The organism is Falsirhodobacter sp. alg1, assembly GCF_000739715.2.
In the GTDB taxonomy this organism is placed as follows: domain Bacteria; phylum Pseudomonadota; class Alphaproteobacteria; order Rhodobacterales; family Rhodobacteraceae; genus Falsirhodobacter.
This window is the reverse complement of the sequence record NZ_BBJC02000003.1, coordinates 343,574-385,563: the sequence shown is the minus strand read 5'-3', so window position 1 is coordinate 385,563 and position 41,990 is coordinate 343,574. Positions and strand designations below refer to the sequence as shown.

Below are 41,990 nucleotides of genomic sequence, written 5' to 3'. Positions count from 1 at the left end.
GTGCCTCGTCGCCGGACACCAGCCTGTCGGGGGCGNCGTGTCGCCCGGGNAACTCAGCTCCCTGATCCNGGATTTACGGCAAGCCGGGTTGCATCGTCAGTGACAATGGCACCGAGTTCACCAGTCGGGCCATCCTCAAATGGGCCGACGAGAACGAGGTGCCGTGGCACTACATCGACCCAGGCAAGCCCCAGCAGAATGCCTTCGTCGAAAGCTTCAACGGCAGCCTGCGGGACGAGCTACTCAACGAAGAAATCTTCGACAGCTTGGACGACGCACGGCGAAAGCTGGCGCTCTGGCGCTACGACTACAACACGATCAGGCCACACTCGTCCCTGGCCAACCAGACGCCGCAGCAAGCGCGCCGGACGCTTGAGCAATTTGAGGGCTTCGCGCCCGGCGCGCTTGCGAAAGATGACCAAGCCGAATACCGAAATCCAAACTGCAGACTCTCGTTATGAATGAGGGACCAGTGGGGGGCAGGTCACGGCGAAGTTGATTTTTGCGCTACCAATATTGCTGGTGTCTGACTTCCAAGTCATCGCTTTGCCTCGGGGTATGTTGCGAACCTAACCCTGCCACCCACGGACCTGATGGTGAATGGCTAGCCCTCAGCCATGCGTCAAAACTCTATTAAACTGGGCTAGTGCGAACGACGGCTTTGGGGCTTTCGCGTCGCTGGTGTGCATCGGTGTTTCGCCTTCCGCACCGCTCAGATCAAGCCGCCAACTATAGCGCCGAGCACCTAAACGTCCGCGAAGTAGTCCTCGTCGATCGAGGAAATAATGTATCGGCTTCTAGGACGAACCCCCACGCCATACTGGATCATCAGCCCGGCCAGCTTCTGCCCGTTAATCAAGCGGATTCTATGCTGAACCCGGTCGACGTAGTTTACGGCCTCCCGAGAGAAGTCTGATGTCGTGACGAAGACCCCTTTGCTCGCGCCTTCCCCTGTCAGCGAACCGACAAAACGCTGCAGATCTGGTCTGCCGACCTTATAGGTTGCATCGTATCTCTTCGCCTGGATGTAGACCGCGTCGAGGCCGATAGCGTCCTCGTCTATGATGCCATCGATACCGCCATCGCCTGTCACCTTGGTCGTGCACCCGTTCTCAAGGTTACCTCCACCGTATCCCATAGCCGTCAGAAGGTCGACGATGAGCTGCTCGAAACGCAGAGGATCCATGACCTGTAGAAGCCCCAGAAGCTCGTCACGCAGGGCGGCATTCAGGATTTGATGGGCATGCGCCATTGCATCTTCAGGGGTCTGCGTCGGCTCGACCTTCGCACGCGGTATGGGGTTTTCAGCGGGGGTGACGGTAGTGCCGAGCTCGCCTGTCACATCCGTTGCCGTGCGGGCGCGCCATTCCTTGAAGCCCTCAAATCCTTCCAGAAAGCCTAGGTCCAACTGGGTCGGTGGCGAGGCAAGAACCTCGCGCCCCCGAGGCGTTATGACGTGCAGGTTGCGCTTGGGACTTTCCAGCAGACCTGCTTTGCCAAGGTATGTCCGGGCCCAATGTGCCCGGCTTTGCAGGACGGTGAGGCGGCCGCTGGGGATAAGCTGGGCCGCTTCCTCATCGGTGATGCCGAACTCGGCTTTTAGGCGCGGCAAGCACTCCTTGAGGTTCTGGGCACCCTCGCCGAACAGTCGGAGGACGGGCAGCATGAAGATTTCATAGCTGGGGATCGGCATATGTTCAGATCTCCAGCGGCGGCAAAGCGCGAACGATCTTCATCGTCTCGAGGCTGACGGTGATGACGCGGCGGAGGAGGTCAAACGGGTAGCGCGGATCGCCGATCGTTTCGTTGGCATAGTCGTTGGCGTCATTGACGATGCCGCTGTCTTTGTCCGGGCGGATGGCTTGGCGTTCCATCACCCAGTCGATGGCAGGTTTGCCGTTGACCACATAGTCGTAGGCCGCAAGGGGCACGTCGATCAGGGTGATATTTGCGTTGTAGTGAATGACCGAGCGATCCTTGCCCTTGCCGAACGCCATCTTCTCGACCCGGAAGAATTTCTTCGGGTCGTCGATGCTGGCCAGCGACAGGTCGCCTTGTTTGATGGTCACCGGATAGGGCGCGACGGTTTCATAGCCGACATGCAGATCACCAAGGATGCGACCGGCCTGAACCAAGGCCCAAAAATCGGCGGGCTTCTTCACGCAGGGAATGCGGGGCAGTTCCTTGGTCAGGTTGTCTGCGAAGCGGCGGCGGTAATCCTCGGAATGCAGCAGGCCATAGGTGTAATAGAAGATATCGTCCTTGGTGATCGCCTCACCCGGATAGGCCGTCTGGAAATGCGTCAACCCCGCATCGGTGATGCCATGGCGGGTGCGCCCAAGCATCACGCTCAGGCGTTTGGATCGGGGGCGGATGACCGCACTCAATCCGGGTCTTTCGGGTATGACAGGGGCTGCACCGCGTAGCGCAATTTGCAGGGTCAAAGGCCAGATCGGGGCGGTTCCGCACGGGCTGGATATGGTCGATTTCCAACCTGCCGCGTGTCTGCCCGCAATCCACGCAGGCCCATCCGTCACGCTCCAGGATCAGGTGCCGCAGCACTTGCCAGCGCTTGGTCGCGGTTACGCGTTTGCTGTGGCGATGATGTTCGCGGTTCAGAGCCATGCCACTTTCGCCCTGCGCTTGGGAGCCGCCTTCATCCGCTGACCGTGTGCCACTGCTAGAATAGACGCCGATATTGCATCGATCCGGCCAAGCGAGCGTGCTTTGGTCAGTTTGGAGTTCATGGCATCATCGACCACGACAAGCGCGTCAGCAGCCGCCGAGCGCATGAGTAGCGACGGGACTGTGCGTACCTCGCCGTCAAAGACAGCCTTGCGGAACCCTTCCACGTCCTGCCCGCCATCCCGAAAGCCTGCCCACGTCTGAAATTCGTTGATTGAGGCTGTAGAGCCTAAATCCCGTCAGCGCCTGCCCGCCCCGCTGGATGGCAACGCGGGCTTGTTCCTGAAGCCATTGCAGCGACGGGCCAATGCCATACTCCGAACCGGGGTTTGCCGCCTTGATGCCGTCCAGATCGTCCGCCGGCATCCCCAGAGGGGCACGGCATTCGATTATGAAACTGTGCGGGGGCGGGGAATCCATTAGCTGCGACAGAGGATGGCTGTCATCACTGGCGCTTGTGCTAATAATGATGGTCTTAGCTTGTCGCTTGCCTGCCGAGGTTTCCAGGGCTGCGTGCAGTTGCATCCCCTTTTCAGGGTGCCAGTGACCAAATTCATCCTCGCAGATTAGCGTAGGGGAAAGCCCCAACAGGTTCTTTGCATCCGCCGCCACAGCGCGGATCATGCCACCGCCGTTGCCCTCATAGCTGATTTCCAACCGAGGGGCCTGCCGGAATGTGAACAACGCCTGTTCTTCCTCGGGCAATAGCTGCACGATTGCCTGGACGTACTCCCACCCGTCATTGCTGTGGATCCCGACGAACGCTGGGCCCGGACGGTGTCGCGCTGGTATCAACTCCGGCTTTATCATGCCCGGGAGGTAGATGCGCATCGCGCCCACCCCTACCTCGCCCCGTTACTGCCGCCCGACCGCGCGCAGATCGACCGTAGGTTGGAGGTCTATATCGAGTGGCTCAGGGAGATGGACGCGCGGGATCGTCAGGCTCGGAGCCCCCATGATAAGGACGGCCATCGATGACAGCCCTCCTTAGACCATGCACGTCGTAATCCTTGCCAACTCTGCGGTCTATGGCATAGCCGGTGAAGTCGATCATGGGACCAATGTATGTGCCGGCTGCTGTTCGCAATCGAGATTTTCAGCGTGGCTTGCGGAAGTCGCTCATATGTATGCGGCCTGTTTCTCGGCACGCGGGCCGTGGCCATTTTGGGGTTACGCACGCGCCTTGGTCTACATAGCGGACAGGTCGGTCATGACCCATTGTCCCATCAGGCTCTGGGGGCGTATTTTCTCCGTTCCATGCTGTTCTCTCCTTTGCGAACTCCGTGATGGCCGTGGCGCGCCTAGATCGCGTCCGCGGCCGTGTCTCTATCGTGCGGGGCGTCGAAGCGGGTGCCATGTCGCAGGATGCTCCATGCGGTTCGGGCCAGTTTGTTCGCCAGCGCAATGGCCGCCTTGTTGTGGGGCATTCGGGAAACTGCAGCGCTCAACCAGGCGCCAAAGCGGAATGCAGGCCATCGGTGCGGGCGCATCATGATGCCCTTCGCCGCCTGAACGAACAGCGTTCGCAGATATCTGCTACCCCGTTTGCTGATCCTTCCAAGGATGGTTCGACCGCCGGTGCTGAACTGGCGTGGCACCAGTCCAACCCATGCGGCGAAGTCCCGGCCATGGGCAAAGGCTTCGCCCTTGCCGATCGCGGCGACCAGCGCGGTCGAGATCATTGGGCCGATGCCGGGGATCGTCATGATGTTCGCGCAATTCTCCTCGGCTTTGCTGACTTCCACGATCTCTGCCGAGATCGCGTCGATCCGCTGGTCTAGCCATTGCCAGTCCGCCCGCAGGCCCGTCAGGATCATCCGCATTCTGGGTGACATCTCCGCCCGACGCTGTTCGAGGATCGCATCGAAGGAGTTGTTCAGCGCCCGTGGCCAGAGCGGACGGTGATGTTCTGCTCGACCAGAAAGGCGCGGATCTGGTTGATCGTGGCAGTGCGGCGCGAAACCAGCCGGGCCCGCACCCGATGCAGAGCCTGAAGATCGAGCTGGTCCTGGCTCTTCTCCGACACGGTCCGCAGGTTTGGTCGCAAGGCCGCCTCGGCGATGGCTTCGGCATCGTTGTAATCGTTCTTTTGGCCCTTGTTGAACGGCTTAACGTAGATCGCCGGAATGATCCGCGGCTCAAACCCCATCGCACGCAGGGTCCGGCTGACAAAGTGGGCGCTGAGGCAAGCCTCCATGCCAACGATGCAGCGCGGAAGACCGTCAAAGGCCGCTGTCAGCGCCTGTCGTCGGATTTGCTGACGCAACACAAGTTGGCCGTGTCGGTCGAAGCCGACCAGATGGAATGTGTCTTTGCCGATGTCGACGCCGACAACAGCGAGGCCTTCAAGCTGTCCTGCTTTCTTCACTCGCATGGCTGCTACTCCTTTCGATGCGGTGATCCTCGCAAGGATAACACGACGGTTGGGGGAGCAGCCGGCACATCCCATTAGCTGACATTCGCGGGGCCGTCGAAAGCGGCGCCGTCCACATTCATGGGTGCTTAATTGAGGTGAACTTGACCCTCGGGCTGGTCATAACGATACTGCGTCAGCGCCTTCTAGCGATGTCACTGGACGAACGAGCTTGGACCGCTCGATGTAGAAGAGAAATAAATGACAGTTACTTACATCCCGACCGCCAGTAAAATAGAAAACAACTTTCATATCGGGCAAATCACGAGAAGGCTGCGGTCAGGCGAGTTGCATGAGCCTGAAGAAAATGTGATTGTATATGCTGGATGGCCGCAGGTAAAAGATTACAACGGCAGAACTCACATCTCCGATCTGACGGTTATGGGAAGTGATCATGGCATTAAAATGATCAAATTCTCCAACTCTGAGAATCTCACAGATTTAAAAAAAGATGCCTTGAGCATTATGCAGGCTGCTGCAACAACAGAATCTCTCTTGGGCAAAAGCTTAGACCTCAAGCGTAAGCGCAGGCTGATATTTGATGTTGTCCCAGTTCTTTTTGCACCAAACGCATCTGGAGCAGATATTGGAACTGAAGAGGTTGAGGTAGCTGAAACTGAAGCTGAGTTGATTCGCATCCTGAGTGAGGCGGATAGTTCCCTAACTCCCGCGCAGCAGGCTGAGGTTCAAGCGATCGTTGAAGGTGCCAAGGCTCTTGGCCAGATCACTGAGACGGAGAATGATGGGGATATCGACCCGATTGCAAGGGCGTTCTTTGACCTTGAGTCCATCATCTATAACTTTGACGCTACTCAACGCGCCGTAGCGTTGACAAGTGTAAACGGGCCACAGAGGATTAGAGGGCTTGCTGGAACAGGCAAAACCGTTATCCTAGCCATGAAAGCCGCACTTACCCATATCGAAAATCCGAATGGGAAAATACTGATCACATATTATACGCGCAGTCTGAGAGATGTAATCGAGCGCCTGATTACACGCTTTCACCGACATTTTGCAGAGACTGATCCGAATTGGGATAACATTCATGTTCGGCATGGATGGGGTCGGAGTAATCTCCCAGGGGTTTATCGAGACACCTGCATAAGAGAAGGGAAATCCCCAAGAAGTTTCGCTGACGTCCGCGGTCAGAAAGATCCCTTCGGCGCAGTCTGCCAAGAAATTGTTGATAGCCAGATTATATCAGAGTTCTATGATGTTATTCTGATCGATGAAGGCCAAGACTTTCCTGATAGCTTTTATCAAATGTGTTTTTACCTTGCAAAAGGAACGCGCGATGAAAAGCAGATCATATGGGCGTATGATGAATTGCAGAATGTCTTTGATGTGCAAGTTCGAGAGCCAGAATTGCTTTTCGGCACTGACCGAGATGGGAACCCGCGGATTTCATTGGTCAGAAGTTTGCCGGCAGGCACGGACACGAACGATTTTGTGTTGCAGCGCTCCTATCGGAATCAACGTGACGTGCTTGTCCTGGCCCATTCAATCGGGTTTGGTGTTTACAGCAACACCGTTCAGATGCTGGAGAACGCTAAGCACTGGGAAGATGTAGGCTATGAAGTAGTTTCTGGAACTTTTGAGACGGCGAGCGTCAATGTCGTCGAGCGACCAGTCAGAAACAGCCCTAGCATCCTTCATTCTCCAGCTGAGGTCCCTATCGTGTCTACGCATCCGGCGACCGATTTCGACCAGGAAGTAGAATTCGCGGCTGCCGAGGTTAAGTTCTTTATTAACCATGGGATAGCACCACATCAGATTATGATCATCAGTTTGGATGATAGAGTTGCGAGATCATACTTCAGGCATATTTCCGACAGCCTTATTTCAGAGGGTATTGCCTGTAATAATATTATTAAAGATACATACAGTGAGCCTCCTTTCCGCATAGATGGTATGGTTACCATGAGCACGGTGTATCGCGCTAAGGGTAATGAGGCTGCAGTGGTAATCGTCGTTGGTGCTGATGCTGCTACCTTGAGCACGCGTAACGGCAGAAACAAACTGTTCGTCGCATTGACGAGGTCCAAGGCATGGCTTCGAGTGATGGGTGTAAAGAGCAAAGTATTTGCTCAGATTCAGCAGGAATTTAAATTAGCCCTTGATAATAGCCCGCGCATAACTTTCACCATGCCTGACATGACCACTCTCAACACGATTCAACGCGGGCTTGAAGAAAAGCACGCGAGGATCATCGAAGCTAAACGCAGGATGGATAAGATAAAGAGCGAGCTGAAACTTTCAGACGATGACCTCAATAGTCTTATTGAGGAGTAAAAAGTGCAATCTATTAAGTTCGACCAAAGCATCAGGGCGGTGGAAGGCCTTCTGAAGAAGGTGAGTTTACTAGAAGGGACAGTATATAATTTTTCTCTCCCACGTTCAGCGGCGTTCAATGAGATAAGCCTCGCCAGTCAAGACTATAACGAAGTATATGAAGCTGGTCTGCGATTGTCTCACTATAACTTTCTTTTGACTGATCTTGCCTACTTTCAATTTTCGAGGGCGACAGACACGGAATGGGCCTTGGCCTATTATCCGAATCCACGCATAACCGGTTCGCCGAGTGCGAAAGAGACGTTTCAGGAGTTGATAGAGGCTAGGGATAACGGTGAAATATCAGAGGAAGATTTTGCCGAACTTGCCTCCGATATACCATCGAAGGTTTATGTTCCCCGCTTCAGATTCGAGTATAGTCAAAAGCAATTTAAGCCAGTGCGTCACCCTGGAGCCCATTTTCATATTGGCATGTCTGGCGAAGATCGATGGAGCTCAGCTCGAAGATTGTCTCCGCTTTCGTTTGCGCATCTAATGCTGAAGTATTTCTATCCAGATGAATGGTGGCCAGAGTCCCGTTTTTCTGGTCCAGAAGAAAACTGGAAAGATCCCGTGCATATGGCTAATTGTCTCGATGACGGACTTTCTCGGTCTTTAAGAAGCGACGGATTGTCCCATCTTTTTTGCGACGAAGAGCGGAGCGGGCTCCATTTTTCTTCTACTTGAAAGATACCATGAAAACTGCTGAGCGTCTGGTAAGGGGCCGAGCGTTCCGTCACCACAAACCAGACGCACCTGCGAATGTCCGGTAAGGAACTTTTCGCATCAAATGTCGGCCTTTGCGCGAATCTCTTGACGCTGAGCATCATAGTAAAACTGATGCAACGTCCCTTCACCGATCAGCTGGGCAGCTTGCCCCACGTGGTCGGGCAGGACATAGAACCATTCCTTCGGATGAACCTTGCGGCCGAAACGATCCACTACGCGCAGTTCGGCCGGTCTTGCGGACGCGAAAAACCGATGCAGAAGCTGCTCAACACGGCGCCGAGGAAGGTTCTTCAATGAATAGGTTGCGACGATCTCGACTGGAGCAAGCAGGAAGGTCGGGTCGTTGCGGGCATCGGCCACGCGGCGCTGGACGTCTTGGCTGGTGACGCCGATCTTGTGCAAGATCATGCGTTGTTCTCGAATGGTAGGATCGTTCGAGCCGGAACGTGCAACATAGATTGTGCCGGTCATTTCCAGTTGGTCTGCTTCCCAGTCAGGATCCAACGGGCCAAGGCCCACCTTTTGCACCATACGGGCCGTCTTATCGTCATTCAGGGATTTGCGGAACGATGACATTAGGGGGTCGCTTTCGGTCCCGTTCGAAAAGATCACCCGCAGACGGTGGTCGCGTGATCCGCCCCGCGTCGTCATTTCCGACTTTTCCGCAATAAGCGCCAGCAAACCGTTGCGGATGAAAAAGTCACCCTCAAGTGGCTCGATAACCGCCCACTTCTTGACAGGCGTCGCCTCGCGATCGCCCTCTTCCAACAAGGCATGCATCTGTTCGAAACGGGAACGGTATCGCTCGAAGTCGCGGCAGGGCATAAAATCAGCACGATGATCAGGCTGATGCCGATCTGCAGCTGCCGTCGTGTGCGTCAGCGTGACCAGGGAAGGATCGACATCCAGATCATCGTCATCGAAGATATCGTCTAGACTATCTGGAACCGCCTCTGCCGATGGTTCGTCTCGCCACGATGGTGACGGCGGCGAAACTGGCGATAGCAGACCATGCACATCCGCCTCGATCACCTGCGCTGACAGATCTTTTGCTACTGCAGCCCAGATGATTGCCAGCCGCATTTCATCATGTTCAGCTGCCTCGACACTAGGCGTGCGGCCATGGGCGGCAAAAAACGCATTCACCTGGCCGATGACCTGCAGTCCCTTATCGGTCCCTGCCGCAGCACGACCCGAACGCAACTTGACGTCCAGCAAGCCGAACTCGTCAGGCTCGTCGAAAATTTCATCCAAGGTCGGACGCATCAAATAGCACTCTCACGCATCCGGCGCGCCTTTTCGGTCTTGAGCCAAGCCAAGGCCTCGGCCATGCGCCTTTCCAGCGGGTCCGCGGCATGGACATTCGGCTCGCGGCCCATCTGCGCGCGGAAGGCCTTGATGCGGGGCCAGAGCGTTCTGGCTTCATCCCCGCTCATGTTGACGCGCAGCGCGACCATGGCCGACTGCACCTGCGACAACAGCGCCGAATCCAGAGATTTCGACGCGACCTCGAGGCGTTCCTGGAACGTGTTGACGCTGTCGATCAGCTCCATGTCGATCTCGCGCACGTTGATGAACTTCTTGACCATCTCCATCAGGGTATTCGGCATGGCGTCAGGCGTATCATTATCGTCCGGCTTCGCCCCAGTGAACGTCTCCTGAGCCTCGGCAAAGCCCTTCTCGGCCTCTTTGCGGGCCAAAGTCAGGATGTTCATATGTGCGGCCAGATGCTGGCGCACGGACTCGCGTTCCTCCGGCTCAAGGCTCTCATACCGGCGTTCGACGATGTCGGTCAGCACCATCTGCGTCGCGACCTCGGGCGCTGTATCGGTCATCAGGACGCGACGGTCCATTTCCTGATAGGCGCTGGCCAGTAGGTCCTGCATATCCTGTTCGCAGATGTCGCGGGCACGGTTGGTGGGCGGCTCGATCAGGCCTTTGATGCCGATCATGACATTTCCTTGACCGTCGGTTTCGACGGGCGCACGCACGTCGCGATCCTCGCAGCGGTAGAACTTGAAGTTCGGCGCCAGCACCTGCTCCATCAGCAGCGAACCGGAAATCGCCTTTAACATGTCGTTGACGGCATCAGCCACCGCACCAGTCTCCACGCCCGGTTCCGCCACAAGGTTCGTGAACAGCGCACGCGGCTTGCCCGGCGCATCGCGGGTGGCGCGGCCAATGATCTGCACAATCTCGGTTAGTGAGGAACGATAGCCGATGGTCAATGCATGTTCGCACCAGACCCAGTCGAACCCTTCCTTCGCCATGCCAAGGGCGATGATGATGTCCACCCTGGCGCGATCGGCGGTATCGTCGCGCTTGCCGTCGGGGCCGCGGATTTCGCGCGAAAGCGCCGCCTTTACGATGTCGCGCCCCGGCCCGTCATCGACCAGATCGGCTACCTGCACGACGCGACCATTGGGACGTTCCACCAGATCGAAGCCCGTAGCAGGATCGCGGCCCTTGTGCGTGCCGATCATATCCATGATCCGGCCTACCTCATTGAACTTGTCGTCGAAGGCCTCGGCCGATCCGCGATGCGGGATGTGGATGATCGTCTTCTGATCGGGGTTCAGGACACCCGGCAGGCCGTTGGTATAGTTGCCCCTGTAGAAGGCATAGTTGATGCCAAGCGCCTTCAGGTGCTCATACCCTTCCAGTTGCTCGTAATAGCTGTAGGTGACCTTGGTGAAGCGGTCCTCGTCCTCGGTCCGCAGGACAGGATCACTGTCGCCGCGGAAATAGCTGCCGGTCATCGCCATTATGTGGCATTCGGCGCGGGTGATCAGACTGCGAAGGATCACGCCCAGACGGTTGTTGTCGGACGCCGAAACGTGGTGAAACTCGTCGATGGCGATGAAGCAGCTGTCGAACGCCTCGATCCCCTTTTCCAAGGCCACCTTGTCGAAGCCGAAGCGAAAGGTCGCGTGGGTGCAGACCAGCACTGGCGCATCGCTAGCCATGAACGCCTCGAAGGCCTTGACCTTCTGCGCCTCGGCCCCGTCGCTGGTCAGGCACAGGTTCCAGCGGTCATCGACCTGCCAATCGGCCCAGAACCCATAGCTTGTCAGGTCGGTCGAACGGAACGACCCGCCGATCGAGGTTTCGGGCACGCAGACGATGGTCTTGGCCAGCCCCTGATGCCGCATCTTGTCCAGCGCCACAAACATCAGCGCGCGGCTTTTTCCGGCGGCGGGCGGGGCCTTCAGCAGCAGGAACTGCGCCGCGCGGGCGTCATAGGCGCGGGCCTGCATCTCGCGCTGGCCAAGCGCGTTGGTCGAGGCCTTGGACCGTCCGAAGGTGATATCGACCATCAGCGGCCCCCTTTCGCGCCAAGGGCTTTGACCCGTGACGCATACAGCTTGAACAGTTTTTCCAGCCGCTCGGTATCGTTGCGGAAGGGGCGACCGATATACATTGTTTCGAGCAGCTCATCGTTTTCGCGGTGAACGGCCCGCAGATCGTCGGGCATCTTTTCGGGATCGTAAAGGTCGGCGATGGTTTTAGGATAATGCGACCAGCGGCATTTCAGGATGTTCATGGCCGAAGCCGACAGCGCCTCGAGCTGCGCATCGGTGAATTTAGGCACTGGGAAGGTGTTCCAACCCAGCGTGTTGGAATAGCGGAAATCGGATTTCAGTTTGCCGCAGACCGTGGCGATCCAGACCAGATGCAGGCGCGAAGCGATCAGTGCGATGCACCAATCCGGCGCATCGTAAAGCACTTGGTTCAGGTCCGAGGAAATAACATCGGCGCCGACCTTTTCGACCGGCAGGTAGGGACGGCGCTCCGAGGTGACGCGGGGGACAAGGATGGCGTGTTCTTTCGGGGATAGTATATCCCTGAACTGATGTGGGCGGGACGCAAGTTTCTGCCCACCCGCATCTTTCATGGCCAGCCGGATTTGCCGCGAACGTTCGATCCGGTCCTCAATATCGGAAATCTGGCTGGCCTCGGCCAAACCTTCATCCATGATCCAAAGGCAATAGCGATCAAGGCCGCGAACAACCTCCATCGACCCCATGAAGCGTCGAATGTATTTCTCTGCGCGAGGGACGCGGCCTACAAGGTCGTCGCGTTCCTCAGGCGAGAGGATAAGGGCGCCGCCTTCGGTTGGCTGGTTCCCACGCGGCATATGTGGAAGTTCAAATATGCTTCGATTGCTTCCAGCGACGAACGCGTCCGGCGCGCCCACCAGATACGCATTTATATTCTCAACGGCACTATCCAGTCCGTTTGAAACCAATCGCTTCGTCTCCTTCGACACATTCCGCAGCCCGACAATCGAACAAATCACCGCCGCATTGGCCGAGGCATTGTTGCGCCATTTGAAGTCCTTATGCGCGAAGCCGATTTCGAGATCATCGCCCAGAATATGCGGCCACAGTGCCGCCACGGAATAGCCTTGGCAGATTGAGTTCGTGGACACCAGCGCGGCCCGCGCCTGCCGCCCATGAATATACTGCGATGCCTTGAAGAACCACGCCGCGACGAAATCGAACGCGGCAAAGCTGGAGACGTGGCCCGCGAACACACGCGCAAGATCGGCCTTCTGTTCCTTGCTCTGATAGGTCGATCCCAGAAACGGCGGATTGCCCGCGATGAACACCTCCTGCCCATCCACGGGCGGAGGGCAAACCTGTTCCCAATCCTCGCGCAAGGCATTGCCGGTGCGGATGTTCGCGGCATCCTTCAAGGGAAGTGCCGCGGGGCGGCGGCCAAAGACCTCGGCAAAGGCGGCATTGGCTTGATATTCGGCGATGAACAGCGCCAGCTTGGCGGTCTCGGCGGCAAAATCCGCGATCTCGATGCCATAGAAATGCGTGATCGGAATGGCCGAGAACAGCGGCGCCTGCGTGTTTGCTGTCACGTCCTGCAACCGCTCCAGGACCCGCGTCTCTCGCGCCCGCAGCTCACGATAGGACACGACGAGAAAGTTGCCCGACCCGCAGGCCGGATCGAACACCCGGATACCCGACAGCCGGTCCAGCACCTGCTGCAATCCCTTGGGCTTGTCCCATGCGTTGTGGATCTGCGCGTCCAGATCATCCAGGAACAGGGGGCCGATCACCTTCATGATGTTCGGAACCGAGGTGTAGTGCATCCCCAGTTCCGCACGCTGCTTCGGATCGGCCACCGACTGGATCATCGACCCGAAGATGTCTGGGTTGATCTCGCGCCAGTTCAGGCCACTGGCCTCGCGCAAATAGCGGAAGGCGACGACATCGAAGCTCGGCGCGTCTATTTCGCCCGCGAACAGTCCGCCGTTGACGTATTCCAATTCCGCCGTCCAGAAGGGCAGCCCGTCACGCGCACCCTTGGGCAAGTTCATGGCGCGGAAGGCCGCGATGATGGTGGCCTGCGCCTCCTCCCCCCGGTTACCAGCATGGGTGAAGATCAGGCGCGAGAACTGCTTGTCGGGAAAGATGCCGACATCCTCGGCGAACATGCAGAAGATGAGCCGCATCATCAGCTGGTTCATCTCATGCCGCCGCGCCTCGGTCGCCCAGTCGGGGTTCGCCTTGATCAGCGCGTCGTAAAGGCGGGCCAGCCTGCCGGTGGCCTTGACGTCGATCGGATTTTCCTCGACTGCGCGATAGCGTTCCTTGCCGGCGGCCGGCAGGAAGAAGCCGAAGTTGTCGCCGATCTCATCAAACCGGCAATGCAGGGTATCGCCCGAGGTAGGATGCTCTGCGGCGACCGTCTCGCCATCTGTGGCGATCAGGATGGCAGGCTTCGAGGCTTGGGTTTTCTTCGAGGCGCGCAGCTGCTCCAGCGTGACATTCGTCAACCCCGCAAGAGCCGGCGCATAGTGAAACTTCCGGTTGAACAGCACGCCGCCCGGCAGGTCGGATTTGTTCGTGCTGCCGCGCAGCTTCGATATTGCCGCCTTTGCGGCATCCGTTGCCTCGGCGAAGGTGAAGGGAAACTCATTCGGATCGAAGGGCGCGGCGGCGATTTCCGCCAAGGCGTCGTAAATTTCTGTCGGGTTCATCAATGGCCTCGGTGGTGTTCTGCCATTGGTAGACGAGCAAAAGGCGCGCGGCTATCGAATTCATCCCTATGCGCTGCGTCCGATAAAGTAGTTTATCCCACGCTGGAGCAACCATGACAGCTGCCGCGAGGCGGGGCTGCTTATCTGATTTAGTTGATTGCGAAGCTATCAGACCCCAGCTAAAAGTGTTCCATACGGATGTGGCATACGGCTACGGACCGGCACGTTAAGTTGTATAAAGATCAACGACTTACACATTGATATCTGTGGCTCCGTCCCCTACCGCCGGAGCCAGATTTACTCAGTAAATCAGCTACATACAAAGAAGCCCCTAGCGGGGTTTTTTTTNATTTTTGTGCTATAGGAACGCCACCGAAGATCAAGAATATATTGCCTTCGAGATGCAAGGTTCCGGCAGTTGTGCGGAACAGCGATCACGTAAACGCAGAACTAGGCCACAAGTGGCCGTGAGGGATGAGATTGCCTTAAATCAAAGGTTATTTACCGTTCATTCCTTCGGCGATACAGCAAAACAGGTTGCAGCCGATCATGCCCTGCAACCTGTCTGCCGTGACGTTGTTTCGCCTGATTACTTTGCCAGTGCCCGCCCTGCGGATTGCCGGACCAGATGGTGCACCAAAGCCAGAACCGCCAGAGCAAGACCGAACAGGACCATCCCGTGCCAGCCGGCAATGCTCATCATCTTCACCCCGGCAGCCGAACCCAAGGCCGCAGCGATGTAATAGCCAAGCATGTAAACCGCGTTCATCCGGCTTTGGGCCTTCGGATCAATCGCGAACACGCGTACCTGGTTCGGGATCTGCGCACCGAAAACGCCCAGATCCAGCAGGATGATACCTACAACAAGACCGGCAAGGCTGTTTCCCCAAATGGCAAGCACGCCAAAGGCTGCAACGACAAAGCTTAGCGCGACCGTAATGATCACGGCAGGCCCGAAGCGGTCAACAAGCCGCCCGGCAAGCTTGGCCCCGAAGATGCCGGCCATTCCCACCAGCCCGAACATACCGGCCTGCTGCACGGTATAGAAGAACGGCGCAGCCGTAACGTGGATGGCAAGCGTCGCCCAAAGTGCATTGAACGCAGCGAACCACAAGGCGCCCGTCAGAACACTCTCGCGCAACAGACGATGCTTTTTGATCAAGCCCAGCATCGATGCAATCAGCGCGGGGTAGGATAAGGTGACATTGGGCTTGTTGTCCGGAAGGTTTGCCCGCAGCAGAATTCCGAATAGCGCCGCCAGAAGGGCCGCGACCAAAAATACCGCACGCCAATCGAAATATTCCGCGACAGAGCCGCTGACCGTGCGTGACAACAGGATACCCACCGTCAGACCGGTCATCAGCGTACCCATCGTCGCGCCCTTGGTGGCAGGCGTGGCGAGGGATGCGCCCAACGGCAACAGCTGTTGCGTGATGTTTGCGCCCAGACCCACAGCAAAGAATGCCACCAGCAAGACACCGAAATTTGGAGCCACAAAGACCGCCAGCAATGCAACCGTCAGCAATACGGACAGGTATCCGATCAGGCTCCGCCGGTTCATCGTATCCCCCAGAGGGGAGATGAACAGGATTGCCGCAGCATAGCCCAGCTGCGATGCCGAAGGGATCAACCCGACGGCACCACCGTCAAGGCCGAATGCCTCCTGAATAGAGGGCAGCAGGGGTTGGTTGTAATAAAGGTTGGCAGCCGTGGCCGCGATGGCCGTGCTCATAAGCAGGAGCAAGGGCCGGGAAATCGGGGGGCGTTCTATCGGGTCAGCCATGAGGCATCCTTTGAAAATGGTCAGGCCGCGCGTTCAGCCGCGTCGGATGAAGTACAGGCCAGACCCTATGTCGGATCAAGGGGCGAAGCAGGCAGGCCCTCGAGGCATGCCGGTGTCATTGAAGAGACAGATAGGGCAGCCGAACCTATAACAGAAATATTCATTGTTGATTTAAGTAATACCAAATCCGTATAACTGAAGAATGGAAATCCGGACCCTCAGGACATTCGTCACCGTTGCCCGCCTCAAAGGGTTTTCGGCTGCTGCCCGCGAATTGAATACGGTGCAACCTGCCATCAGTCGTCAGATCCATGATCTGGAGGCGGAGCTGGGCGTGTCCTTGTTCTGGCGCTCTACGCGGGATGTGCGCATCACCACGGCCGGAGAGACGCTGCTGCAGGAAGCCATCGAAATTCTGGCCCATGAGGATCGCGCGCGAAAGCTGGTTCAACGTGCCGGTCAGGGTCAGATCGGGCGCCTGAGGATCGGCTTTCTCAGCTCTGCGGCGCAGGGCTTCCTTCCTGCAATCGTTCGTTCGTTCAGTACGGATTTTCCACAGGTGCAGGTGTCATTGTTCGAGATGACCGCCGCAGAGCAGTTTACCGCTCTGGAAACCGGTCAGCTGGACATAGCGCTGTCACGCCCCCTTCCAGCCGGGGCGGCAGAGCATTTCGGCAGTATCGAGATCTATACAGATCGGCTGTTCGTATTCCTTCCCGAAGGGCATCCTTTGGCGGCGCAGGCCCGTATTGCCATTGCTGCATTGGCCGCCCACCCCTTCGTGTTGTTTCAGCGCCCCGGCGCGCCCGGTCTGTTCGACCAGATCATCACGGCTTGCCGCAGGGCCGGCTTTTCGCCTGAAATTGTGGCGCAGCCAAACTCCATGCAGGCGGTGCTGACCAGTGTTGCATCCGGAATAGGCCTTTCGGTCGCCCCCGGCTGTATCAGGCAACTTGATATCAAAGGATGTGTGATCCGCCCCCTTCAGGCCGATGCCGGATCAATTCCGTTCGAACTGCACCACCGCACCGACCGGACAGAGCCGTCAACGCAGGCATTCATCGACCTGATGATCAATTCGAGGGAAGACATACGCAGCAGAATGGGCCTCTGAAGGCGCGGGCGGGTATGGATGACTGCTGCCGGGCATTTTGCAGACGCCGTGGCAGCAGCAATGTGCGTTACAGGCGCACCCCTGCGGTTCGTCAGTTTGTCAGCGTGCTCAACAGGCCAAGCACGGTCACAACGGTCAGGGTCTTTTCATCGACCAGAACAAGGTTGTCATTCACGACGCGGTATTGCTGACCTTTGGGCGGTGCTGCAAAACGGCTGTTTTCGGCGCGTTGGTACACACGGCCATTACGACCGCTATCCCCGACCTTGGGCGCGTGCTGCTGGTTCTGTGCAACCTGCCGCGTTGGTGTCGCTGCATGGCTGTTGTTGCTCTGAACCTCGGGCCGTTTGACGGTGTTTTGCGCGGGCGTGCTATCCTGATGTGGTGCGCTGCTTTGACCCTGCGATGAAGTCCGCTGCTGGGTGCTGTTGCTTTGCGTTTGTGTCGAATGTCCGGACTGGTTGCTGTTCTGCTCGTGCGACGCTGTCCCGGACTGGGTCCGGTTGCTTTGCGTATTGCCCTGCGGCTGGGGCGTCCCCTGCTGGTTTGTGCCCTGAATCGCTTTTTCACAATTCTGGCTGCCGGTTTGACAGGTCGTCGCATTCTGATGCTGCTGTTGAGCGTGAGCCATCGGCGCGACAAAGGCCAGTGATACGGCAATCGCGGAAAAAGCTTTGGTATACATGCATGCCTCCAAGGGTATTTGCAGCTCTTATACGTAAACGGCCTTATTCTCCGTCGCGGGATTCCGGAAATTTACGCAGATTTTCGAATTTTTGTTCAACGTGTGAATATTTGCCCGCACTTTGTGGTTCGGGATAGATAGCCCTCGCAAACTCAGATCAACCATTCATCTTCCGAATGCGGCTGATCTGAGGGCCTTGTCACAAATCCGTGCAGGCCCGATGATCGGATCGAAAGTTATTGAGCATGCACTCAATAACCCCTAGGATTCTCGCAATCGTAGCGTCGAAGGATTGCCCGCATGAGCCGCCCTGCCCGATATGACCGCGAAAAGGCGCTCGATGCCGCGATGGGCGTGTTCTGGAGCAAAGGCTATCACGCGACATCACTCAAAGACCTTGAAGGCGCGTTGGGGATGAAGCCCGGCAGTATTTACGGGGCCTTCTCCAGCAAGGAAAACCTGTGCCTGCTGAGCCTGCAACGATATTTCGAAGCCTCTATTGCCCGCTTCCACGCCCATATGGCAAAGGCAGCCACCCCACTGACCGGTCTTGCCGAATACCTGTGCGGATTTGCCGAACTGGAGCCTGATGATCGTGCGCGGCAGATGTGCATGCTGGCGAGAACACTTATGGACACCAATACCACCGAAGCAGGAATTGCAGCGCAATCCCGTCTGTACCTTGAAACGATCCGCGAGGCCTTTACGTCGGTGTTCGAGCGCGCAAAAGCCGGGGGCGAACTGCCCGCTCACGCCGATTGCGGGCGGTTGGCCCGTCGGTTTCAGGCCAATATTTCCGCAATCCGGTTCGAGATGCATCTTGGAACCCCCCAAAACGAAATCACCGCACTGGCCAGGGATATGGCTGGTGAGCTGAAGGCATTGCGAACGCTGAACGCCTGATCACCTCTTTTCACACACCCGATACGGCCGGTGGCCTGCCACCGGATCGCATGCAGCAAAAGGATACCTCGCTATGGCCGAATATACTCCCCCGAAGGTCTGGACCTGGGATGCCGAAAGCGGAGGCGATTGGGCCAAGACCAACCGCCCCATTGCAGGTGCAACCCATGAGGGCACTCTGCCGGTCGGCAAGCATCCGCTCCAGCTTTATTCCATGGGCACGCCGAACGGGCAAAAGGTTACGATCATGCTGGAAGAGCTGCTGGCTCTTGGCAAAACCGGCGCCGAATATGATGCCCACCTGATCCGCATCGGAAATGGCGATCAATTCTCCTCCGGTTTTGTCGCCATCAACCCGAATTCGAAAATTCCGGCATTGGTCGATACCGAAACCAACAGACGAGTTTTCGAAAGCGGCGCGATTCTCCTGTATCTGGCTGAAAAGTTCGGTGCCTTCCTTCCCGCGGATCCGGCTGCGCGCACCGAGGTCATGAACTGGGTATTCTGGCTTCAGGGCTCGGCCCCCTATCTGGGCGGCGGATTTGGGCATTTCTATGCCTATGCACCCGAGAAATTCGAATATCCGATCAACCGGTTCACGATGGAAGTGAAACGCCAGATGGACGTGCTGGATCGTGAACTGGCCGAGCATCGCTACCTTGGCGGGGACGAATATACCATCGCGGATATCCTGACATTCCCGTGGTTCGGCAACCTTGTTCTGGGCCAGGCCTATAACGCAGGTGAGTTTCTTGACGTTGCCAGCTACAAGAACCTGCGGCGGTGGGCGGACGAAATCCTTGCACGCCCTGCCGTTCAACGTGGCCGCATCGTGAACCGCACCTTCGGCCCCCTGAACGAGCAGCTGCACGAACGCCATGACGCGTCGGATTTCGACACCAAAACGCAGGACAAGATCGCGCCTGCGACCGAGTAATCCCGAAGCCTTTCTTCAAACAGGACATTCCAGATGTTGAAATTCTACTACCACCCCACGCCGAACCCTATGAAGGTCGCGCTGTTTCTGACGGAAACCGGTCTACCGTTCGAGCTGGTCAGCGTCGACACCGCCAAGGGCCAGCAGCACACGGTCGAATTCCGCGCCATCAACCCCAACGGCAAGGTGCCTGCGATCGACGACGATGGCACCAAGGTTTTCGACAGCACAGCCATCCTGCTGTACCTCTCGGATAAAACCGGCAAACTGGGTGTCGCTGCGGAAAACCGTGGTGATTTGCTGTCTTGGCTGATGTTCATCGGAACCGGTCTCGGTCCCTTTTCCGGCCAGTCGGTCCATTTTCACTACGCCGCGCCCGAAGACCTTCCCTATGCGAAAAACCGCTACCTGCGTGAGGCCAAACGCCATTATCAGGTACTGAACGACCACCTGAAAGGGCGAGAGTTCCTTGTCGGGGATGCGTATTCCATTGCGGACATCGCCCTGTGGGGCTGGGCGATCCGCGCACCGCGCGTATTGGGTGGCGAAGGTCTGGCCGAATTCCCCGAGGTGGAGCGCTGGTTCAACGCCATCAATGCGCGACCGGCCGTCGAAAAGGCGCAGAACATCGCCGAAGGTGAAACCTTCAAGACACCGGGCGACGAGGAATCGCTGCGCGCCCTGTACCCGAGCAACTACTGATCCGAGACTTCAGCCCCTGTATCAAGCAGGGGCTGATTTCCTACCCAACCTATGCGGATCAAGTAGATAAGAATTACCGGAAATATTATTGGTGCACCCAGCACGATTCGAACGTGCGACCTCTGCCTTCGGAGGGCAGAGACAGGCGGTTTGTTCACTATATACCCCGATAACGTTCATGATTCTGGCCTGTATATACTGCCACGTTCAGGGCGGTTTTAGGGGCCGCCCCAGAAACCCGAGTTATCTGGCAAATGGGCTGCTCCACCCCATTGCCGGGGCGACTGGCCGTACATGCGCTTAAACTCGCGACTGAACTGAGATGAGCTTTGATAGCCAACGGCCCATGCAGCCTCGGACACGGCCTTTCCTTTGACGATTTTCATCGCGGCAGCGTTTAACCGCATCGATTTCATGAACTGTATCGGAGACAATGTCGTCGCCTCTTTGAACCGTCGATGAAATACGGCACGGCTCATTCCCACGTGGTCGGCCATGTCATTGATGCTGACCTGTTCATTCAGGTGGTTCGAAAGATAGTCGATGGTACGCGCTATCTCGTTACCGATGCCGAAGGCGCGTTTTGCTGCTGCGCCGGCTTCCCCCATAAGCACCGCGTAACAAAGCTCGCGCCGGCGGCCGGGCCCTAACACCTCCAGATCAATTGGATTGTCGAGCAGCATAAGAAGCCGAAGCAAAGCCTCCGTGAACCTTGTGTCCCAAGCTGCCAAGGCCAAGGCCGCCGGCGCGCTATCTCGAGGCTGTCTGTTGTCACGAGCAGCAGCCGCAATATCCATTGTCAGCTCGCGCATCATTCGAGGATCCAAAGTAATTACCACACCAAGCAGAGGATCGGCTTCGGACGCCTGTGGCGCCCCCGCCTCCACCGGTAGGGTCATTGGACACAGTAAATATCTATCACTGCCATAGACGTGATGGTTACAGTCCAGCACAGCTTCCTTCCTGCCGCTGAGAATAGCGACCACCGTGGGCTCGTACACGGCAGGCATACAAGGCATGGCCTTGGTCACCCGAAAAAGCTGGACGCCCTTCAGCGCGGTATTGATGAGGCCCGCCTCAGGCAAGCGACGCTTGATCAGGTCTGTAATCTGCTCTTTGCTCATATGCTCTAGCTTGCAGAGAGTTTTCATCCTCGCAATACGATTGAGACGATTGGGCAAGTAATCGAGAGTATATATCCTGTTTCACTGACCGGTCAGCTTCTATCTGTCTTTTCAGCAAAACGCCTCAGACCCCATTTCGGGCCGGCAGGAGACAGAAAATGGCAGATACGACATTCGGGCCCAAAGGCTGGACACCCGAGCGCCTAGGCGACCAATCGGGCAAGACCTACCTCATCACCGGCGCCAATGCTGGCGCAGGCTTTCAGGCCGCGCGTACTCTTCTGAACAAGAACGCCAAGCTGGTGATGCTGAACCGCTCAAAGGCGAAATCCGAGGCGGCAATCACGAAGCTGAAACAAGAATTTGGCATAAATGCAGATGTGAGCTTTATCCGCATGGACCTGTCCGTTTTGGACAGCGTGCGCAAGGCTGCCGATGAGGTTTTAAAATTTGTGCCACGCATCGACGCCTTGATCAATAACGCCGCTATCGCACAGGTTCCAACACGCAAACTGACTGTCGACGGGTTCGAAAGCCAGCTTGGCACCAACCACTACGGACATTTTCTGCTTAATGGCCTGCTTTTTGATCGCATTGCAGAAAGCAAGGGTCGGATCGTGGTTGTCGCCAGCCTCGGCTACAATATGGGCCTAAAGACGATCAAATTTGATGACATGAACTGGGATCAGGGCTACGGCGCAAATACGGCCTATTCGCAAAGCAAGTTGGCGCAGATGATGTTTGCATACGAACTGCAGGATCGCTTGGCCGCGGCGGGACGCGGAGATGTCCAGGTCTTCGTCTATCATCCTGGCTCGTCGGCTACATCCCTGATTACCACCAGCGGAAGCCGCACAATGCGTTTCATCTGGTGGCTGATGACCAAGACACCAATGGTCCAGACCGCAGAACAGGGTTCCTACCCTGAAGTTATGTGCGCCACCGAAGAAACTCTGACCAAGCAGCGCGCTCTTTATGGGCCGACGGGCCGCATGGAAATGGTTGGCCCGGTTGGCAGAGGTACGCTGAACACTCATGCCCATGACAAACCTGTGATGACGCGGCTTTGGGATGAGTCTGAAAAAGCTGTCGGGTTCAACTGGAACCTATGACCGATTGATAAAAGCATCTGACAGTTTTTTGTCTGTCAGATGCTCTCAGCACGTCATCTCCCCTTGCGGGATTTATTCGGGCGCTTCAAATCCGAGACGATCGAGCATCGCCTTCATTCCAGTAATTTCGTCTTGCTGAGCGGAAATGATCTTCTCAGCCATTTCCCGCGTTTCCGGGTCCTCGCCCTGCTCCAACTCTACCTTTGCCATATCGATGGCTGACTGATGGTGCGGGATCATCATCAATAGGAAATCTGCATCCGCGTTACCCGTGGAAGGCAGATGGTCCATAGAATGCATCATGGTTTGCATGACATCCATGTGATCTGCCATGGATCCCTGCATATGCCCGGAATGCTCCATGCTGGATTGGGCGACCACTGGTGAAGCTACCAGAACAGTCATAACGGCGGCCAGGGTCGTTTTCTTGATCAGCATCCTGCGTGATCTCCAATTTGATGTATTGATACCTATGGGGCGTCGCTGCTCATCGCAGATGCATTCACTCTCAACCGAATATCGGTAAATAGCGCTTGCTCATCCAAAGCTGTATGGCCCGGCCAGACCGGGCAGCGCGTATATTCATGGACTGGAGGTGATGGGCATCTGGCTCTCGTTCACAGCAACGAGGCAACATATAGGGTCTGTACCATAGTACGGAGTCAATGCGTGAATCTAACAATCAAGCAATTTGCAGATACTGCAGAAGTGAGCGTTGAAACCATCCGGTTTTACCAACGAAAAAATTTGCTTAACACGCCCCAACCTCAGACGGGGATCAGGCGATACGACGAAGAGGCTGTGAAACGCCTGCGATTTATCCGATCAGCTCAGCGCACGGGATTTACTCTGGAGGAAATCAGGAAGCTGATCGAGCTCGATACGTGTCAGGATCGCGCTCAGGCTCGGGAAATGGCGTACCGGCGGTTACATGCATTGGACCGCCAAATCGCTGAGATGAACGAAGCCAGGAAAATGCTGCTGACCCTCGCCGAACGGTGCACCCATGAAGCTCCGCGGGCTTGTCCTATCCTGCAGGCTTTTGGGCATTGAGATGACTGACCACCCACGCCCCCACACCATATACCCCTAGCGGTCACCCCGTTGATGATCGGCGTTTTGCAATGCCTGCCGGATGGTCGCGTCAAGCACTCCCGACAGTATCTACGACCCAAGCTTGACCTGTCCTGCGGCACGCACGCGAGGCCGCCACCACAACGAAGCGACCGTTGCTTTTGATTGCGTAGATGCTCCTCCGTCGAATGACGGTCAAACGATTGGCAAATTCTCCGCGTTCAATCAGCGACGCAGAACCAATAGCCCTGCCACCACGACCAAGATCATACCTGTAATCGACGCGACGGTCGGTGCGATGCCAAAAAACAGGATATCCCACACTGCGACAAAAACGAGATAGCTATACTCGAACGTAGCAACGGTGGATGGCGGGGCTGCTTGATAGGCCCCTGCCAGCATCATGCCAACGGCGACGGCAAAAGCCGCAAGCAGCAGAAGGACAAGCCAGTCCTTGGGAGTAACTGTTGACCATTCACCAAAGATATACGGATAGGCCGCAAGCATCTCACCCTGCGGCTTTATAGCGACCAGAAGAAGGCTTACCGCAACACCCGCCAACATCATGACAGTATTCTGTGCCAATGAAAGGGCGGCAAGGGGAACACCTTGGCAGCGGGTGCGTGTCGTGATGTGCGTAAGAGCATAGAAGGCCGCACCTATGATTGGCAGCAATGCCCAAGGCGAGAACGCATCCGTGCCTGGCTGCAGCAAGACGACGACACCCACAAAGCCAAGCAGCACACCCATCCAACCGAGAGGTCCGACAGCCTCCTTGATGACGTAGGCGGAAAGCAATGTCACAAAGATAGGAGCGCTGTAGTTTGCAGCGCCAACTGTGGACAAGCTCAGGAACGGGATGGCTGCATAGAACGCTAGAAACGTGGTAGTGATACAGAACGCGCGCACCAGTGGCCATTTCCCAAAGGCGGCTCGCAGAATGCCTTTATGTGCGCCACGCATCCAACTCACAGTCAGCAGAAGGGGTACGGCCAGGACGCCACGCAGCGCAAAAATCTGCCAGAGAGTCAGATTGCTGCTGAACAGTTTGAAGATGACATCTTGAACTGAAATTGTGAGTGCTGCCATGACAATCATCATGACCCCCCGGGTGATATTCTGGGGGCGGTCTTCGGCCTCAATGCTCAAGACTGGTATCTCCGTTAACATCGGCACATTGGGCATCGCGGGGAATATTCATGCCCTCAATGCTCATTTCGCCTGTACGCTTTTCACTCATGTTCTTGGTGGCGGCGACATTCGTATACGCCGCAGCATTTGTCAAAGTGGGCTGTTGGCGGTCGTTCGCTGCGTTAGGCGCAAACGGGCGTTTTCCCTCGACGCAGGCGATCTTAGTTAATCCAATTTCGTCAGCCCAAGCAGCAGGAATTTTTTCTAGAAGACGCCATGAATCGCGCAAGCATATACCCTTCTTCCTATCTGATCGGGATATCCAGCGCGTTGCGACCACCGTGGCGTGGCAGATATGGGGATCTATCCGCCGAAACACGCTGTCGAAGCACACCCGCAAGAGAAACCAGATAGCCTCAACCGCCCTCGCGATGGGGTTCGGTGCAAAGCAAGCCGCCAAACATCTAGGCGTTCCTGCCGCACCACTTGAACGCGCCGCCCATATTCACGGATACATCGTGCAGATCGGCAGCGCCAAACGCCTGAAACCCGAAGAACTAGGGGAGTTGATCGATAAATGTCGCGTCCATCAAAGGGAGCCCGGCTCTACGCACGTAAAAGAACAGGATGCGATCCGGTCTGGGTCATCAGGGATGAAGGCGGCATCGAATTCTCGACCGGCACGTCAGACCGCATCCAAGCTAAAAGCGCTCTCGCGCGGTACATCGCAACCAGAGGCATGCCGCGTAATGTCCTTTCCCCAGACACGATGACAGTCGGACAGGCACTTGCGATCTATGGCGAGGGCCATGCGCCAACCACAAGCGATCCTGCCCGAATCGGATATGCGATTGACGCGCTGGATCCGTTCTGGGGGGATCTGTCTGTTTCCTCCATCAAAGGGGAAACATGCCGCCGCTATGTTGCCTATCGCAATCGGGTCCCAGGAACAGTGCGACGAGAGCTGGGAACCCTTCAGGCGGCATTGAACTACTGCATGAAGGAAGGGCATATGACGACGGCACCCTTGGTCAGCCTGCCAGAAAAGCCCAACCCGAAAGAGCGGTGGCTAACGCGCGAGGAAATGTTCTGGCTCATGCGGGCATCCCGCCATCTCCGGATCGATGGCCGGCATCTGCTGCGCTTCATCCTGGTCGGGCGATATACCGGCACTCGCAAATCGGCTAGCCTGGCGCTTGGAATCAATCGCCCCTCGGTCAATGACGGCTGGATCGATACCGAACGCGGTGTGATGTATCGGGTCGGCACCGGAACCCGCCGTACGAAAAAGCGCCAGCCTTCCACCCGCCTGCCGGCGGCATTCCTCGCCCATGTCCGCCGATGGGCGGCGCACGGCGACCGATGGGTGGTGCAGAACCACGCAGGCTACCGCGTGGCCGAGATCAAGAAAGGATGGGCAAACGCCTGTATCATCGCAGGCGAACTGGCTGCGGCCAAAGGGCGACACGTCGATCTGACAGATGTGACGCCCCACGTTCTTCGGCACACCGCCATCACTTGGGCGATGCAAGCGGGCGCCGAAAAATGGGATGTTGCAGGGTTCTTCGGGGTCAGCCTGCAAACGCTGGAATCGGTTTACGGGCATCATCATCCGGACCACCAGCAATCGGCTGTAAATGCTATGCAAAGGAGGGTTTCAGGGGCCAGCCCCAGAAACAAAAACAACCGCACCGGGTGAGGCGCTGAAATTTCCGAATAATAATAAGAGATTGTTGGTGCACCCAGCACGATTCGAACGTGCGACCTCTGCCTTCGGAGGGCAGCGCTCTATCCAGCTGAGCTATGGGTGCCTTACGCGCTCATTATCAGCGCCTGCGGACCGGCGCAAGTACAGTTCTAACCAAACAGTTCATGACATAGCTCCAACCCCGAAATCAGGGCATCGACTTCCTCTACCGTGTTGTACATGGCAAAGCTGGCACGGCATGTCGCGCCCACGCCAAGGTGTTGCATCAACGGCAAGGCGCAATGCGTCCCTGCCCTGACGGCAATGCCGCGTTGGTCCAGAACGGTGGAGATGTCATGCGGATGCGCCCCGCCCGCCATGGTGAAGGAGAATATTGCGCCCTTGGTGGCCGAATTTCCCTGAATGGAAAGCCAGTTCAAGCCACGCAAACGCTCTTGCGCGGCGTCTCGCAGGGCCTGCTCATGCTTGGCAATATTTTCCATACCCAATGACATCAGATATTCGAGTGCAACGCCGAAACCGATCTGCTGGACAATGCCTGGCGTTCCCGCCTCAAACCGCAAAGGCGGCTTGGCATAGGTCACGGTATCGCGGGTCACAACGTCGATCATATCGCCGCCACCAAGGAACGGGCGCATTTCAGCCATCCGCTCGGCGCTGATATAGATCGCGCCGGAGCCGGTCGGCCCATAGAGTTTATGTCCAGTGATCGCATAGAAATCGCAGCCGATCGCCGGAATATCAACCGGCATATGGACGGCAGCCTGCGACCCATCCACCAGCACCGGCACGCCTTTGGCATGGGCACCACGGGTAATGGCTGCCACATCCAGTACCGTACCTGTCACATTGGACATATGCGTGATGGCAACCAGCTTGGTGCGGGCACCAATGGCATCGATCACGGCCTGCGGATCAATGTCACCGTTCTCGTCACATTCGACCCATTTCAGCACAACACCCTGGCGTTCACGCAGGAAATGCCACGGAACGATGTTGGCATGATGCTCGGCAATGGACAAAACGATTTCATCCCCCGCCTGCAGGCGGGGTGCCGCCCAAGCGTAGGAGACCATGTTGATCGCCTCGGTAGAGCCGGTTGTGAAGACGATGTTATCCGGGTCCGGCACGTTCAGAAACCGGGCAATGGTCCCGCGCACCCCTTCATATTTCTCGGTCGCCACCGTTGACAGATAATGGAGGCCACGATGCACATTGGCATATTCGTTCGAATAGGCCTCGGTCATCGCGTCGATCACGACCTTCGGCTTCTGCGCCGAAGCACCGTTATCCAGATAGACGAGAGGTTTGCCATTAACTTTACGCGAAAGGATCGGGAAATCGTTTCGAACCGCATTAACGTCAAACATACAGCAATCCTACCAGAAGCGTTGATATCAATGTCAGGAACAGCCAGACACCGATCAGTGTCAGCACCACAGCGCCCAGTACCTTTGGCAGCGATGTGAAGCTGTGGACCTCGGCAATGAAGCCGATTAGCATCCACATGAAAAATATGATGACGGCCACGGCAACTACGGCCGCGACAGATGGCAGCGCCAATTCCAGCAGCAACAGTCCTGCCTGCAGGAACGACATGACCACCTGCAACCAGGCCGCCGCCGCAAGGCATTCGGAAAACGAGCCGCGCCCGCCCCGTGCCCGCCCTACAAAATAAACAAGCCCCGACAGGACAAGAAGCGCAAAGGCCTGGACACCGGCCAGCAGGAACGGGCTGCTGGGGAAGAATACCATTTCCGGATCTGCCGGCGCGATGATCAGGCCAAGCGAGATCAGAAGCGCCGGCAGTATGGTTGCAAGCAAGAAAAGTTGCCGACGGCCGGATTCGCCCAAAGGTGCATCCAGAACGTAACGAACCCCTTTCCGGGGTTCGCGCACAGACATCACGATAAGAGGGTAAATATCACCCACCGGCAGCTTCCTTGTATTTAGCGCGCATCAGCCTTCGTGGCGATCCAGCCAGTCTTCCAGACGCAGGCGCAGATCTTCGGCCAAGGCTTCGTCCTCGATCTCGGACAAGGCTTCGGCCAAGAACGCCAGCACCAGCAGCGACTGTGCCCGACGAAGCGGCACACCGCGCGACCGCAGGTAGAACAGCGCCGTATCGTCGATCGCCCCCGAAGTCGATCCATGCGAACACTTTACGTCATCGGCATAGATTTCCAGTTCCGGCTTTGCCAGAAACTGGCTGTCGCCGTCCAGCAGAAGGCTCTGGCTGATCTGGTAGCCGTCGGTTTTCTGCGCACCGGGTTTTACGAGAATTTTCCCTTGGAACACGCCGGTGGCGCCGTTCTTCAGAACTTTCTTGTAAACCTGCCGGCTTTCGCACCGCTCTGCCGCATGGGTGATGAAGACCGTATCGTCATTGTGGAAATCACGGCCGTCGCCGACCGTGGCCCCTGCAACGTGTGCGATCGCATCATCGCCGACGATGTCCAGCACAGCCTCGTTCCGTGTCATCGTACCGTTGATCGACGCGGTGAACGACTTGAACGTGGATTGCTCGGCAATGCGGGCAAAGATGTGCGTGTTGACCCGGCGGTCGGCGTTGCGCCCCTGCAGGCGAACGTGATGGAAACGTGCCTCTTCGGCCACATCAACCTCAAGGTTGCTCGTGAACCGCGCTGCCGCGTCACCGCTTTCAAGAAGAGTCATCTCTGCCCCTTTTTCCAGCATCACGCAATGGTGCAGGATCGCGTCCGAAGTATCTGATTTACCAATGTAAACCACATGAACCGGGCGGGTTGCCTTGCCCGTCACCCGGATCAGCAGGCCATCTGTTGCAAAGGCTGTCGCCAATGTGGCCAGCGGACGAACAACAGGCGTTTGCCCCTTGGTTTCCAGCTGCCCGTAAATCTCGGCAGCCCAGTGGATATCCGTCACCGCATCGGCAAGCCGCACGATTTCCAGACCGTCCATTGCCAGATCATCCGAAGCCGCCGCGTCGAAGACACCATCGACAAAGACAACGCGCAACGCGTCTGTCTCGTCAAAAGCCACTTCGCCCTTTGACACGTCAGCCTTTACTTCGGCAGCGGTCAGTTTGGCCGGCGCGGTGTAGCGCCAGTATTCGTCACGGGCGGCGGGCAAGCCCACCTCGCCCAGACGGCTCAGCGCGTCACCACGCGCCTTGCCTTGCCAGCCGGTCGAAGGAAAATGCAGTCCGGCAATGCGCGCGGACAGCTGATCCAGCCGCGTTTGCGCCAAAGCCATCATTCCACCCCCGCCAGAATGTCGGTGTAGCCGTTCTTCTCGACTTCCAGTGCCAGCTCGGGGCCACCGGTCAGAACGATGCGGCCATTCGCCATGATGTGGACGACATCCGGTTTGATATGGTCCAGAAGGCGCTGGTAGTGGGTAATGACCAGAAATCCGCGGCCCTCGCTGCGAAGCGCGTTCACGCCGTCTGCAACCAGCTTCATAGCATCGACGTCCAGACCGGAATCTGTCTCGTCCAGAATGCACATCTTCGGCTCCAGCAGCGCCATCTGCAGGATCTCGTTCCGCTTTTTCTCACCACCCGAAAAACCGACGTTGACCGGACGCTTCATCATGTCGGCATCGATCTTCAGCGAAGCTGCTTTCTCGCGAACGAGCTTCAGGAAATCGCCTGCCGAAACTTCTTCCTCGCCACGTGCCTTGCGCTGTGCGTTCAACGCCGTACGCAGAAAGGTCATGTTGCCCACACCCGGAATTTCCACCGGATACTGGAATGCAAGGAACAGGCCCGCTGCCGCGCGCTCTTCCGGATCCATGTCCAGCAGCTCTTCGCCTTCCAGCTCTGCGGAACCGTCGGTGACCTCATAGCCATCACGACCCGAAAGGACATAGGACAATGTCGATTTGCCCGAACCGTTCGGGCCCATGATCGCATGGACCTTTCCGGCTTCGACGGTCAGATCCACCCCGCGCAGGATGACCTTATCCTCGTCTTCGAGTTTGACATGCAAGTTTTTGATATTCAGCATAATATTAGCCCACAGACCCTTCGAGGCTGATCGCGACAAGCGCCTGCGCCTCCATAGCAAATTCCATCGGAAGCGCTTGCAGCACTTCCTTGCAGAAGCCGTTCACGACCAGCGCGACTGCTTCCTCCTCATCCATCCCACGCGAGCGGCAGTAGAACAGCTGATCGTCATCCACCTTGGATGTCGTTGCTTCATGTTCCACACGGCTCGAGTTGTTCTTCACCTCGATGTAGGGCACGGTATGTGCGCCACATTGATCACCGATCAGCAAGCTGTCGCATTGGGTGTAGTTCCGGCTGTTCTGCGCCTTGGGGTGCATCGTAACCTGACCACGATAGGTATTTTGCGCCTTACCGGCCGAAATCCCTTTGGAAACAATGCGTGAGCGGGTGTTCTTGCCAAGATGGATCATCTTGGTTCCGGTGTCCGCCTGCTGTGCGTTGTTCGCAATAGCGATCGAATAGAACTCACCCTGGCTTTCGTTCCCGCGCAGAATGCAGGACGGGTATTTCCAAGTGATTGCCGAGCCGGTTTCAACCTGTGTCCACATCACCTTTGCCCGGTCACCCCGGCAATCGGCACGTTTGGTCACGAAGTTGTAGATGCCGCCCTTACCGTTCTCATCGCCCGGGAACCAGTTCTGAACGGTCGAGTACTTGATCTCGGCATCTTCCAGAATGACCAGTTCCACAACCGCGGCATGCAGCTGGTTCGTATCACGCTTCGGCGCGGTACACCCTTCGAGGTAGCTGACATAGGACCCTTTTTCGGCCACGATCAACGTCCGCTCAAACTGTCCTGTGTTCTCCGCGTTGATACGGAAATAGGTCGACAGCTCCATCGGGCATTTCACGCCTTCCGGAATGTAGACGAACGATCCGTCCGAAAAGACTGCCGCGTTCAGCGTGGCAAAGAAGTTATCCGACTGCGGAACAACCGAACCGAGATATTTCTTCACCAGCTCCGGATGCTCGCGCACCGCCTCGGAGATGGAGCAGAAGATAACGCCCGCCTTGGCCAGCTCTGCCTGGAATGTCGTCCCCACCGAAACGGAGTCGAACACCGCATCCACGGCGACGGGCCGCGCAGGCTCCGCCCCCTCAACACCGGCCAGCAAAGCCTGCTCTTTCAGCGGGATACCCAGCTTGGCATAGGTGGCCAGCAGCTTCGGGTCCACCTCGTCCAAGGATTTCGGCTTTACTTCCATGCTCTTGGGTTTGGCATAGTAGTAGATATCCTGATAATCGATTTCAGGATAATCCACCATCGCCCACGTCGGCTCGGTCATTTCAACCCAACGACGATAGGCCGCCAAACGCCATTCGGTCAGCCACTCGGGCTCGTCATTCTTGGCCGAGATCAGACGAACGATATCTTCGTTCAGGCCCTTCGGCGCGAACTCCATCTCGATCTCTGTTTCCCAGCCATGCTTGTACTTGCCGGACATCGCATGCACGGTCTCGATCGTTTCACGATCGACGCCTTCGCGCACCTCAAGTTCCGAAAGGTTTTCTTCCAAAGCCATCCTTGTCTCCTTCACGCGGCGCGCGCCATATGCCGCTTCCGCGCCTTGGTCCAAACGTCGGCAAATCGCAACGCCTGCTCTTCTGTAACATCGGGGCTGATCGAAACACGCATCGCCGAAGATGCGGCCTCGTCATCGAACCCCATGGCCCGCAGCACAAGGCTGGGCCGGACCTTTCCGCTTGAACATGCAGAACCCGCCGACACGGCAAATCCCGCAAGATCCATTTGCATCACCTGCGTTTCCCCCTTCCAACCGGGGGTCACGAGGCTGATCGTGTTGGGTAGACGCAATCCACCCTTCCCGACCGAGATAGTAACATCGGCATCCGCAAGCAATGCATCTTCCAGAACGTTTCTAATTTCTTCGACCCGGTCCCAGCACCCGTCGGCCAGATCACGCGCAGCCGCCTCGGCAGCCGCACCAAAACCGGCAATACCGGACAGGTTCTCGGTTCCCGCGCGCCAGCCCATTTCCTGCCCGCCGCCGCGCAATTGCGCCACAACATCGGTTCCGCGACGCATGACCAGCGCCCCGATCCCTTTGGGACCCCCGATCTTATGGGCAGATACCAACGCCATGCCACACCCCAGCCAGTTGAAGGCCAGGGGGATCTTGCCAAAGCCCTGTGTCAGATCGCTGACAGCCAGTCCTTCGGGCAGGCTTTGCAGAATGCCGGTTTCGGAGTTGGCAATCTGCAACGATGTGGCAGCCGGATCGACCACCTGCACTTTACCAGCCGCATCCGTCTGCAATTCGGAGCGGCACCAGGCCGAAACGGCCTCATGCTCCACCGCAGCGCATGCCAACCCGCGCCCTGCACAGGCCAGCGCCGCAGCCTCCGTGGCGCTGGACACGAAAATGATATCCGCCCCTTCGGCACCAAGGGCTGCGGCAACCTGCGCGCGCGCACGTTCCACCAATGCCTTGGCCTTGCGCCCTTCGGCATGGACCGAGGACGGGTTTCCCTGAATGTCGAATGACGCAACCATCGCCGCACGCGCCTCGGGGCGGATCGGCGTCGTCGCATTATAATCCAGATAGACCCGTTCCATGGCCATCAATCCTCGACCACGACACGGAAAAGGGCCGGAACGGCGGGGCAAGGCGTCATCTCGTTGCGCACGACATCCGACAGGCGGGTCTGATGCAGAAACACGTAGACCTGCGCCGACAGCCCTTCCCACAAGCGGTTCGTCATCGATTGCGCCCGGCTGCCGGAAATGCCGCCAGAGGCCCCCGCACCCATATGCATCGCGTTCACATGCTCATCTACCGCTTCCATGATCTCGCTAACGCGGATAGAGTCGGGGCTGCGGGCAAGCTTGTAACCACCGCCCGGCCCACGCACCGCCTCGACCAGCCCTGCACGGCGCAGCTTTACGAACAGCTGCTCCAGATAGGGCAATGATACATCTTGCCGTTTTGACACTTCGGCAAGGGATACCAGCTTTTCCCCGCTGTGAAGCGCGAGATCCACCAGCGCCACCATAGCATAACGGCCTTTGGTCGAGAGTTTCATTGGTATCCGCCCCGGATAGATTGACGTGCGGCCCTTGGCCGCTTACTTGCTTTCCAGCCCGAAGGTAACTGAATGTCAAGCCCTTTGGAATAGTTCTAAGTTATCCGAGCGTTTACGTCAACATTCGCCGGACCATAAAAAGGCGCCTAAATGCCCGAAGTAATTTTCGCCGGTCCCGAAGGACGGCTCGAAGGCCGGTATCACCCTCAGAAAGAGCGTGACGCCCCTATCGCCATCGTCTTGCACCCGCATCCGCAATTCGGCGGGTCGATGAACAACCGTGTCGTCTACAATCTGCATTATACGTTCTACAAACTGGGCTTCACCGTGCTTCGGTTCAATTTCCGTGGCGTGGGGCGTAGCCAGGGAGAGTATGATCAGGGCGTGGGCGAACTTTCGGATGCCGCCTCGGCGCTGGATTATCTTCAGTCGATGAACCAGAATGCAAAGCACTGCTGGGTTGCAGGGTTCTCGTTTGGCGCATGGATCGGGATGCAGCTTCTGATGCGTCGCCCTGAAATCACGGGATTCGTATCGGTGTCGCCGCCTGCCAACATGTACGACTTTTCTTTCCTGGCGCCCTGCCCGTCGTCCGGCCTGATCATCAACGGATCAGCCGACCGCGTGGCGCCGCCTGCCGATACCGTCAATCTGGTCAACAAACTGCACGAGCAGAAGGGGATCACCATCACCCATGATGTCGTGGAAGGTGCCGACCACTTCTTCAAGGATGACGAGGCCCATATGAACCCGATGATCGATACTGTCAGCGGCTATGTGAAGCGCCGCCTCGGGGAAACGAGCCGCTGATGACCGACCGCCTTTCGCAGCAGTTCACCTTTCTGCAAGAGGCGGATCGCCTGAAAACTGTGCTGCGGGCCAGCCGGCTTGCCGATGGCTCGCGGCGCGAGAATTCTGCCGAACACAGCTGGCACGTGGCGCTCTACGCCATGGTGCTGGCAGATCAGGCCCCCGCGGGCGTGGCACTGGACCGTGTGATCCGGATGCTGATCCTGCATGACATTGTCGAAATCGATACGGGCGACGTTCCGCTGCATGCCGGCGATGGCACGGCACATGACGCCGCAAGCCATGCCGAGGCCAAAGCCGCGGAACGGCTGTTCGGGCTTTTGCCCGCCGATCAGGCCGATGCATTCCGCGCGCTCTGGTCCGAATTCGAGGCGAACGAAACCCCCGACGCCCGTTTCGCCAAGGCGCTGGACCGCGTCCCCCCTGTCATGCTGAATATTGCCAATGGTGGCGGCTCATGGACCGAGTACGATGTCACGCTGGAACAATTCGACCAGCGGGTTGGCAGGAAAATCACCGGCGCGGCCCCCGGAATATGGAGCTGGATACGCCCGCGCGTGCTACAGTTCTTCACCGCCCGAGCCTGAGCTTTGTCTGTATACAGCCGCATACCGCGCTTCCCTTCCACCTAAACCTGCGTTAAACACGCATCGAAATTGCAACCAGCGAGGACCGCATGTCGAAGATCAAGGTAGCCAACCCCGTCGTGGAGCTCGACGGCGATGAGATGACCCGGATCATCTGGGATTTCATCAAGCAGAAGCTGATCCTGCCCTACTTGGACATTGATCTGAAGTACTACGATCTGGGTATCGAAGAGCGGGACCGCACGGACGACCAGATCACCATCGATGCTGCACATGCCATCAAGAAATACGGCGTAGGCGTCAAATGTGCGACGATCACGCCTGACGAACAGCGCGTCGAGGAGTTCGGCCTGAAGCAGATGTGGCGTTCGCCGAACGGCACGATCCGCAACATTCTGGGCGGTGTCATCTTCCGTGAGCCTATCCTGTGCCAGAACGTGCCGCGTCTTGTTCCGGGCTGGACCCAGCCGATCGTTGTCGGACGTCACGCATTCGGCGACCAGTACCGCGCAACGGACTTCCGCTTCCCCGGCAAAGGCAAGCTGACGATCAAGTTCGTCGGTGAAGACGGCGAAACGATCGAACGCGAAGTCTTTGATGCACCGAGCGCCGGTGTAACCATGGCGATGTACAACCTGGATGAATCGATCATCGATTTCGCCCGTGCATCGATGAACTACGGCCTTGTCAAAGGCTGGCCGGTTTACCTGTCCACCAAGAACACGATCCTCAAGGCCTATGACGGCCGCTTCAAGGACCTGTTCCAGAAGGTCTATGAAGAAGAGTTCGAAGAACAGTTCAAGAAGGCCGGTATCCATTACGAGCACCGCCTGATCGACGACATGGTTGCTTCGGCAATGAAATGGTCCGGTGGCTACGTCTGGGCGTGCAAGAACTACGATGGTGACGTGCAGTCCGATACGGTTGCGCAAGGCTTCGGTTCGCTTGGCCTGATGACCTCTGTTCTGATGACGCCCGATGGTCAGACCGTTGAAGCGGAAGCGGCCCACGGTACGGTGACCCGTCACTACCGTCAGCACCAGCAGGGCAAGGAAACTTCGACCAACTCCATCGCATCGATCTTTGCGTGGACCGGTGGTCTGAAGCACCGCGCCAAGCTGGACGACAACTCCGAGCTGTTGAACTTTGCCAACACGCTGGAAAAAGTCACGGTTCAGGCGGTCGAAGACGGCTTCATGACCAAGGATCTGGCGCTGCTCGTCGGTCCGGACCAGCAATGGCTGACCACGATGGGCTACCTTGAAAAGGTGGACGAGTACCTGAACAAGGCACTTTCCTGATAACAAAGGCCCGGAGGAAACTCCGGGCCTTTTTCTTCGTCACGTAACCGATACGCATCATGCCTATTCTACAGTCTCATGGGAGACGGGTATGGCAACGGCACTTTGGGTACGCAGCGACGGTTCCGGGCATGATGCCGCCGTATTGAGCGATAACGGTTCGGCATTGCACCTTGAGGGAATGGCCCTCTACCGGAAGCCGTGCCAGGCGAATGTGACCGTATCCTACGAATTGCAATCCCATCACTGCGGTCGGGTCCATGCGCGCATTGATGCCGAGGTAGACGGCCACCGCCAAGCCACTGTGATTGAACGTAGATCAGATGGCTGGTGGCTGGACGGGCGGCCCATGGGGCTTGCACACCTCCGGCACCTCCATCTCGGGTTCACTCCGGCAACACGGGTTGTCGAAATTCGGCGCAATGGCCCCGCCGTACAGCAACGCGTAGGCATCAGCGCCGTTTTCTTCGATCTGGAACACACGATCCTGACGGACATGTCGCAAAGCTACTGGCGACAGGATCCGTTGCACTACGACTATCACGCCCCCCTGCTGAACTGGTCAGGCCCCGTGCAGATTTCCGAGGACGGTTTCCTGCAGGCCCAGCCAAATCACTGGCAACGCGTGGCTTGAGGGAACCAGTCCCTCTCGGTTTCGTTATGATCCCGCAAAGCCGGAAATAAGGAGCCCCATCATGAACAGCATCATTTACATCGTCGGCCTCGTCGTGATCGTAGTCGCAATCCTTTCGTTCATCGGCATCGGCTGATCTGCTGGATGATCGCTGCGGGCATCGTGGCGTCCGAGAAGAAAAGAGCGGGCCATATAGGCACCGCTCTTTTTTCTTTTCCGGTCGTTTTGCCACAAGGTCTAGCCATCTGCGGCTCTTCGTTGTATCGGACACGCACAGCACACAGGGGAAACTCCGGATGGAACTCCGCAATATCGCGATCATCGCGCACGTCGACCATGGCAAAACCACATTGGTGGACGAGCTTCTAAAACAGTCCGGAGCCTTCCGCGACAACCAGGCCGTAGCCGAACGGGCTATGGACTCCAACGACATCGAACGGGAACGTGGTATCACGATCCTTGCAAAATGTACGTCCCTTGAATGGAACGGCACGCGCATCAACATCGTCGACACCCCGGGCCACGCCGATTTCGGTGGCGAGGTGGAGCGCATTCTCAGCATGGTTGATGGCGTTGTCCTTCTTGTGGACGCCGCTGAAGGCCCGATGCCTCAGACGAAATTCGTTACCTCCAAGGCTCTTGCCCTTGGTCTGCGCCCGATCGTGGTGCTGAACAAGGTCGACAAGGCCGACGCCGAGCCGGATCGCGCCCTGGATGAGGTTTTCGATCTGTTCGCCAACCTTGGCGCAGACGATAACCAGTTGGATTTCCCGACCATGTACGCTTCTGGCCGTTCGGGCTGGGCTGACATGGAACTGGACGGTCCGCGCAAGGATCTGTCGGCCCTGTTCGACCTGATCCTGAAGCACGTTCCCCAGCCCAAGCAGATTGCACGCCGGAGCGAGCCGTTCCAGATGCTGGCAACCACGCTGTCGGCCGACCCGTTCATCGGGCGCGTTCTGACCGGTCGCGTCGAAGCAGGCACCCTGCGCGCCGGCGACACGATCAAAGCCATGACCCGTGCGGGTGAGCGTATCGAACAGTTCCGCGTTTCCAAGGTTCTGGCCTACCGCGGTCTGGTCCAGACGCCGATCGACGCTGCCGAGGCAGGTGACATCGTTACGCTGGCCGGCATGACCAAGGCCACCGTTGCCGACACACTTTGCGATCTGTCTATCGACGTTCCGATCCCGGCACAGCCGATCGACCCGCCGACCATCTCGGTAACCTTCGGTATCAACGATTCGCCCCTCGCCGGCAAAGACGGCAGCAAGGTGCAATCGCGGGTAATCCGTGAGCGTCTGATGAAAGAAGCCGAAGTCAACGTTGCCATCAAGGTAACGGATACGACCGGTGGCGATGCATTCGACGTTGCCGGCCGCGGCGAACTGCAGATGGGCGTTCTGATCGAGAACATGCGCCGTGAAGGGTTCGAACTGTCGATCTCCCGCCCGCGCGTTCTGTTCACCGAAGAAGACGGTGTGCGCAAGGAGCCGATCGAAGAAGTCACCATCGACGTCGACGACGAATATACCGGTGCTGTCATCGAGAAACTGACAGGTCCGCGTAAGGGCGATCTGGTCGAGATGAAGCCTGCCGGTGCTGGCAAGACCCGCATCATCGCGCATGTTCCTTCGCGCGGTCTGATCGGCTACCACGGCCAGTTCATGACCGATACACGCGGAACGGGCGTGCTGAACCGTGTGTTCCTTGAATGGGCACCGCACAAGGGCCCGATCGAAGGCCGTCGCGCAGGCGTTCTGATCTCCATGGAAAGCGGCGTGTCCGTTGCCTATGCCATGTGGAAACTGGAAGACCGCGGCCACTTCTTCATCGGCGTTCAGGAGCCTGTCTACACGGGCATGATCATCGGTGAACATAACCGTGAAAACGATCTGGAAGTGAACCCGTTGAAGGGTAAGCAGCTGACCAACGTTCGCGCCTCGGGTACGGACGAAGCTGTTCGTCTGACAACCCCGGTGACGCTGTCGCTGGAACAGGCAATCGCCTATATCGATGATGACGAACTGGTAGAAGTGACGCCGAAGGCCATCCGCCTGCGCAAGCGTCACCTTGACCCGCATGAGCGCAAGCGTCACTCGCGCGCAGCCAGCTAATCGAAAAGCCGCCCCGAGGGGCGGCTTTTTTCATTCCAGTTCTTCAACAACCACAAGATCGCGGATCGAGGCGTTCTTTGCATGCTCCAAGGCCGCCTGATATTCGGCCGAGTTGTAGCACGCCATCGCCGCCTCGATTGACGGGAAGCGGATCACGACGTTCCGCTTCCTTTCCCGCCCTTCAAGCTGCACATAATTGCCGCTGCGATGCAAAAAGACCCCACCATGTGCCGCAATGGGCGCCCCTGCTGCGGATGCGTATTTCGCGTAGCTTTCGGCATCCGTCACTTCGATGTTGGTAATCCACAAGGCCGACATTCATTCCCCCAGTGCGGCTTCCACCGCTTTGACTGCTTCTTCGGCATTTGCCGCAGATCCGGCCCCGGCCTGCGCCATATCGGGCCGGCCGCCACCGCCTTTGCCACCAAGAGCCTCGGCAGCTGCCTTTACCAAGGTGACCGCTGACAGCCGATCCGTCAAATCCGCTGTCACCCCGGCTGCGAGTGCTGCCTTGCCACCGGTATCGGAAATCAGAAGCACGGCACCCGAACCGATCTGGGATTTCATCTCGTCGATCAACCCGGGAAGCTCTTTGCCCGATACACCCGACACGATGCGCGACATGAACTTCACGCCCGCGATCTCACGTGCCTCACCGGCTGCGCCGACCATGGCAGCTTCGCGTTTCACCTGTGCCAGTTCGTTCGTAAGGGCGCGACGTTCCTCGACCAAGGCGCGCGTCCGGTCAACGATGTCTGCGGGCGATGCCTTCAACAGGGCAGCCACATCCGTCACACGTTGCGCCTGTTCCTTCAGATAGGTCAGCGCACCCTCACCCGTCAGGGCCTCGATCCGGCGCACACCTGAGGAAGACGCGGAATCCCCGAGCAGCACAAACAGGCCGATCTCGCCCAAACGCGCCACATGGGTGCCGCCACAAAGCTCGAGACTATAGGTTTTTCCGTCCGTGCCTTTGCCTGATCCGATCCGCTGCCCCATGGAAACAACGCGAACCTCATCGCCATATTTTTCGCCGAACAGCGCCTGCGCGCCAAGTTCACGGGCATCGTCCGGTGCCATAACACGGGTCACGACTTCGCCATTCTGGCGAATCATCGCGTTCACCTCGGCTTCGACCGTGGCCATTTCATCGGCTGTAAGGCCCTTGCTATGGCTGAAATCAAACCGCAGACGATCAGGCGCATTCAAACTCCCACGTTGGGCGACATGATCCCCCAGCGTGCGCCGCAACGCCTCGTTCAGCAGGTGGGTCGCGGAGTGATTGGCCTCGATTGCGGCACGACGCGAATGATCGACAACCAGTTCGGCCCCCTGTCCCGTGCGGATTTCCCCTTCAGAGACCTCGGCACTGTGCAGGAACAGGCCGCGGCTGCGGCGTGTATCCGTGATCCGGGCGCGGCCCGTGGTGGTGCTGATGAAGCCCGCATCGCCGACCTGACCGCCACTCTCACCATAGAACGGGGTCTGGTTCAGAATGATCTGCACAGTCTGGCCCGGAATGGCCGCTTCAATTTCGGCACCTTCGGCAACGATGGCAAGAACCTGGCCTTCCGCAGCCTCGGTATCATAGCCCAGGAATTCGGTCGCCTCATGCTTGTCGGCCAGTTCGAACCAGATCGCGGCGTCTTTCGTTTCGCCGGAACCGGCCCAGGAACCGCCTGCCAGCGCCTTCTGCTCGGCCATTGCCGTGGCGAAGCCATCCGTATCGACCGTCCGCCCCTTTTCACGCAGGGCATCCTGCGTCAGGTCCAGCGGAAATCCATAGGTATCGTAGAGTTTGAAGGCTGTTGCCCCCGGCAAAACGGCGCCATCAGGCAGTCCGGCCAATTCTTCATCCAGAAGCTTCAGGCCACGATCCAGCGTCTGCCGGAATTTCGTTTCTTCCTGACGCAGTGTTTCCTCGATCAATGGCTGCGCGCGTGACAGTTCGGGATACGCCTCGCCCATCTGGCGAACCAATGCCGGAACCAGACGGTACATCAGCGGATCACGCGCGCCCAGCTGATGCGCATGACGCATGGCGCGGCGCATGATACGACGCAGAACATAGCCGCGACCCTCGCTGGATGGCATGACGCCGTCGGCCATAAGGAAAGAGGATGACCGCAAGTGGTCCGCGATCACGCGGTGATGCATCTTGCCCGAGCCGTCGGGATCGGTCGATGTGGCATTGGCGCTTGCCTCGATCAGGCTGCGCATCAAATCGGTGTCGTAGTTATCGTGCTTGCCCTGCAACAAGGCGCCGATCCGTTCCAGCCCCATGCCGGTGTCGATCGATTGCATATCCAGCGCGCGCATCGATCCGTCGGCAAATTGCTCGTTCTGCATGAAAACGAGGTTCCAGATCTCGATGAAACGATCACCGTCCTCATCCTTGGAGCCGGGGGGACCACCCCAGATCTTGTCGCCGTGGTCGAAAAAGATCTCCGAGCACGGACCACAAGGACCGGTCGGCCCCATAGACCAGAAATTGTCGTTTGTGGGAATGCGGATGATCCGGTCATCGCCCAGACCGGCGATTTTCTTCCAGAGACCCGCAGCTTCGTCATCGGTGTGATAGACAGTCACCAGAAGCTTGTCTTTGGGAATATCGAAATCGGTCGTCAGCAATTCCCATGCATTCGCGATCGCCTGCTCCTTGAAGTAATCGCCAAAGCTGAAATTGCCCATCATTTCAAAGAATGTATGGTGCCGTGCGGTATACCCCACATTGTCCAGATCGTTATGCTTGCCACCGGCCCGCACGCATTTCTGCGACGATGTCGCGCGAACATAATCGCGCTGTTCATTTCCGGTGAAGCAATCCTTGAACTGGACCATACCCGAGTTCGCGAACATCAAGGTTGGATCGTTGCGCGGCACCAATGGGCTGCTGGGAACGACCGTGTGGCCGTTCCGCGCAAAGAAATCTAGGAATGTGGATCGGATTTCGTTCAACGACGGCATGCGTGGGGCCCCTGTCTTGCGGTTACGATCCGTTTACCCGCCAGAGGCCCGCGCAACAAGGGGGCGTCAGTCTTCCGTCAGATCGTCGGCAGAAGGTTTGAAGCTGAGA

38 protein-coding genes, 1 tRNA gene and 2 pseudogenes (1 of these 41 cut by a window edge) are annotated in these 41,990 nt (G+C 57.6%); 15 read left to right on the top strand and 26 right to left on the bottom strand.

Annotation, left to right across the window (positions count from 1 at the left end; translation table 11 throughout):
• Positions 1-461: pseudogene (locus tag TR36_RS08315) on the top strand (integrase core domain-containing protein); the annotation flags it as partial.
• A 284-nt stretch (positions 462-745) separates the two neighbouring features.
• Here TR36_RS08315 and TR36_RS08310 read toward each other — a convergent pair.
• The 6 genes and pseudogenes from TR36_RS08310 to TR36_RS08290 all read right to left on the bottom strand — a co-directional run bounded on the left by TR36_RS08310 (position 746) and on the right by TR36_RS08290 (position 5,059).
• Complete coding sequence (locus tag TR36_RS08310; RefSeq protein ID WP_045390105.1) at positions 746-1,693, bottom strand: restriction endonuclease; 948 nt, start codon at positions 1,691-1,693, stop codon at positions 746-748.
• A 4-nt stretch (positions 1,694-1,697) separates the two neighbouring features.
• Positions 1,698-2,306, bottom strand: a complete 609-nt coding sequence (locus TR36_RS08305) for a type ISP restriction/modification enzyme (RefSeq protein WP_237763540.1) — start codon at positions 2,304-2,306, stop codon at positions 1,698-1,700.
• Complete coding sequence (locus TR36_RS14925) at positions 2,275-2,625, bottom strand: HNH endonuclease (RefSeq protein WP_082714893.1); 351 nt, start codon at positions 2,623-2,625, stop codon at positions 2,275-2,277. The genes TR36_RS08305 and TR36_RS14925 overlap by 32 nt, the downstream gene beginning before the upstream one ends.
• Complete coding sequence (locus TR36_RS14920) at positions 2,616-2,852, bottom strand: hypothetical protein (RefSeq protein ID WP_082714892.1); 237 nt, start codon at positions 2,850-2,852, stop codon at positions 2,616-2,618. The genes TR36_RS14925 and TR36_RS14920 overlap by 10 nt, the downstream gene beginning before the upstream one ends.
• On the bottom strand, positions 2,824-3,516 hold the full coding sequence (locus TR36_RS08295) for a hypothetical protein (protein ID WP_062762996.1): 693 nt from the start codon (positions 3,514-3,516) through the stop codon (positions 2,824-2,826). The genes TR36_RS14920 and TR36_RS08295 overlap by 29 nt, the downstream gene beginning before the upstream one ends.
• Before the next feature lie 470 nt (positions 3,517-3,986).
• A pseudogene (locus TR36_RS08290) lies at positions 3,987-5,059 on the bottom strand (IS110 family transposase).
• A gap of 240 nt (positions 5,060-5,299) precedes the next feature.
• Between TR36_RS08290 and TR36_RS08285 the strand changes: the two are divergent.
• Positions 5,300-7,390, top strand: coding sequence for a DEAD/DEAH box helicase (locus tag TR36_RS08285; protein ID WP_062762994.1), 2,091 nt, complete (start codon positions 5,300-5,302; stop codon positions 7,388-7,390).
• Between the two features lie 3 nt (positions 7,391-7,393).
• Complete coding sequence (locus tag TR36_RS14915) at positions 7,394-8,116, top strand: DUF2290 domain-containing protein (protein ID WP_082714891.1); 723 nt, start codon at positions 7,394-7,396, stop codon at positions 8,114-8,116.
• A 99-nt stretch (positions 8,117-8,215) separates the two neighbouring features.
• Here the strand turns inward: TR36_RS14915 and TR36_RS08280 are convergent, their stop codons facing one another.
• From TR36_RS08280 to TR36_RS08265, 4 genes are all read right to left on the bottom strand, one after another.
• Complete coding sequence (locus TR36_RS08280) at positions 8,216-9,424, bottom strand: GIY-YIG nuclease family protein (RefSeq protein WP_045390117.1); 1,209 nt, start codon at positions 9,422-9,424, stop codon at positions 8,216-8,218.
• Entirely contained in the window at positions 9,424-11,475 is a 2,052-nt protein-coding gene (locus TR36_RS08275) for a DEAD/DEAH box helicase (RefSeq protein ID WP_045390120.1), read from the bottom strand. The genes TR36_RS08280 and TR36_RS08275 overlap by 1 nt, the downstream gene beginning before the upstream one ends.
• A complete protein-coding gene (locus TR36_RS08270) occupies positions 11,475-14,156 on the bottom strand; it encodes a DNA methyltransferase (RefSeq protein WP_045390122.1) in 2,682 nt (893 codons plus the stop codon). The genes TR36_RS08275 and TR36_RS08270 overlap by 1 nt, the downstream gene beginning before the upstream one ends.
• A gap of 589 nt (positions 14,157-14,745) precedes the next feature.
• Complete coding sequence (locus TR36_RS08265; RefSeq protein WP_045390124.1) at positions 14,746-15,939, bottom strand: MFS transporter; 1,194 nt, start codon at positions 15,937-15,939, stop codon at positions 14,746-14,748.
• 202 nt (positions 15,940-16,141) lie between these two features.
• Here TR36_RS08265 and TR36_RS08260 point away from each other — a divergent pair, with 202 nt between their 5' ends.
• Positions 16,142-17,053: a LysR family transcriptional regulator gene (locus tag TR36_RS08260; protein WP_062762992.1), complete on the top strand. Its 912-nt coding sequence runs from the start codon at positions 16,142-16,144 to the stop codon at positions 17,051-17,053.
• Between the two features lie 91 nt (positions 17,054-17,144).
• Here TR36_RS08260 and TR36_RS08255 read toward each other — a convergent pair whose 3' ends face one another.
• Complete coding sequence (locus TR36_RS08255; RefSeq protein WP_045390128.1) at positions 17,145-17,738, bottom strand: hypothetical protein; 594 nt, start codon at positions 17,736-17,738, stop codon at positions 17,145-17,147.
• A gap of 300 nt (positions 17,739-18,038) precedes the next feature.
• Between TR36_RS08255 and TR36_RS08250 the strand changes: the two genes are divergently transcribed.
• From TR36_RS08250 to TR36_RS08240, 3 genes are all read left to right on the top strand, one after another.
• Entirely contained in the window at positions 18,039-18,641 is a 603-nt protein-coding gene (locus TR36_RS08250) for a TetR/AcrR family transcriptional regulator (protein ID WP_062762990.1), read from the top strand.
• Positions 18,642-18,714: 73 nt separating this feature from the next.
• The gene (gene yghU / locus TR36_RS08245) at positions 18,715-19,578 is read left to right on the top strand and encodes a glutathione-dependent disulfide-bond oxidoreductase (RefSeq protein WP_045390132.1); all 864 of its coding nucleotides are present in this window, start codon (positions 18,715-18,717) and stop codon (positions 19,576-19,578) included.
• Positions 19,579-19,611: 33 nt separating this feature from the next.
• On the top strand, positions 19,612-20,280 hold the full coding sequence (locus TR36_RS08240; protein ID WP_045390134.1) for a glutathione S-transferase family protein: 669 nt from the start codon (positions 19,612-19,614) through the stop codon (positions 20,278-20,280).
• A 218-nt stretch (positions 20,281-20,498) separates the two neighbouring features.
• Here TR36_RS08240 and TR36_RS08230 read toward each other — a convergent pair whose 3' ends face one another.
• Positions 20,499-21,404, bottom strand: a complete 906-nt coding sequence (locus TR36_RS08230; protein ID WP_045390137.1) for an AraC family transcriptional regulator — start codon at positions 21,402-21,404, stop codon at positions 20,499-20,501.
• 158 nt (positions 21,405-21,562) lie between these two features.
• Here TR36_RS08230 and TR36_RS08225 point away from each other — a divergent pair, with 158 nt between their 5' ends.
• Positions 21,563-22,516, top strand: a complete 954-nt coding sequence (locus tag TR36_RS08225; protein WP_045390140.1) for an SDR family oxidoreductase — start codon at positions 21,563-21,565, stop codon at positions 22,514-22,516.
• A 72-nt stretch (positions 22,517-22,588) separates the two neighbouring features.
• On the opposite strand, the gene TR36_RS08220 is transcribed toward TR36_RS08225, so the two are convergent.
• Positions 22,589-22,954 (bottom strand): DUF305 domain-containing protein, encoded by a 366-nt coding sequence (locus TR36_RS08220; protein WP_045390142.1) that lies wholly within the window; start codon positions 22,952-22,954, stop codon positions 22,589-22,591.
• A gap of 231 nt (positions 22,955-23,185) precedes the next feature.
• Between TR36_RS08220 and TR36_RS08215 the strand changes: the two genes are divergently transcribed.
• Positions 23,186-23,569: a MerR family transcriptional regulator gene (locus tag TR36_RS08215; protein WP_062762988.1), complete on the top strand. Its 384-nt coding sequence runs from the start codon at positions 23,186-23,188 to the stop codon at positions 23,567-23,569.
• Positions 23,570-23,815: 246 nt separating this feature from the next.
• Here TR36_RS08215 and TR36_RS08210 read toward each other — a convergent pair whose 3' ends face one another.
• Both TR36_RS08210 and TR36_RS15495 read right to left on the bottom strand, forming a co-directional pair.
• Positions 23,816-24,739, bottom strand: coding sequence for a DMT family transporter (locus tag TR36_RS08210; protein WP_045390146.1), 924 nt, complete (start codon positions 24,737-24,739; stop codon positions 23,816-23,818).
• Positions 24,729-25,010, bottom strand: a complete 282-nt coding sequence (locus tag TR36_RS15495; RefSeq protein WP_153010528.1) for a hypothetical protein — start codon at positions 25,008-25,010, stop codon at positions 24,729-24,731. Before TR36_RS15495 ends, TR36_RS08210 begins: the two co-directional genes overlap by 11 nt.
• A 480-nt stretch (positions 25,011-25,490) precedes the next feature.
• Between TR36_RS15495 and TR36_RS08200 the strand changes: the two genes are divergently transcribed.
• Positions 25,491-26,420, top strand: coding sequence for an integrase (locus TR36_RS08200; RefSeq protein WP_237763539.1), 930 nt, complete (start codon positions 25,491-25,493; stop codon positions 26,418-26,420).
• Positions 26,421-26,455: 35 nt separating this feature from the next.
• Here TR36_RS08200 and TR36_RS08195 read toward each other — a convergent pair.
• The 8 genes from TR36_RS08195 to TR36_RS08160 form a co-directional block, all read right to left on the bottom strand.
• Positions 26,456-26,532: transfer RNA gene (locus tag TR36_RS08195), tRNA-Arg, on the bottom strand.
• A 46-nt stretch (positions 26,533-26,578) separates the two neighbouring features.
• On the bottom strand, positions 26,579-27,799 hold the full coding sequence (locus TR36_RS08190; RefSeq protein WP_045390152.1) for a cysteine desulfurase: 1,221 nt from the start codon (positions 27,797-27,799) through the stop codon (positions 26,579-26,581).
• The gene (locus tag TR36_RS08185; protein WP_062762984.1) at positions 27,792-28,361 is read right to left on the bottom strand and encodes a YIP1 family protein; all 570 of its coding nucleotides are present in this window, start codon (positions 28,359-28,361) and stop codon (positions 27,792-27,794) included. Before TR36_RS08185 ends, TR36_RS08190 begins: the two co-directional genes overlap by 8 nt.
• 27 nt (positions 28,362-28,388) lie before the next feature.
• Positions 28,389-29,663 (bottom strand): SufD family Fe-S cluster assembly protein, encoded by a 1,275-nt coding sequence (locus TR36_RS08180; protein ID WP_045390901.1) that lies wholly within the window; start codon positions 29,661-29,663, stop codon positions 28,389-28,391.
• Positions 29,663-30,418, bottom strand: coding sequence for a Fe-S cluster assembly ATPase SufC (gene sufC, locus TR36_RS08175; RefSeq protein ID WP_045390156.1), 756 nt, complete (start codon positions 30,416-30,418; stop codon positions 29,663-29,665). The genes TR36_RS08180 and sufC overlap by 1 nt, the downstream gene beginning before the upstream one ends.
• A 4-nt stretch (positions 30,419-30,422) precedes the next feature.
• The gene (gene sufB / locus TR36_RS08170; RefSeq protein ID WP_062762982.1) at positions 30,423-31,943 is read right to left on the bottom strand and encodes a Fe-S cluster assembly protein SufB; all 1,521 of its coding nucleotides are present in this window, start codon (positions 31,941-31,943) and stop codon (positions 30,423-30,425) included.
• A gap of 11 nt (positions 31,944-31,954) precedes the next feature.
• Positions 31,955-32,998, bottom strand: coding sequence for a cysteine desulfurase family protein (locus tag TR36_RS08165; RefSeq protein ID WP_062763012.1), 1,044 nt, complete (start codon positions 32,996-32,998; stop codon positions 31,955-31,957).
• Positions 32,999-33,003: 5 nt separating this feature from the next.
• Positions 33,004-33,465 carry an Rrf2 family transcriptional regulator gene (locus tag TR36_RS08160; protein ID WP_062762980.1) on the bottom strand — a complete coding sequence of 154 codons (462 nt, stop codon included), beginning with the start codon at positions 33,463-33,465 and terminating at the stop codon, positions 33,004-33,006.
• Between the two features lie 150 nt (positions 33,466-33,615).
• Between TR36_RS08160 and TR36_RS08155 the strand changes: the two genes are divergently transcribed.
• From TR36_RS08155 to typA, 5 genes are all read left to right on the top strand, one after another.
• The gene (locus tag TR36_RS08155; RefSeq protein ID WP_045390161.1) at positions 33,616-34,275 is read left to right on the top strand and encodes an alpha/beta hydrolase; all 660 of its coding nucleotides are present in this window, start codon (positions 33,616-33,618) and stop codon (positions 34,273-34,275) included.
• Positions 34,275-34,862: an HD family hydrolase gene (locus tag TR36_RS08150; protein WP_045390164.1), complete on the top strand. Its 588-nt coding sequence runs from the start codon at positions 34,275-34,277 to the stop codon at positions 34,860-34,862. Before TR36_RS08155 ends, TR36_RS08150 begins: the two co-directional genes overlap by 1 nt.
• A gap of 89 nt (positions 34,863-34,951) precedes the next feature.
• Positions 34,952-36,163, top strand: coding sequence for an NADP-dependent isocitrate dehydrogenase (locus TR36_RS08145; protein ID WP_045390168.1), 1,212 nt, complete (start codon positions 34,952-34,954; stop codon positions 36,161-36,163).
• A 91-nt stretch (positions 36,164-36,254) separates the two neighbouring features.
• The gene (locus TR36_RS08140; RefSeq protein WP_045390171.1) at positions 36,255-36,797 is read left to right on the top strand and encodes a putative glycolipid-binding domain-containing protein; all 543 of its coding nucleotides are present in this window, start codon (positions 36,255-36,257) and stop codon (positions 36,795-36,797) included.
• 296 nt (positions 36,798-37,093) lie between these two features.
• Positions 37,094-38,914, top strand: a complete 1,821-nt coding sequence (gene typA / locus TR36_RS08135; protein WP_045390174.1) for a translational GTPase TypA — start codon at positions 37,094-37,096, stop codon at positions 38,912-38,914.
• Between the two features lie 30 nt (positions 38,915-38,944).
• Here typA and TR36_RS08130 read toward each other — a convergent pair whose 3' ends face one another.
• The 3 genes from TR36_RS08130 to recA form a co-directional block, all read right to left on the bottom strand.
• On the bottom strand, positions 38,945-39,232 hold the full coding sequence (locus TR36_RS08130) for a DUF1330 domain-containing protein (protein WP_045390176.1): 288 nt from the start codon (positions 39,230-39,232) through the stop codon (positions 38,945-38,947).
• Positions 39,233-41,881: an alanine--tRNA ligase gene (gene alaS, locus TR36_RS08125; protein ID WP_045390178.1), complete on the bottom strand. Its 2,649-nt coding sequence runs from the start codon at positions 41,879-41,881 to the stop codon at positions 39,233-39,235.
• A 66-nt stretch (positions 41,882-41,947) separates the two neighbouring features.
• Positions 41,948-41,990 carry the 3' portion of a recombinase RecA gene (gene recA, locus TR36_RS08120; protein WP_045390180.1) on the bottom strand. It continues 1,025 nt past the right edge of the window, so 43 of the gene's 1,068 nt are visible here — the last part of the coding sequence; its start codon lies off the right edge, out of view; its stop codon occupies positions 41,948-41,950.

What these genes read in the sequence shown, in the direction of transcription:
- TR36_RS08265 (WP_045390124.1), bottom strand. Translation starts at nt 15,939, where the DNA reads ATGGCTGACCCGATAGAACGCCCCCCGATTTCCCGGCCCTTGCTCCTG.
- TR36_RS14925 (WP_082714893.1), bottom strand. Translation starts at nt 2,625, where the DNA reads ATGGCTCTGAACCGCGAACATCATCGCCACAGCAAACGCGTAACCGCG.
- TR36_RS08230 (WP_045390137.1), bottom strand. Translation starts at nt 21,404, where the DNA reads ATGAGCAAAGAGCAGATTACAGACCTGATCAAGCGTCGCTTGCCTGAG.
- TR36_RS08200 (WP_237763539.1), top strand. Translation starts at nt 25,491, where the DNA reads ATGACAGTCGGACAGGCACTTGCGATCTATGGCGAGGGCCATGCGCCA.
- TR36_RS08190 (WP_045390152.1), bottom strand. Translation starts at nt 27,799, where the DNA reads ATGTTTGACGTTAATGCGGTTCGAAACGATTTCCCGATCCTTTCGCGT.
- TR36_RS08250 (WP_062762990.1), top strand. Translation starts at nt 18,039, where the DNA reads ATGAGCCGCCCTGCCCGATATGACCGCGAAAAGGCGCTCGATGCCGCG.
- TR36_RS08255 (WP_045390128.1), bottom strand. Translation starts at nt 17,738, where the DNA reads ATGTATACCAAAGCTTTTTCCGCGATTGCCGTATCACTGGCCTTTGTC.
- sufB (WP_062762982.1), bottom strand. Translation starts at nt 31,943, where the DNA reads ATGGCTTTGGAAGAAAACCTTTCGGAACTTGAGGTGCGCGAAGGCGTC.
- TR36_RS08155 (WP_045390161.1), top strand. Translation starts at nt 33,616, where the DNA reads ATGCCCGAAGTAATTTTCGCCGGTCCCGAAGGACGGCTCGAAGGCCGG.
- TR36_RS08140 (WP_045390171.1), top strand. Translation starts at nt 36,255, where the DNA reads ATGGCAACGGCACTTTGGGTACGCAGCGACGGTTCCGGGCATGATGCC.
- TR36_RS08150 (WP_045390164.1), top strand. Translation starts at nt 34,275, where the DNA reads ATGACCGACCGCCTTTCGCAGCAGTTCACCTTTCTGCAAGAGGCGGAT.
- TR36_RS08240 (WP_045390134.1), top strand. Translation starts at nt 19,612, where the DNA reads ATGTTGAAATTCTACTACCACCCCACGCCGAACCCTATGAAGGTCGCG.
- yghU (WP_045390132.1), top strand. Translation starts at nt 18,715, where the DNA reads ATGGCCGAATATACTCCCCCGAAGGTCTGGACCTGGGATGCCGAAAGC.
- TR36_RS08285 (WP_062762994.1), top strand. Translation starts at nt 5,300, where the DNA reads ATGACAGTTACTTACATCCCGACCGCCAGTAAAATAGAAAACAACTTT.
- TR36_RS08310 (WP_045390105.1), bottom strand. Translation starts at nt 1,693, where the DNA reads ATGCCGATCCCCAGCTATGAAATCTTCATGCTGCCCGTCCTCCGACTG.
- TR36_RS08160 (WP_062762980.1), bottom strand. Translation starts at nt 33,465, where the DNA reads ATGAAACTCTCGACCAAAGGCCGTTATGCTATGGTGGCGCTGGTGGAT.
- typA (WP_045390174.1), top strand. Translation starts at nt 37,094, where the DNA reads ATGGAACTCCGCAATATCGCGATCATCGCGCACGTCGACCATGGCAAA.
- TR36_RS08260 (WP_062762992.1), top strand. Translation starts at nt 16,142, where the DNA reads ATGGAAATCCGGACCCTCAGGACATTCGTCACCGTTGCCCGCCTCAAA.
- TR36_RS08180 (WP_045390901.1), bottom strand. Translation starts at nt 29,663, where the DNA reads ATGGCTTTGGCGCAAACGCGGCTGGATCAGCTGTCCGCGCGCATTGCC.
- alaS (WP_045390178.1), bottom strand. Translation starts at nt 41,881, where the DNA reads ATGCCGTCGTTGAACGAAATCCGATCCACATTCCTAGATTTCTTTGCG.
- sufC (WP_045390156.1), bottom strand. Translation starts at nt 30,418, where the DNA reads ATGCTGAATATCAAAAACTTGCATGTCAAACTCGAAGACGAGGATAAG.
- TR36_RS08130 (WP_045390176.1), bottom strand. Translation starts at nt 39,232, where the DNA reads ATGTCGGCCTTGTGGATTACCAACATCGAAGTGACGGATGCCGAAAGC.
- TR36_RS08275 (WP_045390120.1), bottom strand. Translation starts at nt 11,475, where the DNA reads ATGGTCGATATCACCTTCGGACGGTCCAAGGCCTCGACCAACGCGCTT.
- TR36_RS08295 (WP_062762996.1), bottom strand. Translation starts at nt 3,516, where the DNA reads ATGCGCATCTACCTCCCGGGCATGATAAAGCCGGAGTTGATACCAGCG.
- TR36_RS08220 (WP_045390142.1), bottom strand. Translation starts at nt 22,954, where the DNA reads ATGCTGATCAAGAAAACGACCCTGGCCGCCGTTATGACTGTTCTGGTA.
- TR36_RS08225 (WP_045390140.1), top strand. Translation starts at nt 21,563, where the DNA reads ATGGCAGATACGACATTCGGGCCCAAAGGCTGGACACCCGAGCGCCTA.
- TR36_RS08270 (WP_045390122.1), bottom strand. Translation starts at nt 14,156, where the DNA reads ATGAACCCGACAGAAATTTACGACGCCTTGGCGGAAATCGCCGCCGCG.
- TR36_RS08145 (WP_045390168.1), top strand. Translation starts at nt 34,952, where the DNA reads ATGTCGAAGATCAAGGTAGCCAACCCCGTCGTGGAGCTCGACGGCGAT.
- TR36_RS08280 (WP_045390117.1), bottom strand. Translation starts at nt 9,424, where the DNA reads ATGCGTCCGACCTTGGATGAAATTTTCGACGAGCCTGACGAGTTCGGC.
- TR36_RS08165 (WP_062763012.1), bottom strand. Translation starts at nt 32,998, where the DNA reads ATGGAACGGGTCTATCTGGATTATAATGCGACGACGCCGATCCGCCCC.